A 44,219-nucleotide genomic window follows, 5' to 3' on the forward strand; every position below is an offset into this window, starting at 1 on the left:
AATTCTTCTACGTGTACAACTACACCGACCACCTCGGAAACGTGCGTATGAGTTACACGGATAACGGGGCAGCAGTTCCGAAGATACTAGAAGAGTCGCACTACTACCCTTTCGGGCTGAAACACGAAAACTACGCCAGTGAAAAGTTCAACATTGTTAAGGAACCCAACGGCAATTTATACGTGATACAGCCCACCGAAAGACGGGAGTGGCAGTATAAGTACAACGGCAAGGAGTGGCAGGATGAGTTGGGATTAAACTTTTACGACTACGGCGCAAGGAATTATGATGCGGCAATTGGTAGGTGGATGAATGTGGATCCGTTGGCGGAAGTATCGAGACGATGGAATCCATACAACTATTGTTACAATAATCCTGTGTATTTTATTGATCCGGATGGGATGCGAGCTGAGGCTTCACAAACAGCCCCGATATATTATGATTGGGAAGAAGGTGGCTGGCGAACTCAAGATGGTGATGAAGTCAAGGCAGAAGACGCTATAGGAGCTATAAATGGTCTTGCTGCTAATGTTGGAGCCGCTGCGGTGGATCAGAGTTTGGGGGGAGGGGAACCTCCAGTAAACTTATTTGATGTTAGAAAAAAGGACAAAGAAGCTCATTTTTTAAGTGCATTCAATTTTGCCAATAGTATTTGGAACTACAAAAATGGCGACGGAGTTTTTACCGTGTTCGGACACGGTAATATTAATCGCATTTTTAACCATAATTCAATGCATTCAAACACACAAATAAGAAACGCTGCAGAGTTTGATGCTATGATGTCTGACCTAAGTCCAGCTTACACAGCGTATGCTAATGATAAATCACTACCCTTTACCTTAAATTTGTTAACGTGCCTTGGTGCAACACCCGATGCAAACGGAATGTCTATTGCAAAAGCCATTTCACTGGAGCATCCAAATGCAACAATAACCGCTTTCGATGGATTTGCTTTTTATCAGAAGAATTACTTAGGCTTACCTAATACTTTTTCAATAAGTTCATTAGCTAATATTCAATTCGATAAAAATGATAATATCATCAACAATGGAAATGGTTTTGTAGTTACTTTCAAAAATGGACAAGAAATTAGCAGAATTCATACTTCTGAATATTTTAAAAAATTATGAGAAAGATTATAGCATTATTTTTAGTTCTGGCATTTTTCGTTTCTTGTAAACAAAAGAATGAACCAACTGTGGTTAAAAAAAATAAAAGCACCACCGTTTCGCTAGGTCCAACAGAATTGGCATATAAGGAATATAATGACATAGAATACAGAATGGGGATTCAGCGAAAAGTTGTTAAAGAGGGGGATACAGTTGCTTATCAAAAGCTACAGTATATGTATTCTTACACTTCACGAGGAAGTGAATTATTTTTATACGACCAAATAATGTCGACCAAATATTCATATGGGGAAGGTAGCTATAATGTTTATATAATTTACAAGCATTATTCTAACGAAAATGATAGATTTAAAGTTTGGGCAACCTATTACTTACTTCGCTCTAAAGAACAAGGATATAAAAGAGGGGAACAACAGATTAATGAGATTTTTGGCAGCTTAAAAAAAGTTCCTACAAGTAAAAAGTACTTGATTGAAAACTTGGACAAATTAGACTAATTACTTGTTTGAAAACTTGTTTTTGACTACCTGCGGTTCTCCGGAATAGTCTCATTTCTATGCGGGAAAATCGGAACCACTATAAAGTTCAATCTGCGAAAAATCGTCTCCAAACGCACTCTCTCCTAGCCCCGACTGCAGCGGCAGCCCGGAGTACAAAAAGGCTGTGTGAATTGGGTTAAAAACGGCGACCACAGAAGCCGGTTGCAGCCCCATGAACACACTTTTTTTGCGAGGACTACAGCGAAAGGCGGGAATAGCTACAAAAACTAATTAGCCCACTCAACACCCACGCGTATCGTAACGTTTTGGTTGGGATATGTGATCGTAATAAACTCCGGACGGTCGGTTTCGTAGTTTGAAAAATTGATTTCGCCGTAGTAAGGTGCTTCCATAAAGAAGTCGATCATGCCAATTTCGCCATCTACTTCGCCGGCACCAAAACGCAAAACACTGCTCGGAACAACGTATAAATTTTCGTTTTCGAGATTCCAAAATAAGCTCTGTTGGTTGAGTTGTATCGCCGAAAAATACCACTGTCGGTAGTTAAAAGCCGATTCGCGATAATTGCCGATTTGAATTTTCTGGAAACCAAAACGCAAGTCGGCTTTCGCATCGGTACTTCCCGCCGGAAATTCAGTATCCAGATCGGTATTGATGCCCGTAAAATTTAGTAGTTCGAGCGATTTTAACTTCACCGCATTTCCGCGAACAACATTTACAGTGATCGATTTTTCGCCCAAGGCGCCAGCCGCATTTTTACAACGAATTTTAAGCGTTTGCACACCAGGAGTTTGAAATGCAAAGTAAATATTGGTGTTGGAACCAAATCCGTTTTGGGCATAACCGCCCGTTTGAAAATTATCAAACGACGGCCAAACTTCCTTAATTTCCTCAGTTGCAACAAGGTTTAAAGTAAGCAATTGATCGATGCTAACTGTGGTAGCACTCGGCGTTGCCGTAAATTCGAAAACCTCCGCTTCGGTATTGATTTCGGTAGAACTTTCGGAACAAGCAATAAGAAGTAAACAGCAAATAAGGGTCGTGATTTTTTTCATTTTGGAATTTTAAGCAACCGGATGCAGGGCAATTTCGGCGGCATCGAGTTCGAGTTTGATTTTTTCTAGCGTTTCAGCCGCAATTACGGGATAATCGGTGAATGAAACCCAAGGTCGGACCGCAATTTTTACGTGATCGGCTAAGGCAATTACATCGACACGCGGTTCGGGATTCGTTAGAATTTTTGGATTTTCGGACAAAATTTTTTCAATTATTTCTTTTACTTTCAGCAAATTAGCGTTATACGAAATGGCAATGCTCAAATCGACACGGCGAATACCGGCTTGCGATAAATTTACAATAGTTCCGTTGCTTAACGCGCCGTTTGGAACATAAATTGTTTGGTTGTTAGCACCGATGATTTTTGTTACAAAGATCTGAATTTCAGAAACTTCGCCGGTAACGTTTTGCGCTTCGATGTAATCGCCTACGCGGAAGGGTTTGAACAAAATAATGAGCATGCCTCCGGCAAAATTCGACAACGAGCCTTGTAAGGATAAACCAACCGCCAAGCCCGCAGCTCCTAAAATGGCTACAAACGATGAGGTTTCTATACCCAATTTTGAAATGAAGGCAACGAACAGAAAAGCGCGCAAAATCCAGAGAAAAATGTCGGCTAAAAACTTACTTAAGGTAGGGTCGAGTTCGCGTTTGAGCATGATCCGACGGATGAGTCGGTTTACGATTCGAATTAAATACAAACCAACAAACAGTATGATAAACGCACTGATGAGTTTTGGCGAGTAATCGATGATGATTTGCCAAAGTTTCTCGGTGTAGGTGCTAATTTTTTGGGTTTGAACGTCGATTGAAGATTGCAAAAACATAGCTTTTTTATTTTTCCGCAGCAAAAGTACGGCTTGGTGGTGTTAATTCCGACACGCGTTTACAACTTTCGATTTGAGGAATTGTTAGCGTTGGTTCGCGGCAAAAAACCAATCTTTTGGCAGCTCGTTGATGCTGGTCACGGGCAAGTCGCAACCGGCAACCGAACAGCTGTAAAGTTTTACTTCATCGCTATATTTTCCTGTTGTTTGTGGAAGTTCAAAATGGGTTGAAGCATAGATGATTTGCACGTCGGCCGCTATATTTTCGAGGATTTCGAGTTTTGTAGCAAAGTTCGGATTTGAGACAATGACGGCGCGCTGTTGGTTGTAGTTGGCGAGCAAAATAGAAAGCCAGTTGGCATACGCTCCGGGATAATCGATGCGAACGGTAATTGCTTCGAGCATTTTGTTTGCTCGTTCTAAAAAGTCGTTGTTCGAGCAAATGATGCCCAAGCGAAACAAATTCCTGCAATGCACCGAATTCGAGGCATTTATAACGTTGTCTTCGGTTTCGATATGTACCAAAGATTCGCGCGTGGCCGAGGCTTGATATTTGAAGAAAATACCGTTTTTGTGATCAAACTCGCGGAGAACGGTTTGGCAAAGATCGATTGCTTTACGGAGAAAATTCTCGTTTGCCGTTAGCTGGTAGTAATCTAAAAACGCTTCGATAACAAAGGCGTAATCTTCGAGACATCCGTTTATTTCTTGCGTATCTACCCGAAAAACGCGATTTCCAGTTAAGCTGTTTTTTTCCAAAGCAAAGGCCAGGTCGGTAGCGCGCTGAAGGTACTCTTCGTCGCCGAATGCCGTAGCAGCTTTGCAGTAGGCGCTCAGGAGTTGGGCGTTCCACGAGCTAATTTTTTTGGTGTCGGTAACCGGAGCGGATCTCTTTTTTCGTGCCGTTTTCAGCAGACCCAAGCTGTTTTCAAGTTTTTCCGCGAAGGCACTTTCGTGGAAGTTCAATTTGTGCGCCAGAGAAAGGTCGTCGTCGGTTCGGAATAAAACATAGTGTTCGTCTTCCCAATAGCCGAGTTCATCGATATGAAAAACTTTGGAGAAGAAATCATAGGATTCCCCTAATACGGCTTGAAGTTCGTTTTTTGTCCAAGTATAAAATGCGCCTTCGGCTGCTGTTCCGGAGGCGTTTAGGCTGTCGGCATCGAGTGCGGCAAAGTATAAACCAGATTCGGATTTTAAATTTTCTTCCAGAAACAGGGTGGTTTGTTTTGCGATGCGTTTAAGAAAAGAATCGTTGAATTGTTTGGCTGTTTCTGCGCAAAGCGAAAGGAGCTGAGCATTGTCGTACAACATTTTTTCGAAATGCGGAACATGCCAGCGGTGGTCGACTGAGTAGCGTGAAAACCCGCCGGCTACAGCGTCGTAAATTCCTCCTAATGCCATTCGTTTTAGCGTGTATAGCGCGAAATTGCTGTACGTATTTAAGTTGAATTGATTGCCAACTTCTAACAGTAATTTATAGTTGGAAGGCATCGGAAATTTGGGTGCCCGATCCATTCCGCCCCATTCGTGATCGAAGTTCGACGACCATTTTTCGAGCAGTTGCGCAAAAAACTCTTTTTGATTTTCGGGTTGTGATGGAAACTCAAAAAGCGGTTTTATTTCCAGCGGATTTTGGATGGAAAGTAATGCATGTTCGAGTTTTTCGGCGTACTCGAAAATAACTTCAGGCTGTTTGCGATACAAGTTTGCAAGTTGTTCGAGGCTCTGTGTCCACTCTTGTACACGGAAATACGTTCCGCCCCAAATAGGTCGGCCGTCGGGCAAGGTAACTACGTTTAGTGGCCAGCCGCCGCGTTGCGTCATGAGTTGCACGGCTTTCATGTAGGCGGCATCGATGTCGGGATGTTCTTCACGATCGATTTTCACCGAGATGAAGTGTTGGTTCATCAATGCGGCCACGTCTTGGTTTTCGAAGCTTTCGTGTTCCATCACATGGCACCAATGACAAGCTGCGTAGCCGATGCTAAAAACGATTAGCTTATCGGCTGCGGTGGCTTGATCTAAGATTTTTTGCGAATACGCTTTCCAGTAAATGGGATTATTGGCGTGTTGTTTGAGATACACACTTTTTTGTTGGGCGAGTTCGTTCATGTGTATCGGGATGTTTGGTGCTAGGCGTTAATGGCTTCGACTTTAATTTGTTCGTCTTTTAGCATGTCTTTCAACATGTTTTCGATACCGCTTTTCAGGGTAAATGTCGACGATGGGCAGCCGCTGCACGCACCTTGTAAAACAACTTTTACGCGTTTATCTTCTGGGTCGTACGAATCGAAAAGAATATTTCCGCCATCGGCAGCCACTGCTGGTTTTACGTATTCTTCGAGAATATTGATAATTTGCTGCGACGTTGTATCTAGGTTGTCGAAATTGGCGACAGTTTGCTTTTCTGCGACAGCGGTTTTTTTGAAAGCTTCTTCGTTGAGAATAGGTCCGCCGCTTTCCACATAACTTTTGATGAACGTGCGCAGTTCGAGCGTAATTTCGTTCCAGTCGTAACTGCTGTATTTGGTGATTGAGACGTAATTTTCATCGATAAAAACTTCTTTCACGAATGGGAATTTAAAGAGTTCGATAGCCAGGGGTGCTTCTTGGGCTTCGTCGATATTTTTAAATTCTGCCGCTACTTTGGTGAGCAAACGGCTGCAGACGAATTTCAAAACCGCGGGATTAGGTGTGGTTTCACCGTAAACTGTTGCGGGCTTTTTCAATTCAAAAGCTGGTTTTTCGGGCAATTTTACGAGAATTCCTCCGTTATTAATGAAGTCGTTTATTTGTTCAGCGACAGCATCTTTGACATCTTCCCACTCGACAATATTGTAACGTTCAATAGCGATAAAGTTATCTGCGAGAAGAACTGATTTTACAAAAGGGAGGTAAAAAAGCTGTTGGGCTAGTGGAGAATTTGCGGCTTCATCGATGTTTTTAAACTGATGTTGTCCGCCGGGTATTGTATGTGCTTGCAACTCAAACTTTAAAATTGTTGGGTTTTGAGTTGATTTAATTATAACATTTTCCATAAAAATTGTAGTATTCTGCAAAATTAACAAAGAAACTACGGTTACTTATTTATATTTGGAGATTTAATAAATCTTTAAGGAAAGCTTAAGGTTTTAGATACAGGTATCGACTAACATTTGGGTATCGCTATGAAAAAATTATTACAATTACTTTTATTTTTTGGATTCATACAAGTAGCAGTAGGTCAGCAGGCTGATGTTGTAGTTTCTGTAACGAACAATCAAATTGTGTATGTTCCTGGGACGGAATTAATTTACACAATAACCGTTTCAAATTTTGGGCCCAATACGGCCAATGGCGTTGAGGTTATTAGTCCGCTTCCTGCTGGAATCACCGAAGGATATTATTGGGAAGGCAGTAATAATACATCGGGTTCAAATTCACAGCTTTTTGATCGGATACGCACATTAACTTCTGGGCAAACGGTTACCTACACGTTGTTTATCGATGTTCCGTTAACATACAGCGGCCCTCTCACAGTTGCAGCTACGGCCAACAGTATCGGAGCTCCGGCACTTACTGCACCGCCCTCTCCGGCATTGCCAGCTGTAGCCGATCCGAATTCGAATTCGAACTTAGCTTCAGATACAGATCAACAAAGCTCTTCTGATATTGCACTTACTTTTACGAACAATACTACTTATTATTTTCCGGGACAGGTATCTACCTATATTGCTACGGTAACAAATTTAGGACCTACGCCAGCGTTAAATGTTTCGATTTTCTGTGATATACCTAGCACAATTCCAGATGCTAATTTTACTTGGACAGGCTCGAATGGTAGCTCTGGTACGGGAACAGCCTTGTCTGACAATTTAGGCAATTTAGCTGTTGGAGAAACCGTTACTTACACACTAAATATCGCTGTTCCTACGGATTTTCAAGTGCTTTTGCAATTAAATTGTTCGGTTTTTTCAACCTCAACAGATGCAAATTTGACGAACAATAACGTAACTCAATTCGATGTAAAAGCGCAGGGAGCTGATATTACGGTTACTAACTCAGATAATTCGGATACATATATAGCGGGAAGTAGCTCTACATATACAGTCGTTGTTCAAAATTTAGGTCCAGATGTAGCTACAAACGTAGATGTTACATTTCCTTTGCCTGTTGGTATAACATCAATGTCTTGGGCGGGTAACGCTACTGGCGGAACGGGTGCATTGTCTAACACCATTCCTAGTTTGGCAGTAGGTGCAAATGTAACTTATACAGTAACTATAGATGTTCCGATTGGCTTTACGGGATCTTTAATTGCAGTAGCCAATGCCAGCGGAGTTGAAACTGATTTGAATTCACAATGCGACGGATGTACCGATATTAATACATCGGGAGCTGATCTAGTAACTACGATTACCAACAATCAGACAACTTTTGCAGGAGGATCGCAAACAACGTATACTGTTGCAGTAACAAATAATGGTCCGCAGACAGCCGAGAATGTATCGGTTATACAAACTTTATCAGCAGGAGCAGATGTTATAAGTTGGTCGGCTACAAACGGTACAGCTGGAGCAGATTTGTTAGATTTAGTAATACCAGCTTTAGCTGCAGGCGAAACAGTAACATTTACTATAAATGTATCTGTTTCAAATACAGCAGTTTCTCCATTAGTGAGTACAGTTAATGTGGATTCGGATACATTTGATCCAAATCCTAATTGTTCCACTTGCACAGATTCTGACACTAAACGTAGTGGAGACGTTAGTGTATCTATCACCAACAATGCTACAGAGTATGTTCGTGGAACGACGACCCAGGGAGTTTACCAAATAACGGTAACTAATAATTCCTCAGAAATTGTCAACGGAGTTACCATTACAAATCCTTCTCCATCAGGTTTAACGACGTACGTATGGACATCTTCCATAGGAACAAGTGGGACAGGAGGTATCACACAAACTATTCCAAGCATAGGTCCTGGCCAGTCAGTTGTATATACAATCAATTACACGGTTTCTCCATCATTTACTGCGAATTTAGTGAGTACTGTTACCGTTGTATCGCAAGGTTTAACAGACAGTTCGACTGCAAATAATGTGGCTGTGGATACAGATGTACCTCTATTGACCGCCGACTTGCAAATGACTATATCAAATGGACAGACGATCTATGTAGCGCCATCAACACTAGTTTATACTGTGGTTGTCCGAAATAACGGACCAACGCCAGCGACGAATATCAATGTTTCTATTCCCGCTTTAAGCGGTGGAGCTGCAATAACTTCATGGACTGGTAATGCTGCTACTGGAGATACTTCAATTACAAATACAATTTCAAATTTGGCTGTTGGCGCTACAGTAACATATACTTTAAATGTAACTGTACCTGCTGGTTTTGCAGGAGATTTGACAGTAGCTGGAACGGTTACGGGTTCATCGGGTGATTTATTTCCAAGCAATAACGCGGGTCTTGATGTTGATGTTATTTCCAATCCACAAGCCGATGTAACGGTTTCAATTTCCGATAATACAACAACTTATACGCCAGGGACCATACAAACCTACACAGTTGCAGTTACCAACAATGGCCCTCAAAGTGCGGCAGCTGTAAACGTTTCTATTCCAATTCCCGCTGGAGTAACTACGGTAACTTGGGTCGGCAATGGCACCAACGGAACAGGGGCAATAAATAACAATATAACCTCCTTAGCAGCTGGAGAAACTGTGATTTATACGTATAATGTTACAGTTCCTATTACTGCAAACGCGGCAATAGTTGTAACTCCAACAATAACTTTTGCAGCAGATTCGGATACTTCAAACAACACTGTTTCTGACACGAATTCACCTCCAAGCTCCGACGTTTTAATTACAGTTACGCCGCCAACACCTGCGCCTACTAAAGGAACACAAGCCACTTTTGTTGTTACGGTTACAAACAATGGCCCAAGAGTAGCAACTAATGTTCAAATTTCAAATGCAAATCCTGTGGGTGCTGCAATAATTTCTTACACATCCAATAATGGGCTTTCGGGTTCGGGTCCGCTTAACCTGACAATTCCGTCGCTAGGAGTAGGGGCAAGCGTGATTTTTACAGTTGTTGTCGATATCCCAGTAAATTTTTCAGGAACTTTAAACAATACAGCAAGTGTAAGCAGTACAACAGCTGATTTAAATCTAGCGAATAATTCAGCAACAGGTTCTACCGTTCCGGTTAATTCTACAGTTGCTAACGATATTTCAGTTACAATATCTAATGCTGTAACCACTTATATAGCTGGTCAAACTTCAATCTATACAATTACAGTTCGCAACTTAGGAACGTCCTCGGCAAATAATGTTTCGGTGAATAGCAGTTTGCCGGCAGATATCACCTCAGCTACGTGGACGGGTAATAGCACATCGGGCAACGGATCTTTGGTCGACGTTATTTCCTCCTTACCCGCTGGTTCTGCAGTACAATATACCGTAACTGTAAATATTCCGGCAAGCTTTCCACAAACAGCTAATTTGGTTTATACTGTAAATGCAGCATTTACTTCAGACACAAATATCGCTAATAATCAGGCAACCGATGTTGATTTGCCGCGACCGTTTGCTGATTTATCTGTTTTAAAGACAGATAATAAAACCACTTATGCTGAAACGCGTTTTGTTGACGATAAAATTGGTGATACAGTACCTGGATTTACGATTGAAGAATTCAATGAGTATGTAGTTACGGTAATTAATAATGGTCCGTCCGATGCTGTAAATGTTTCAGTTATAGATTTGCTTCCGAGTAACCCGATAGCTACCAACACAGCAATAGTTCCATCTGATATGACTTGGGTAGGTCCGAATGGGACTTCGGGGACCGGAACAATGATATCAAATTTACCTTCGCTTGCAGCAGGAGCCACGGTTACATACACAATTAGAGTTCGGGTACCTGCCAATTATAACATAGGTAGTAATAGTAATTTTACCAATACCGCTTCAGTAGCCAGCGACACCCCTGACGGAAATATTGCAAATAACTTGAGTACAGACGTTAACACGCCTGCATCTAGATTTATACTGGTAGAAAATGATCCTGCGAAGTATTCTGTGAATGGTCAGCTTAGCGGTTTAGCAGAAGGTTTTGTTCAAAACGTTTTAGTGCGTTCTAATTGTGCAGAAACAAGTAACTGGCAGTTGTCAAGCGGTCCAAATCCTTTGAATTACTCTGTTGGTTATTTTAATAGAAGAAATTCAGACTTTCCCATACAAGACGGTATCGTTTTAGTTTGCGGTAATGCTATGGATCCAAATGGTGCGGCAGGACCAAACGCTGCAATAGTAGATGGAGGAAATTGGGCAGGCGACACTGATTTTAACCCAGGATTTATGGTGCCACCAGTTGGTATTCCAGCAAATACGACCAATGATGCAGCCTTCCTGAAGTTTAATTTTGTTCCGTCGACAGATAAGCTAAAGTTTAACTTTGTATTTGCTTCTGAGGAATACAGTCAGAACAATTTTGAGTGTACCTATTCTGATGTATTTGCTTTTATTTTGACGGACCTTACTGCTGGAGGACAACCTAAAAATCTTGCAGTTATTCCAAATACGAATATACCCGTAAAAGTAACCACTATTCACCTTCCTGGTTGTGATGGAGGACAAAATCCACAGTGGTTTGGGAAGTATAATTTTAATAATGCCGATGCAACTGTTGCAGCAAACGCTGCGATTAACTTTAACGGACAGACGCGCATTATGCAAGCGCAAGGAGATGTCATTCCTGGACACCAATATTCCATCAAATTGGTAATAGCAAACCAAGGAGACGCTGCGTTGGCTTCTGCTGTATTTATCGAAGGAGGAAGTTTTGATTTTGAATCTGAAATTTCAGGAGCTGCACCATTCGATGATGTCACTGAATTTGAAGGAGGAAATGCCGTTTGTGATGAAGAAATTCGTACGATACAAATTGGCTCTGCACCGCTACCAAATGCTACATACAGCTGGCTTCTTAATGGTGTGAAAATCGATGGAGAAAATCAGTTTCAGCTGCAAGTTTCAGAAAATGGTGTCTATACAGCTGTGATAACTTTTGCGACCGGCTGTAAAAAAACAGATGATATAATAGTCAATTTCACTGATCCAATTCCTACAGCCGATCCCGAGAATATTACCCTAATAAATCCTTTAACACCAACCGTAACATTTAATATTAATCAGACATTACAAGTTTTGAATGGCTTTAGTTCTGCATTGTACGAAGTATCGTATCACCCAGACCAACAGTCTGCTATGGATTTTGCAAATAATATAAATGAAGCAGTTCCATTTGTAGTTAATATCGAAGACTTGCCGCTCACACTGTGGATGCGGATTGGGGATTTAAACTCTACGGCGTTTTGCGCAAAATATAGGCCTTTCGTTTTAGATGTATTTAATCCGACTGGTACAATCTCCTACGATGTAACTACAGGCTGTAGTGCGCCAGGAGTTATCGGTACACCAACACCAAGTGCAGATTTAGAGTCTGGAGGAACATATTTTGCGACACCTTCGGGACTTGCCATCGACCCAGTAACGGGAGTTATTAATTACGAAGCCAGTACACCTAGCAATACTCCTTACAGCGTCGCTTACACTATTCAGGTTTCAGATGATATATCGTACACAACGCCAATAGTTGAAGTATTGGTTGAGAGTTGTTGTATTACTACACTTCCGATCGACTTTCCCGTTTGTTACTCTAATCCTATTACCATCACTGCCACCAGTGATAAGCCAGCAGCTACTTTTAATTGGACCGGCCCGAATGGCTTTACAGCAACTGGCGCTACTATTACCGATTCTGCCGTCCTCCCGCCAGGTACTTATACCTATACAGCTACCGCCAATGATAATGGGATTGATTGTGATTCAGATTCAATTGTTATCACAGTATTACCAGAGGTTACGGCTCAAATAGTGCCAAACAATTTTACGGTCTGTTCGGGGAGTAACACAGCAGTTCAATTCCAAGGTTTAGCTGGTGCAACCATAACATACAACATAAACGGTGGTGCAGATCTAACAGCAGTTTTAGATTCTAGCGGCCTGTTCGAACTAAGCTTCACTAATGTAACGACTCCTTTCACCGTTAACTTAACTAAAGTTGAATTAATTACATCGATAGTTTGTTCTCTTCTAGGAACACCGATTTTAGATACCGTTACAGTTTCAACGGGTGCACCAACTGCTACAATCGGTTCTCCTAATCCGATTTGTGCCGGTAGTACTGCTACAGTGCCAGTTTCCGCAACTCCTAATACTACTGTTAATTTCGAGTATCAGAATTTGTCGGGTACTCAAAGTGGATCAATAGCGATTGATGGAAGCGGGCAAGGTCTTATTACACTAAATAACTTAACTTCGAGTACTACTGTTAACTTGTTAAGCGTTGCAACTGCCGACACCCCACCCTGTACGGCCACGATCACGGGACAATCAGCAGTTGTAACGGTGAATCCGATTCCAGTAGTTACACAATTTACCACAAGTAACAATCTTGTTTGTGCAGGCGATCCGTTTAATTTACTTATTTCGGGTACTCCTAACGCTACAGTAACGCTTTTTGATGGTACTGCTTCGACTCCTGTTCCTTTGGATGCTTCGGGTAATGCGATAGTAAGTATCACAGCAGGTATTAGTACTGCAACTACTTATACTATAACGGGTATTGCTAGTGCCGACACGCCTTCATGTGCCGCTACTACGTTCCCAGCTTCAGTAACAGTAAACGTTATTGCACTGGCTACTATTACGACACAACCTGTTGGTCAGAGTTTGTGCCCAGGAATTACTTCTACTACTTTTACGGTAGCTTCAACGGGCGATTCTGTTACACACCAATGGTTCTATAATGGCAACCCGTTGAGTAATGGCGGACAGTTTTCGGGAGTGGATACAACGACTTTAACAATTTCCAATCCAACGCCAGCCAATGCGGGCGATTATTTCGTGCGTGTGAGCAACAGTTGTGGCAGTATCGATTCTGCTTTAGCTGCGTTGTCGGTAGATCAGCCGATTGTTATCGTTGCACCGTTTATCAGTTCGAATACGATTTGCGAAGGTGATACTCAGGTTTGGACGGTTAATGCCACAGGTCCTGGACTTACCTATCGTTGGTTTAAAGGGACTACACCAATCTCAGATTCAGCTACTGTTAGCGGCAGTCAGACCCAAACCTTAACGATTACCAACGCACAGCTTTCAGACGCAGGTACCTATCGCGTGGAGGTGAATAATAATTGTAACTTACCTCAATTTTCTACAGATGTAACGCTCACAGTAAATAGTTTGCCCCAAATCACAACCCAGCCACAAGCAGACACTGATTATTGCGGAGGGGAAACTCTTACTTTAAACGTTGTTGCTACGGGAACGAATTTAACTTATCAATGGTATTTCAATTCTTTAACGAATCCGATTTCAGATCCTTCGGCACAAACAGCTACATTAATATTAACTGGACTTGCGACAGCTAATTCAGGCAATTACTTTGTGGTAGTTAGCGGCGCATGTACGCCGTCGGTGCAATCAGTTCCGACAACAGTAGTTGTATTGGACGCTGCTCAAGTGGTTACCGATCCGATAAGCCAAACGATTTGCGAGGGTGATACGCTAAATTTAAGCGTAGTTGCTACGGGTTCCTCGTTACAATATCAGTGGAAGTTCAACGGGAATGATATTCCAGGCGCTACGTTAGCTACTTTAAGCATCCCGAACATGACTATAGCGCAGGCGGGTGCATATACAGTATCGGTAGGCAATGGTGGTAATTGTCCGGATGATCTTTCGGCTGCTGCTAATATTGTTGTGAATACCCTACCACAAATCACCACTCAGCCTCAGGCAGATACCGATTATTGCGAGGGCGAGCCACTTACATTAAATGTTGTTGCTACGGGAACGAATCTAACCTATCAGTGGTATTTCAACTCTGTAGCGAATCCGATTTCAGATCCTTCGGCACAAACAGCTACATTGAATTTAACGGCACTTACCGCAGCCAACTCTGGTGATTACTTTGTGGTAGTTAGCGGCGCATGTCCACCAGCCGTTCAGTCGGTTCCAACAGCCGTTGTTGTTTTAGAAGCGCCACAAGTGGTTACCGATCCAGTAGGTGAGACACTCTGCGAAGGCGAAACGCTTAACTTGAGCGTTACTGCCACGGGTTCTGCATTGCAGTATCAATGGAAACGTAACGGAGCTATTTTAGCAGGCGAAACCTATCCTACGTTAACTATCTCTGGAATTACACAAGCTCAAGCTGGAAATTATACCGTTGAGGTAAGTAATGCGGGAGTTTGTCCAGCTGATGAGTCTTTAGCCGCAGTTGTTGTTGTTAATCCAGCGACGGCAATCACGACCCAGCCCTCGAGTGTAACGGCTTGTTTCGGTGAAAACGTCACCTTCCTCGTGCAGGCAACGGGAATCGATTTAAGGTTTCAATGGAGGAAAAATAATGATGTTATTGTGGGCGAGATCAATCCGACGCTAACACTAAGCGCGGTTGATTTCGATGATCAAGCTAATTATACGGTTGTAGTTTCTAGCGCATCGTGTCCGCCTGTAACAAGCAACGTAGCCCGTTTGGCTGTGGTGGCACTTCCACAAGCGAGTATCGCCAACGGATTAGAGCCGAGTATTTGTGCGGGTAATTCGGCTGATGTGATTATCACAGGAACGCCATTTGCGGTAGTTACCTACAGCATCAATGGCGGCGTTCCACAAAGTGTTACACTGAGCGGTTCAGGTACGGCGGTTGTTGCTACAGGCATCATCGAAGAAACGCAGGTGTACCAATTGCTTACCGTGAAGCGCAATGATTTACCGGCTTGTTTGGTAGATTTATCAGCGACTCCGAATACACAAGCTACCGTTTCGGTAACCAACATACCACAACCTAAATTAGATCAAGACGGTTACATCTGTATCTTTAATAACGACCCAACCAACACGAGCACTTATACCTTGGATACAGGTTTACCTAACGACGGTACTTACGATTTCGAGTGGTTTATCGACAACGTACAGCAACCGCAATTCAGCAACTTAGCATCGATTGAAGCCGAGGCTGTTGGATTGTACCGCGTTGATGTAACCGATGTCGCAACAGGATGTACGCGTTCGGCAACGGCGAGTATTACGGCATCGGCGCCACCAACAAGTGTAACCGCTTCGGTTGAAACACTGTTTTTTGCAGAAAACGCTACAGTGACTGTTACGGTAAATCCACCCGGCGAATACGAATATCGACTAAACGACGGTCCGTGGCAAACGAGCAATGTATTTACAGGAGTTCGTACGGTGTTAAGCCAAGACAATACAGGTAATCACACCATTTACGCACGTGACTTACGCGCTTGTGGCGAAGCATTTACATCGATTACTGTAATCGATTATCCGAAATTCTTCACACCAAACGCCGACGGTTATAACGATACGTGGAATATTTCGACTTTAGCTAATCAATTGCAAGCAAAAATCTTTATATTTGACCGCTTCGGTAAGCTCTTGAAACAAATCAGTACAACCAGCCAAGGTTGGGACGGTACGTTCAACGGTGATCCGATGAAAGCGGATGATTATTGGTTCACTATTCAGTATTCTGAAGGTGGAGTTTTAAAAGAATTTAAATCGCACTTTGCATTAAAACGTTAACAATGAATTTTAAAAAGAGGTACCTGGCGCTGTTATTTTTAATAACCCAAATCTCATTTTCTCAAGAAGGTATTCCGATTTATTCAGATTATTTGTCGGATAACTATTATTTGATACACCCTTCAATGGCTGGTGCAGCTAACTGCGCAAAAATACGCGTTACAGCTCGCCAACAATGGTTTGGCGTTGAAGACGCTCCGGCACTTCAAACGGCAAGTTTTAACGGTCGATTAGGCGAGCAATCTGGTGGGGGTATCATCGTATTCAATGATAAGAATGGATATCACTCACAAAGAGGTGTAAAATTAACCTATGCACACCACATTATGTTTTCAAGAAGTGAAGTCGACTTAAATCAGCTTTCATTCGGTATGAATGTTGGTTTAATTCAATCCCAGCTAGACGAGACACAATTCGTAGACTTCGATCCTGTAGTTGGTGGTGTAATTCAGAGAGATTCATATTTTAATGTGGATGTAGGAGCTAGTTACAACTACTTAGATTTTTACACACATTTAACGGTTAAGAATCTGCTGACAAGCTCTCGTGATTTGTATAGCGATATCGAATCTCCAAACTTAAGAAAATTGCTTTTTAGCGCAGGTTATACGTTTGGTGATGCAGATCGTATTTTGTGGGAACCTTCGGTATTGTTTCAATTAGTTGATGAAACGCAAGAAAAGTCTATAGATTTTAACTTGAAAGCGTACAGAAATGTGAGTTTTGGTCAACTTTGGGGAGCTTTGTCTTACAGAAGATCATTTGATTCTGCACAGTTTGAGCAAAACGGTAGCGTTAACAGTCAGCGTTTACAATATATTACGCCTATTGTTGGTGTAAATTATAAGCAGTTTATGTTTGCGTATACGTACTCTCATTTGTTGGGCGACATACAGTTCACAAACGGAGGATTTCACCAAATTACATTAGGTATTAATTTATTCTGTGAGCGCGAGAAGTTTGATTGTAATTGTCCTGCGATCAACTAGAAAAGTTTAGTTATTAATTCAATCCCGGTCTGTTCGATCGGGATTTTTTATTTCTTTATCATGATTATTGAAGTTAGAGGCTTTACTCCCGTCGTTCCCGATAGTTGTTTTCTTGCAGCGACAGCGTGTGTAATAGGCGATGTACAGCTTGGTGCAAATTGTAGTGTTTGGTTTAATGCCGTTGTACGCGGTGATGTAAACAGCATTCGAGTCGGTAATCAAGTGAATATTCAAGATGGCGCCGTTATACATGCCACTTTTGAAAAACATGCAACTAGTATCGGAGATCGCGTTTCAATAGGTCATAATGCCATTGTGCACGGCTGTACAATTCACGATGACGTGTTGATAGGAATGGGAGCCATAGTTATGGATGGTTGTATTGTAGAGTCAAATTGCATAATTGCAGCAGGTGCTGTGGTGACGCAACATTCGAAATTGGAGTCGGGTTGGATTTATGCCGGAGTGCCGGCCAAAGCTGTTAAGCGAATAGATACTTCCGCTTTTTCGGGTGAGATTGAACGAATATCACGAAACTACGTGATGTACAGTTCATGGTTTTCTGAAAAAGATTCGCAGTAATTCGGAACATCTCAACATTTTGATGATACGCGTTTTTCAGTACTATGCATTACTGACATTCGATTTTTAGTAGGCGTAATTGATATAGATTTTAGTGAATCGGAAAGAGAATTTGCTATTTGCAGTATCAATTTGTTTTTTGGAGAGCGCGGGTTTTATGCAATATACCCGCGATATCAGAAACTTTGTTCTATAATTATTGCTTCCGGTGTATTTAGCAAGCTTTTTAAAACGGCGCTCCCTTTATTTGTGTAAAAGGTAAGTTGTGGTTTTTGCGCAGTTGCAAGTAGTTGATTTTGCTCTAATATGGTTTTTGTTTGCCTGGCAACGGCTTCTCCAGAATCGATAATTTTTATATGGCTTGGTAATATATCTTCGATTATGGGTATGAGATAGGGGTAATGACTACATCCTAAAACGAGATAATCTATATTTTGTTCAATCATAGGATTTAGATAAATTTCTAGCAACTCTCTCATTTCGGCACTTTCAATCATCCCGTTTTCAATCAGCGGAACCAAGTTATGGCCAATTTGCTCAATGATCTTGACGTTTTTGTGGCTTTGTACTGCTTTACTAAAAAGCTCGCTATTAATGGTTCCTTTGGTCGCTAATATTCCAATAGTTTGTGTTCGGGAATTTAACGCGGCAGGTTTTATCGCGGGCTCAATGCCTATGAAAGGAATTTCATACTTCGAACGAAGCTCTTTTATGGCGTTGGTTGTAGCCGTATTACAAGCAACTACAATGAGTTTGACGTTTTTCTCTAATAGAAATTCAGTGTTTTTTTCGGATAAATGTATTATTTCTTCCTTATTCTTTTGCCCATAAGGTGCATTTGCACTATCTGCTAAGTAGATCGTGTTTTCATATGGAAGTAACTTGTGGATTTCTTTCCAGATAGAAGTTCCACCCACACCCGAATCGAACAAACCAATTGCTTGAGTACTCATACGACAAAGTTAAAAAAAAACTGCCCGAGGTGTTTCGGGCAGTTTAATAATTAAGGTCTTAACTCTATTAGAAGCCTAGTTCTTTTTTAACATCTGGAGTTAGGTCTGGTCCGTCGGCCAGTAGTAAACCTGCACTATTAAACACATACTGGTATCCTTTAGCTTTACCGACTTTTTGAATAGCTGCCTTTACCTTTTCTTCAATAGGTTTCATAAGGTCGCCTTCTTTTGTGCTTAATTCCTTCTGAGCCGTTTCGCGAAACTCACGGATTCTTTTTTCTAAATCCTGTACTTCTTTTGCACGTTCTTCGTTAATCTTAGCCGATACAGTTTCAGCCTCTTGCTCGTATTTTTTCAAGCGCGCTTGGTATTCATCGACCATCACTTTAAAGTCGTTATCGTACTGCTGACCTAATTTCTCGAGTTGTTTTTGTGCATCGATGTAAGCGGGCATTTTAGTCATCAATTCAGCCACATCAATATGTGCAGATTTGGCTTGTGCGTTCGCGTTTAAAGACACGCCTAAAACCAGTACGGCAGCGATTAGTAAAGTTTTCAATTGTTTCATCATCAAATTAAAATTAAAAAGGTGTTAATTATTATTTTTTGGAGTTGTAGCTCCTTGTTCTTCGGGTTTGGTAGCATCTTTATTTTCTTCCTTAGCCTTTTTTGCTGCTTCTCTCGTAGCAGCCGCTTTTGCTTTACGGTCTTCTAATTCTTGTTTTCGTTTTGCGATAGCAGCATCTCTTTCGGCCAGTTTTGCTTGTCTTTGAGCCTCTCGTGCCGCTATAATAGAGTCTTTATTAACAGTAGGCTTTGGTCTTGCAGTTGCTGTAGAATCTGAACTTGTTTTTTGCTGAACAGCAGATTTTGCATTAGTGTCTGTACCCTTGTCGGAGCCACCTTCCGCAGAAGTTTTTGTTGAAGTTTTCCCGGTTGTTCGTGCTTCTACAGCCGCTTTTCTTTTTGCATCTGCTTCTTCTCGTTTAGCTTGTGCCGCCGCTTTTCTTTCTTCAATCAACTTATCTCTTTGTGCTTTTTTCTCCTCGAGTCTTTTTCGTCGTTCAGCTAGAGCCGGATTTTCATCTTCTAGATTCTCCTCATACTCTTTCTTTTCCTCTTCCTGAATTTCTTTCTTACTCTTCTGTGTGCGTTTAGAAGCTCTAGAAATTGCTCTAATTACTTGATCGCTGATATCAAATCGCTTCGCAGAAAAAATCATCGTTAAATCAGATGATTTATCGAATACAAAATCGTACTTTTTTTGTTCAGCAATATCTTGAATTGCCGTGAATACTTGGTCTTGTACCGGCTTTACCAACATTGCTTTTTGAACGATATAATCGCCTTGTGGGCCGAAGTGTTTTTGTTGAATTGCAGATAATTCGTTTTCCTGAAAAGCAATTTCTTCCTCCTTTTCTTCGATTAATTGTTTCGTGAGTAGGACGCGTTCTTTTGCCAGTTCTTCTTTCAGTTTTGTAATATCGTTCTTTTTGGTTTCAATTTCTTGCTTCCACTTTTGTGCTTTAAGTTCCAATTGGTTTTTGGCCTCGATGTAATCGGGTACATTTTCGAGAATATAGTTCATATCTATATAGCCTATGCGAACGCCTCGACCCGATTGTGCTTGAGCGCTAAATAGAGCGGCTGTTGCAAATAAAAATAAAACCAATTTTTTCATATACTCTATACCTTAAGAAAATATCGTGCCAAATCTAAAATTGTTGTCCAATGATGAAATGGGTTTCCCAACCATTTGCCTGCGTTCTTCCAACCGATGCAGCTCCCGGCGTAGGATCGAAACCATGACCGAAATCGATTCCTAACAATCCAAATGCGGGCATAAATACACGTAAACCAAAGCCAGCAGATCTTTGTAAAACAAAAGGATTGTACTCCTTAAAGCTGTTATAACCTGCACCAGCTTCAATGAAAGTTAACGCATAAATAGACGCAGCACCTTTCAACGTAATTGGATAACGTAATTCTAACGAAAACTTGTTATAAATTGTTGCACCAGGTTGACTTTCATTTCCATTTGAATCGGTAACAATTGGTGTTAACGACTGATTCGGATAGCCTCGTAATTGAATTGTTTCTCTTCCATCAAGCATAAAATTCGCTAAACCATCGCCTCCAAGGAAGAAACGCTCGAACGGAACATCGCCCCTATTTCTATTATAAGCGCCAAGAAAACCAAATTCAGCCAAAGAACGCAATACGAATTTATCATAAATTTTCGTATACCAATCCGCACGCATTTTAATTTTGTAATATTCTAACCAATTGAACTTCTGTTGATCAACTTTTGAAAGATCAGCAGAAGCATCTTCCGGGCCGTCGGCTCGAACCGTTGCATTACGGGTAACTGTTCCGTCTGCAGCAACTAAGTCAACTTGTTTTATATAATCGCCGGGGAAAATCTGACTTCCATCAGCGCCACCAATAACCGTCGTTCCGTTGTTTCTCTGCTTATTTTCAGGCAGATTACCCAGATTAGCGTAGTCTATACCGTTAAAGAGCGAATAAGGTGGTGTGAATTTTGCCGAAATACTGAATTCCGAACCATAAGTTGGAAAAATAGGATTAACACCTTTGTTGTTGCGGGTTAATCCGACCGAATAGGCTAGGTTTCTAGAAGCTCCGTCTCCGAAATTGAATAATCCGACGTTGTAGTTGTTTAAGTCGTAATACTGGAAACTTAGAGATTGCGATAGAACAAACGAATCGTCTGGAACAGTTAATTGCTTGGCAAGTCCTACCGATAAAGTAATGATGTTGAAACTTCTACTTCTATCGACATTGTTGGTTCTGAAATCATTCAAAAATTGTTTTGAATACGATAAAGACGTACTAAAACTTACCGGTTTTTTGCCGCCAAACCAGGGTTCTGAAAAAGACAGGCTGTAGGTTTGGAAAAAGGCACTTCCTTGTAAGCGAAGCGATACGCGCTGACCGTCGCCCATAGGCAATGGAGTGTAAGCCTCTTTTTTAAACATATTCCTTGCAGAGAAGTTGTTGAAAGACAAACCGAGTGTGCCAATAAAACCGCCACCGCCGTAACCTCCTTGGAGTTCAATTTGGCTCGACCCCTTTTCTACAAGATTGTATTCAATATCAACAGTTCCCGCCGCTGGATCAACATTCTTAAATTTTGGATCAATCGCCTCCGGATCAAAGAATCCTAAAGCACCAATTTCTCTAATTGTTCTGATGATAGCGTCTTTGTTATACTTCTGACCCGGTTTTGTGCGCAACTCTCGGTAAATTACTTTATCGTTAGTTTTATCGTTACCAACAACAGAAATTTTATTAAAATACGCCAGCGGACCTTCGACAATTCTAATTTCAAAGTCTATCGTGTCGTTGTACGTTCGCGTTTCTACGGCATTGATGTTCGAAAACAAGTAGCCGTTATTTTGATACAAGTTTGTAATATCTTCATTATCAGGTTTGGTCGGATCACTAATTCGCTTCTCCAACAAAACGCCGTTGTAAACTTCACCTTTCTTAATTCCCAAAAGTCGATTCAACTGTTGGTCTGTGTAAACCGAATTTCCTAAAAATTTAATATTTCCAAAGTAGTATTTTCTACCTTCTTCTACTTGAATTTTTATAGAAAGGCGGTCTTTCTTTTCACTGTATGTTACAGTATCAGAAATAATACGAGCATCTCGAAATCCTCTTGATGTATACGCTTTTACGACTTCATCTAAGTCTTCCTCGTATTTGTCCTTTATATATTTTGATCGTTTGAAAAGGCGAATCGGATTAATCTTCTTGGTATTCTTCATCGCCTTTCGAATCTTAGCGTCGGAAAGTTTTTCATTGCCGTCGATTTCAATGCTGCTAATTTTTACCTTATCGCCTTTGTCGATGTTAATCAGCATGTTAACCAAATTGCCTGCAGTTGTGTCCGGAATAGTTCGAACAATAGCTTTTGCTTTATAAAAACCTTCTTTTCGATATTTGTTCTCGATGTAATTGCGCGTAGTGGTAATTAAGTTCTCGTTTACAATTTTTCCTTTCGTAAGTCCGTTGTCTTTTATAAGTGTTTCTGCTTTTCCCTTTTTTACACCGTTGATTTTCACATCGTTTAACTTCGGTAACTCAACTAAATTCAAGTTTAGCCAAATGGAATCATTGCTTGTCTTTTCTATGTAAAAATCGATCTCGCTAAACAAACCAAGCTTTCCAAGTTTTTTGATAGCTGTACTTAACTCCTCTCCAGGAACCGTAATTGGTTTTCCTTTTTCAAGCCCAGCATAAGTCGTTACAACTTGAGCATTGTAAGTAGTTTTACCGGTTACAGATACGTCAGCAAGTATGTAGGTAGAGCCTTTGTCAAAATCAGGTCGAATTTGTGCCTGAACGGCTAAAATTCCAAAGAAAAAGAGGGCAAGGGAGACAAATAGTAAATTCTTGTTTAACACTAATGTTTATTTTAGTTGTTCGCTGGTTTTTCCAAATCGGCGCTCGCGTTTCTGGAAACTTTCCAAAGCTTCATATAAATTCTCTTCATTAAAATCAGGCCACAGCACATCTGTAAAATAGAGCTCTGCATAAGCGAGTTGCCACAACAGAAAATTACTGATGCGATGTTCGCCACTAGTTCTGATTAATAAATCAACATCTGGTAATGAACGCGTGTAAAGATGCTGATTTATAATTGTATCGTTAATATCGCTTTCGCTGATTATATTATTTTTAACTTTCTCGGCAATTTTCTTAACAGCCTGTGTGATCTCTTCGCGTGACCCGTAACTCAATGCAATGGTGAGTGTTAGTCTTTTGTTGTTGGCTGTTTTTTCAATTACTTGAATTAACTCTTTTTTAGCTGCTTTCGGCAACATATCGATATTCCCAATTGCCTCCAGCTTCACATCATTTTCAACAAGAGTGTTTAGTTCTCGACGAAGCGATTTTATCATCAATTTCATCAATAAATCGACTTCCAACTTCGGGCGTTTCCAATTTTCAGTACTAAAAGCATACAGCGTTAAATTCGGAATACCAATTCGCGCACAAGCCTCAATCACTAGCTTTACTGTGTTGGTTCCATTTTCATGTCCGATTGACCGCGAAAGCCCTTTCAACTTTGCCCAACGCCCATTGCCGTCCATGATAATGGCGAGGTGCTGAGGCAGTTTTGCAAAGGTGGGTGTGCTTTTTTCGCTCATAATTATTCGGGACAAAAACAAGGATTGTTGCCAAAAGTATAAGTTAGCGAAAGCAATGAAAACATAAACCAATCGTTGCTATTCGTATTTCCAAATTTTATAGCGTCGGTGATGTCGGGATTAGATGCGTCTAAATTGTCGGTATATGTATAGCGAGCGCCAATCTCAGCAGCTAATACCCAGCGGGGCGAAATATTGGCTTTTACGCCAACAACCATCGGAATGGCTAAACCAAATTTCTTTTTATCGTATTCGGTACCCCCGTTTATGAAGTACTGATTGTCGTAACGAACAGCACTTAAACCGCTGTAAATGTAGGGGGTAAGTTGTGGGCGTAGCGAATGCAAGTCGAATGGAAAAAAATTAAACTCCAAACCCAATGAGAGCTCTTGAGTTGTAGTTCGGAAGGAATAGCCACGATCTCTTCGCGAAGGAACCTTCGAGTCGCGGTCGTTTGAAGCAAGCGTTGTTTGTGTGAACGAAGCACGCCAAGCATGACGCGGACTCTTATTCCACTTGTACAAAATTCCACCTGCAAGTTTGTTCGGTTTAAAATAATCTGTCGGACCAATATCGCCTACGTAGTTACTGCCGCCTAATGCCAACCCAATCTCATGGATTTGTGCAGTAGCGGAAGTTGAGAAAACAAGATATATAAGCCCAAAAATTATCTTTTTCATCCTTGAAAAAATGCGTGCAAATATAACAATAAAGAAATGTTAAAATGGCCCAATTCGTTTAAATATCAGACGTAATCAAAATGCCTGTCGTTAAACTGCGCCGACATCTAAAACGGCGTACTTCGCGCATTCGTATTTTGGGAGTAATTATTTTCGGAATGAAATTGCTTTATTCTGTTTCGACGTGCTCATTGAAACTCGGTAGCAACCCACCGTCTTTCCACTGATATGCGCGCGTAACCACAGTTTTATTAATCCACTCGGTAGCTTCATCAACGAGTTCGTTGGTTTCGGAATAGAACAGTACCGTACCGTCTTTTCCACCTTCGTCTGTTGGGAAAATGAGTTTTTCTTCCTTCGCATAAACATCGGCGTCGAATAAAGCAACTAGATTGGCTATGAGCGCTAATTTCGATGGCGACCAACTGTAATACGCTATGCCACCATTCATGCCACAAGCTTCAGCGTAAAAGTCTATAATCAATAATTTTTCTACGTCAGTTAATCCCTTGTTATCACTCAAGTATATGCTGAATGACTCAGCGGGTAAAGGCTCTTTTACCTCATTTAAAACAGTTTTGTTCGCGTAAACTTCTTTAATGGTTATTCCATGAATTGTGTCTTTCGGACTATTCAACTTAAACAAAAACGAGGTTTCCTCTTTTTCGTAAACCAATTTTTCAAAAGCCAAGGAAGAAGAACGCACATAACCCGTTTTTCCGCGAAACCGCACTTTAATAAATGGAGGGTTTGTTACTCGCAAACTTTCTTTGATTAAATAATCGGTTTCTAAGGTCAACGCTTCTCCTAAAGGAATTTCCATCAATGTTTTGGACGACAAATTTGCCTCAGCTTTCAAAGCACATGTCTCGTCGAAAACATAAACTTTTTCGCCTTTTTTAATGGGTTCGTAAACGCCAAAAACTTTTTCGGATTCTTGAGCAAAGCTAAAGTTGTTCAAGAAAATGAAAACAACAATGAAAATATAGTTTTGCGCACGCATAGATGCTGTTTGTAAAGCTGTTAATTACGCTTGTCTTCTCCCCAAAGCAATTTTTCGCGCAAGGTTTTTAAGAAGGTTTCTTCGGGGAATTCAATCATTTTTAAAGTAAAAGCTGCCTTTTCGATGATGAGTTCCGTTTCGTTTTGCACTGAAAAGCTTTGCGCATCTAGCGAAACTAAATGCTGCGATTCTCTTCCGCTAACTCGTAAACGTATTTGTGTCGAGTCGGGAATAACCATCGGACGCGCATTCAAATTGTGTGGTGCAATGGGTGTAATCACAAATCCCGCAACGGCAGGTGTTAATATGGGTCCGCCGCAACTTAACGAATAGCCCGTAGAGCCCGTGGGCGTTGCAATTATTAAACCATCTGCCCAATACGATGTGAGAAATTCGTCATTCAAGAACGTATCGACGGTAATCATCGATGCGCTGTCTTTGCGATTTACCGATATTTCATTCACCGCAAAATTGGTTTGTATACCCGAATCTGCTGGTAAACTTCCGTGGAGCTGCAATAAGCTGCGTTCGGAAATGCTGTATTTTCGGTCGAGTACTAACTGTAAAAATGCGTCGATATCTTCTTTCGGAACTTTCGCTAGAAATCCCAACCTGCCCGCATTCACGCCTAAAATCGGAATGCCTTTGTCCTGTACCAATAACGCCGCACGCAAAATCGTACCATCGCCACCAATACTCAACATCAAATCGGTGTTGGGTTCTAAATCGTCGGATTTTGTAAAAGTGCGGTAACTTTTTTTGAGAATTCCCTTTTCGTACAACAGGGTCAAAAACGTTTCTTCTATAACTAAATCTACGTGATTGGCATTTAGGAAAACAAAGATGTCGCGAATGATGGGTTCGGTGCTGTTTTGGTAGTATTGACCGTAGATCGCAATTTTCATAAGCAGATTTTTACAGCTTAAATATTTAAATACCGATCTAAATACTCCGAGCGTTCGCGCAAGTTATTCAAATAGTCGTCTTCTTCGTGTTTGCTCACAATTTCGTATTCGTACCGTCGGAAAGTGGCAATCAGTTCGTTTATACTTCCTTGCGAAACTTTTACTGTAATTTCCGCAAACTGATTGTCGAGGTACGAAATAAAAGCACCTAAAAGCTTCACGTTGTTGCTTTCAACAATCTGTACAATTTGACCCATGCTGTAATCGCGCACGTCTTTTTTCACCACCAAAATACCACCCGATTCTTTTAAAAAAGGCGTTTCGTGAAAAAGCGAAGTTACCTCGGTTAATTCGTAATAACCGGCATAGCGATTCTCATCGGTAAGTACCGGAACAACATTGGTGTGATTTTTCGCAAAAACCTCAAGCACATCAAGCCAAAACATGGAATCGCGAACAAAAAAGCCTTCTAAACTGTATTTATAATCCGAAACGATTTTAGACGTATCGAAAGTTTCGGCGTCTTCCGCAGCAATCGAACCGATGTACACATCGTCTTCCAATACCGGAAAGTGCGAAAAAAGTTGCTCAGCAAAAAAGTCTTGAACGCTTTCAATAGACTCATTTGCAGCAAATGGCTTCAAATCTTTCGACAATAAATTTCCTATTTCAGTCATGTGCTGTCTTTACCTCTGCAAAATAATTAAAAATACGCGAATCACAGGACGAAAGGTTTTAATTTTGGCAGACTTTTAATAATGCCGATATGACAAAACTGAGTGTGAACATAAATAAAATTGCCACCTTGCGTAATGCACGCGGAGGAAACGTACCCGATGTTTTAAAAGCAGCCGCTGATATCGAACGATTTGGAGCGCAAGGCATCACCATTCACCCGCGGCCCGATGAACGACATATTCGCTATCAAGACGCGCGCGACCTAAAGAAAATAGTAACTACCGAACTCAATATCGAAGGAAATCCGGAACAGTCGTTTATCGATTTGGTTTTGGAAGTGAAACCACATCAGGTCACTTTAGTTCCCGACGCACCCGACGCCATTACTTCAAATGCCGGTTGGGACACAATTACGCACAAAACCTTTCTTTCCGAAATGGTTCAACTTTTTAAATCACACGGTATTCGAACCTCGATTTTCGTTGATCCTGTTTTGGAACTAATCGATGGCGCAGCAGCTACAGGTGTCGATCGCATCGAATTATATACCGAAGCGTACGCAAAACACTTTCCGCAAGATCCCAATCAGGCCATTGCCAGTTATGCCGCTGCGGCCAAACGTGCGAACGAATTACAACTCGGCATCAACGCCGGTCACGATTTAAGTCTAGAAAACATACAGTTTTTCAAACAACATATTCCGGGCCTGCTCGAAGTGAGTATCGGACACGCGCTCATCAGCGAAGCCTTGTATCTCGGTCTCGATAATGTCGTAAACATGTATTTACACCGACTAAAATGAATCCAATTTTAAATAGTATCATTACCGGAAACGGAACGCCCTTAGTTATTATTCACGGATTTTTAGGAATGTCCGACAATTGGAAAACCTTCGCCAATCAAATGGCCGAACGCCAATTTCAGGTACACGCCGTGGATTTGCGCAATCACGGTAAAAGCTTTCACAGTGCCGATTGGAATTACGATTTTATGGTAAACGATTTGTACCAATACATGCAAGCCCATAACATAGAGAAGGCGCACATACTTGGGCATTCCATGGGCGGAAAACTTGCCATGATTTTTGCCGCTGCGTATCCAGAATTGGTAAACCGACTCGTAGTGGCCGACATTGCACCAAGGTATTACAAACCCCATCACGACGATATTTTAAACGGACTCGCAGCCGTTGATTTTTCCAAAAAACCAAGCCGTCAGGAAGTCGACGAGCTGCTCCAAAGTTATATTCCCGATTTTGGAACACGGCAATTTCTGCTAAAGAGCTTGTATTGGATAGAACCCGGACAACTTGCTTTCCGATTTAATCTACCCGTTTTTCTTGCCAATAAAGAAGCTGTTGGTACACAAGTGAATCCCGATGCGCGCTTCCAGATGCCGACGCTGTTTGTGCGCGGCGGCGAATCAAAATATATCCAAGAACGCGACGAAGCCGACATTCAACGGCAGTTTTCCGACGTGCGTATCGAGACTATTGCAGGTGCCGGACACTGGCTACATGCCGAAAAACCAGCCGAGTTCTTTCAAATCGTTTCCTCTTTTTTACCTTCGTAATATGAAATTTATCATCAAACTGGTTATCTCGGCCATTTCGGTTTTATTGCTTAGTTATTTGCTGCCTGGTGTGCGCGTAACCGATTTACAAACGGCACTCATCGTGGCACTGGTATTAAGCTTACTCAACATGTTTGTAAAGCCCATTTTACTTCTGGTTACTTTACCCATTACCATTTTTACGCTCGGAATCTTTCTACTGTTCATCAACACCATCATTTTATTGATTTGCGATGTGCTTGTCGACGGTTTTACATTAAACAATTTCTTGGCGGCCTTTGTATTCAGTCTTTGCTTGTCGCTGGTTCAATCGCTGACGTCGAAATTGTTATAATACCAATTAGACATATAAAACAGTCCAATAAAAATTGTTTTTAAGCCATAACTGCTTTAAAAAAATCATCCATAGCGCTGCTATGCAACATTTTTTTGCATTGTTCTGCCTCAAAAACAAACTTTTTTCTCTGGCTTTTTTTATAAATCCAATTGGTATAAACAGAACGAGTCTGAATTGCGATTTGTAGAAGAAATTCTACTGTTTTATCCGTACCTTTAAGTTTGTTTGGAAGCAGTTTTAGCTGAAACCGCTGTTCCAGTGATCACCAACTTTATGGAAAAAGCAACCACTTCTCAGATAACGATCGACAATTATTTGAAAAACCACTACATGCACCGCAGCAATTGGTTGCGCGCTGCTGTTTTAGGTGCCAACGACGGTATTATCTCTATTTCGAGTTTGGCCGTGGGCGTAGCTGCGGCTGGAACCGGTCGCGAGGCCATTACCTTAGCCACTTTTGCCGGTTTGGTAGCCGGAGCACTTTCAATGGCGGCAGGCGAGTACGTTTCGGTGAGTTCGCAAACCGATACCGAGCACGCCGATATTGCACGTGAAAAAGACGAACTCCGCGAACAACCCGAAGCCGAACTCGAAATTCTAACCCAAATTTTTGAAAAGCGAGGCTTAAAACGCGAAACGGCACGTTTAGTTGCCAACGAATTAACCGAAACCGACGCACTTGGCGCGCACATTCGCGAAGAGTTGGGCATTAACGAAATATCGCAGGCCAATCCCATTCAGGCGGCTTTTGCCTCGGGAGCAGCGTTTACTACAGGTGGTTTGTTGCCGCTACTCGTGGTTTTACTGGCGCCACTGTCTGCTATGCAATACAGTTTGTACGCAAGCACGCTGCTTTCACTTATGATTTTAGGAATCGTCTCGGCGCGTGCAGGTGGCGCAAATGCTAGAAAAGCTGTTTTGCGAATTACCATTTGGGGAGCCATTGCCTTGGGCTTGAGCGGTCTGGTGGGCTATTTGTTCGGTGTTAGCGTGTAGCAACTATTTAGTCTGACTTAAAAAAGAAGCGATTTTGCCATTTTGTAAAGCAGTACACAACAAATAAATGTACTTTTAAGTCGGAAGTTTTTTGAATGTTATTTTTTGTAACGCGTTGTTTTTATTTATGTTATCATTTGTAAGTCAACGATTTGCTTGAATAAGTATCAGATTATTCTTCTTGTTTTTAATTTTTAATTTTAGTTTTATGAATGCAGCACATTGGCATTTAGCCTTAAATCACTTGCCATTAATTTTACCTATTGCCGGAATTTTGGTTTTGGGTATTGGTTTTTTCACCAAATCAGAAGTCGTAAAGCGCACCGCACTCTTTTTATTTGTTGTGGGCGCTTTAACCACTTTAGCGGCCATGCGCAGTGGAGAGGAAGCCGAAGAATTTGTAGAAGAACTAGCAGGCTTTTCGCACGATTATATTCACGAACACGAAGAGGCGGCCGAGCGTTTTGCACTAGTGGCTTATGCTTTGGGTGCAATTTCGCTCTTGGGTTTATGGGCCAGCTACAAACGCAAAGGCTTTGCTCGCGCTATTTTTATTGCTGCTTTTCCGGTAGCATTGGCAGCGCTTTGGATGGGTCGCGAAACAGGCACGAGCGGAGGTGAAATTCGCCATACCGAAATTCGTGAAACGGCTTCGCAAACGCCAGCAACAACCGAATCGCACGAAGGGGAAGAAGCACACGAATAATTATTTTTTGGGTGTGCCGCCGCAAACGCAACGACTCCAAAGAACGTGAGTAACTGCGGCGTCGCGCCCTTTGTTGCAATTCCGGTACGGGCGCAGCAGCGTTTATAGCTCGCGCTACGGGCTCCCGCTGGTCGCCGTATCGCTCCCTAAACGCTAAGCTGCGCCCGTTCCTGCATTTCCACGACGGTCGCTCACACGGCAATCGTTACCGAAACGATACGTCTTTTGGCGCACGTTTTTCTGCGTGAAGGGCAGCAGCGGAAAACAATTTTACTACTCCTCAAATTGTTATTATTTTAAGTTTAGATCAAGATTTAATTTACGTTTTATTTATTTTTAATTTTATTACTTCTAAATTGCATTGCGAATAATTAAGCTGAAGCAATTTTTTACGCTCTTGTTCATATTACCTATTCTAATCTCTTAAACTTTATGGATTATAAAGAAGAAAATAAAATTCCAAATGTTGTTAATGATCTGTTTTATGAATATCAAGTCGATGCTAAACCCTTTTTGAAATGGGTAGGCGGAAAAAGACAATTGCTTTCTCAATTTGAAGAGCTTTATCCAGAAGATTTGAAGTGCAAGCGGATTCAACATTATTTTGAACCATTTGTAGGAGGTGGAGCGGTTTTTTTTGATGTAGTTCAAAAATATGAAATAAAGAACGCGTATTTATATGACATCAATGAAGAACTAATTTTAAGCTACCAAGTCATTCAAAAAGATGTAATTAAGCTTTTAGAATTTCTACATAAATACGATAAAGAGTACAAAAAGTTAAATGAAAAGAAACAGCAAGAGTATTTTTATGAATTAAGAAATTCATATAATCTTAATCGATTTAATATTGATTATAATAAATACTCAGATAACTGGGTACCGCGCGCAGCTCAGACAATTTTTTTAAACAGAACTTGTTTTAATGGATTATTTCGATTTAACTCTAAAGGAGCATTTAACTCTCCTCAAGGGAAGTATAAAAATCCGAAGATTGTCGATGAAGCTAACTTATTGAATGTTTCTAAACTTTTAGAAATTGCTGTAATAAAGAGAGCAGATTTTAGGGAGATTAGACATGATATGCGCGAACATTCCTTTGTATATTTTGATCCTCCGTACAGACCGATAAGTGAAACCGCTAGTTTTACATCGTATAGTAAGTTTAATTTTGAAGATGACGAGCAAATTCAACTTGCAAGTCTTTTCTTTGACCTACATAATCAAGGTCATAAATTGATGTTAAGTAATTCAGATCCTAAGAATGTCAACCCAGATGATAATTTCTTTGAAACTATTTATTCGAATTTTAAAATTTCGCGAGTAGATGCAAAACGATCAATAAATTCAAATCCAGATAAAAGGAATACTATTAAAGAGATTGTAGTTACAAACTATTAGGTAAAAATGGCACAAGGAAAAAATGCAAATACAAGTGGAAATCAATTAGAAACTGCGGTTATTGCTGTTTTGACAAAAAAGGGATTTGAATTAGAAAATTATCGCGTTTGGGAATCTAAAAAGGAACAATACGGTGACGAGCTACTTCTAAAAAATGTTCCTTTTGAGACTATATACGGACATAGAGGAAATACTGAATTTTTGTTGGTTTCTAGCAAATATAATCTTAGAATCAGAATCGAGTGTAAATGGCAGCAAAGGTCAGGTTCTGTTGATGAAAAGCTTCCTTATCTTTATTTAAACACGATTGAAACTATGCCAGAGAAGCATATTATGATTCTTATTGATGGTGACGGATTCAAAGCGGGTGCAAAAACTTGGTTAAGAAAAGCAGTGAAAGAAAAGCTCTATACAAATGAAACTAATAGAGATAAAGTGATTATGGTTTTTTCACTTGCTGATTTCTTCACTTGGGCGAATAAAACATTCGTGTAGTATCTTAGGGCGCACGTTTCTCTGCGTGAAGGGCAGCAGCGGAAAACAATTGCAGCCGTTTTGCCAAAACCGACGCCGCTGCATTTGCGACCAACGGAAGCACAAGGAAGCGGCAGACGGTTGGCGAAAGGGCAAAATTTTTGTAGCGTATGACCTGACGGCGGTGGATATATTTCTTTTGGGCGCACAATCGTCCGCCGGCACGCCCAAAAACAGAGGAAAGCGCAAGGGCTAAAAAATCGATTTGAATTAACGCGAGTTCGATATAAAAATTGAAGTTAGAAGTCATTTAAACCGTTGATTTCAAGGCGTATTTTTTTAGGATACCGAGGTATCCCAAAAAAATACAACGACGAAAGCGACCGTTTAAATGGCTAGCTTTAAAGTGGTAAGCGACGATTTTTTATAAGTATAATGAAACCTTCATTTTACGCGATCTAACAAAGATTTTTATGTTGAACTCACGTTAATTACTATTTTTGCCGCACATAACATGCAAAATGACTTTAAAAAAGGCCTACATACTTATTTTTAGTATTTTAATCATCGATCAAGTTTCGAAGATTTACGTAAAAACGCATTTTCTGCTTCAGGAGAAAATTCATGTTACGGGTTGGTTTAAGTTGTTCTTTATCGAAAATAGCGGCATGGCGTGGGGTACCGAAATTCCAGGCGATTACGGGAAATTAGTGCTTACTTTGTTTCGAATTATTGCAGTATTTGGCATCGGTTGGTGGCTGTACGATTCTACGCGTAAAAAAGCCAGTAGTTACTTAATCGTTGCCATTGCACTCATTTGGGCTGGCGCATTTGGAAACATCATCGACTCGGTGTTTTACGGCGTGTTTTTCAGCGAAAGTACCACAACCGATTTAGCGGTTTTTATGCCAGCCGAACCTTACGGCAGCGTGTTTCATGGCAAAGTAGTTGATATGCTGTACTTTCCGTTTATCGAAGATTATGTACTTCCAGAATGGTTGCCTATTTGGGGCGGGAAAACCTTTACTTTTTTCAATGCCATTTTTAATTTCGCCGACATGGCTATCTCGACAGGCATTGGTATTTTGTTGGTTTTCAACAAAAAGTCGTTTGCTCCACCAGCAGGCGAGGGGAACTAGCCCTTTAATTCATTCGTTTTTCCGTTAGGTATTTCCAGTAGCGGCGCGGTACGTGTTGCAAGTGCAATTTCATGTTTTTGCGCGCCGGAATGTTCGTGCTTCTAAAATAATCGTTCCATAATAAGGCGTACAGATTTTCCTTTTCGTGAAGCAATTCTTTGTCTTTCATCTTCGGCGCGTGCTCAAAAACTACTTCGGTAACCTGATTCAAATCGTAGTAAAAGCCGTAATTTCTTCTCAAGTCGTAGATAATCCATTTTTGGTCGGCATAGCGGTTTTTGAAAAAATAAATTACGAGCGGAATGACGTTAAAATCGGGTTCTACGCCTGCGTAAAATAAGCCGTCGGCCGTTTCTTCAAAGCGAATAAATGCTTTCATGCGGTGCCGCTCGCGACTCACACTTTTGTCGATTTTTGTCAATGCCATCAACGCCGGATGTCCGTAATTATTTTCGATGTTCTCGGCACTGTCGAAACAGTAGCAAATAAATTCCAAAATGTTTTGAAATGCGTCTTCGAGTTCCGACAAGAAACAGCAGTACAAGCGTTGTTGCCAGGTTATAGAGATTTTTTTTTGCAACGCTGTCCAAACACGGTTCGCTTTTTCATCGGTGGTTTGCACGTGGTGTATTTCCGAGAGCAATTGCGGTTGGTGCTTTTGCTCGGACTCGAGTTTAACGTCTTTAATTTTGCGTTCGTATGTATCGAATACGGCGCTTAAAATTCCTTCAAAACTTCCGTCGAAAACAAGTATGGTCATGAGAACAGACTCAATTGATTTTGCGGCGTTTTCAAATACTTGCTGTTCGAATCGCCGAGGATTTGCGCTTTTACCTGATGCGGTTCGGGGTTTGTTAACTGCATTACGCTGTCGGCGCAACGTATAAAATGCTTGGCTCGATTGTAGGCAATGCCCATTTTTCGAAGTTGGTCGGAACGCAAACGGCCAAATTTACGTGCTTGCACAATTTTTTGTGCCGAACCTACGCCAATTCCGGGAACACGTAAAATCATGTAGTAATCGGCGGTGTTTACGTCGACTGGAAACAAGTCGGGATTTCGCAAGGCCCAGCTCAATTTCGGATCGATATCTACGTCGAGATGCGGGTTGTTTTCGTTGAGAATTTCACGTACGTTAAAACCGTAGAAACGCATAAGCCAATCGGTTTGATACAAACGATTTTCGCGAAGCAACGGCGGCTGCGAACCAATTTGCGGCATTCGCGTGTCGTAACTAATCGGAATATAACCGGAATAGTACACGCGTTTGAGATCGAACGAGCGGTAGTATTGATCGGCCGAATACATGATTTCCATGTCGGTTTCGGGTGTAGCGCCAATAACCATTTGCGTGCTTTGTCCAGCGGGCACAAATTTGGGTGTCGATTTGATGAGCTTTTTTTCGTCTTTAAACGCAATGATGCTGTTTTTGATGAATCCGAGTGGTTTTTTTACTTCGTCGTGCGATTTTTCGGGCGCCAATAATTTGAGGCCGTTTTCGGTAGGCATTTCTAGATTAATGCTCATCCGATCGGCATATAAACCAGCTTCGGTGAGTAGTTCTTCGCTGGCGCCAGGTATGGTTTTCAGGTGAATGTAGCCGTTGAATTTGTGTTCGAGTCGGAGTTTCTTGGCGATTCGCACCAGACGTTCCATGGTGTAATCGGCGTTTTTGAAGATACCCGAACTGAGAAAAAGTCCTTCGATGTAATTGCGTCGGTAAAAACTCATGGTAAGATCAACGACTTCATCAACGGTAAAAGCCGCACGTTTTACATCATTTGATTTTCGCGAAACGCAAAAGGCACAGTCGTAAATGCAATGGTTGGTGAGTAAAATTTTGAGCAAGGAAACGCAGCGTCCGTCTTCGGTATAGGTGTGGCAAATACCGGAAGCGCTGGAGTCGCCCAAGCCTTTATTGGTATTTTTTCGGTTGCCTCCGCTTGATGAGCACGAAACGTCGTATTTCGCTGCATCGGCAAGTATGCTCAGTTTTTCTCTAATCCGATCCCACATACAATTTGTTTTGGAACAAATTACAAAACAGCGTTTAAGTGCTTTGGGAACAATTGTTAAAAGTTAAAGAAAGGGTTTATTTTGAGAAAAAATGTAGCAAAGTTGACAATTACTCTTTAATCGTACACATTGTACACATACCGCACGTCGCTGTAATTCACATAAATTTGTTTGCGATTGTTTTGCTTTTTGCGGGTAATAATATCAATTTCGACCTGTGCGCCGTCTAAATTTGCACACCGAAATCCAATGATAATATCTTCGTCGGTTTCTATTTTTTCGGCGTATTCCATGATTTCGAAAACCTGAATTTCTTTTGAGGCTATAGTAATTCGTTCCTTTTTGCCATCGAGCGTAATCACCACGGTCGATTCTTCAAAAGGTGTCCAATCGCTCCAGGAATCGTTATCTAAGCGTTCGGTTATACTAAAACTTGTTGCTTTAAATCGGTACACCTGAGCCTGAAGTAGGGTGGGTAAGCAAAGCAGAAACAACAAACAAAATTTTCTCACAATTCGATTATTTTTCGTTCACAAAGATATCATTTGCGCGGTCAGTATCTGCAACAAATCCATCGGGATCTAGTTGCACGCGTTTTAAATCTGCAAACAAAACGTTTGTTTTAATTCGGTATTGTGGTTGTGCCCAAGGCCAGTCGACTTGTACGCTTCCTTTAAACTTCGGATTGCCGTGCATTTCCCGAATTGGAATGCAGTAGTATTCAGAGGTGCCATTTTTTAACTCCACGAGTATCTGTTGCGGCATAGGCATTAAGCCTTTTCGCGTTACAAGTATTTCGGCGCGACCGTTTTCGTCGGAAGTTGCCGTTACAGCGTAGTCTATTTTATTGGTGGTTTGCGTCCAATCGGTAACAAACCAATCGAGTTGCACATTGTTTTGTTTTTCCAAGATTCGTACCAAATCGTTGGGCGTTGGATGTTTGAATTTAAATTCGTTAAAAAACGTTTTCAAACCTTTCGTCAATTGTTCTTTACCAAGTAAAAATTGCAATTGCGTCAAGAAAAGCTGCCCTTTAAAGTAGGAAGCCACGCTGTACGAACGATTTTCCTCAAACCGATCGGCATGCGTTGTTAAAGCCTGCTCTTTACCGGAAGTTTGCAATTTCGCAACAGCGGTATAAGCGGCTGTAAACGGATTCACAGCGGTGTTTTTCTTCAGTTCGGCTAGAGCTAAATCTTCGATGTATGAGGTAAATCCTTCATCCATCCAAGCGTATTTACTTTCGTTACTGGCCAACAAGCCTTGAAACCAAGCGTGTCCCATTTCGTGGGCGGTAACTCCCAACAAACCGTCGTATTTGCCTTCTCCCAAAATTAGTGTACACATTTGGTATTCCATACCGCCATCGCCACCTTGAATGATGCTGTATTGCTTGTACGGATACGTTCCAATGAGTTCGTTATAAAAATTCATCACACGAACGGCATCGGGTTGCAATCGTTTCCAGTTTTCTTTAATCGCCGGATTGTCTTTGTATAAAAAATGCAAAACCGTTCCGTTGTCGAGTTTTGCTTGGTCGTGGATGTACTTATCGTCGGCTGCCCATGTAAAATCGTGCACTTTTTCGGCTTTAAAATGCCAAAGCAATTTACCATCGGGGCGAACTTTCTGTTTGAAGTTTGTTGCGTAACCGTGGCCAATTTCGTTCGGATTTTGTAAAATACCTGTTCCGCCAATCGTATAGTTTTTATCGATTGCAATCGTCACATCAAAATTGCCCCATTCGCCGTAAAACTCACGAGCAATGTACGCGTTAGCATGCCAACCCTCGGTGTCGTAAGCGGCAATTTTTGGATACCACTGACTCATCGAAATGGCAATTCCTTCTTTGTTGTTGCGTCCGGAGCGACGAATTTGCACCGGCAACTGACCGTTAAAGTTCCATTTAAACGTCACTTTTTCTCCCGCTTTTATCGGTTTAGCGAGTAGTAATTGAGCTAAAGTGCCTTTTTGAAGTACGGTTACTTTTTGTCCGTTGCAGCTCACATCGACTAGCTCGAGCAAACCAATTTCGCTGGGCTGTAGTTTGGCAATCCGGCTTTCAAATCGTTCTTTATCACCTTCTTTGATACTGGTTGCCATGCGCCGGTCGGGATCAACAATATTCTGTAAACGAATATCCATTTCGCTCCCAGGTTGAAACGCATTCGGGTACAAATGAATAAATACAGTTTGTAAATCGTCGGGCGAATTGTTGGTGTACACCACAGATTGTTGCCCTGTGTACTTGTAGGTTTTTACATCAAAATCGACGTTTATTTTGTAGTCAACGTGTTGTTGCCAAGGGTTGGTTCCCTGAGCAATAGCGGCACTACTGAAAAAAAACAGCGCAAAGAAGCATCTAATCATCGGTAAGTTGAATTAGCTGTTTGTAAAAAGAGCCGCTTTTCAGCAGCTCTTTTCGAAATAATATTAACCTTTTATCTCCTTTATTTTTCCTTTCGAAACTTGCTCGGCCATTTGTAATGCTTTATACGCATTCACAAACTTCCCGCTTACCGAAAGTGTTTTGTATTCTTTCGGACTTCCATCTTCGCCAGCCAAAACTTTCTGGTCGACCTGAGTTCCCGAAGCCATAATAATTTGCTTCACTTGCTTAGCCGATAATTTTGGATAATACGAACGAATTAAAGCCGCAACACCAGCAACGTTTGGCGAAGCCATAGAAGTACCTTGCAAAAATTGGTACGATTCTTTTGGAGTCGTCGCGTAAATCTGAACTCCCGGTGCAAAAATATCTACATTTAATTGTCCGTAGTTTGAGAAATCAGCAACAATGTTCTCGCCATACGCCGGATTCAAAGCTCCAATGGTAAGTACATTCGCTGCAAATTCGGTTTTCTTATCGTCTGAGTCGTTCGGGAAATTATCTTCCACATCAATGTCCTTCGCGTCGTTACCCGCAGCGTGAACAATTAAAACGTCTTTCTTTTCAGCGTATTTAATAGCGTCATACACCCATTGTTTGTGCGGCGAAAAACTTTTTCCAAACGAAGCATTAATCACTTTTGCTCCGTTATCAACTGCGTAGTGAATAGCCAAGGCAATATCCTTATCGTACTCATCGCCATCCGGAACGGCTCTACAAGTCAAAATTTGCACATTGTCGGCAATACCATCGCCACCCATACCGTTGTTACGCGATTGCGCTACAATACCTGCTACGTGTGTTCCGTGTAAAGCTTCGTCTTTATCCGGACCAATAACGTTATTGTCTCCGTATTTAGTGTCTTTCAAGTCGTTCGGATTGTCGCCCAAAACTTTTCTATAATCCACAAAACCAGCACCCGATGCTGTAGCCGAAGCCTCATCGAGCTGTTTTTTGATTTCTACAAGCAAATCAGCAACCGGCAAGCCGTAACCCAACATTTGTGTCATAACCATTTTGGCACGAACCACATCTTTATCTGTTGAGGTAATGGTTTCCAAATCTTCCACCGTGTAGATTTCTTTTTTCAACTCTTTCTGAAGTAAAGCATCGGCTTTTGTAGTTCCTTCAAGTGCTTTTTCCATTTGCGTTTTCATCGCAAGCGATTCTTGGAATTTACTGTCGTATTGCTTTTTAGCCTTTTGGTACGTCGCATCGTCAACTAAATTTTTGTCGTTGGCAATACGCGCGTATTCGTAGTTTTCTTTGGTGATGTTTCCTAAGAAATTCCAGCCATGTATATCGTCTACATAGCCGTTTTTATCGTCGTCGATGCCGTTTCCAGCAACTTCTTTTTTGTTTGTCCATACAACCGACTGTAAATCCGGATGCTCAATATCTACGCCCGAATCGATAATTCCTACAATAACTGGAGTCGATTTTTTCCCTTTCAACAATTCTGCGTAAGCACGATCAACGCTCATACCCGGAACGCTGTCTTTTTCCATGTCAAGATGACTCCAGCGTTTGAGTTCGTTTTCCGTTAACTGCGCTTTTTTAGCGGTGTAGCTTTGTGCATTCGCCTGCGTTGCGCACAAAAGGCTAAGAGATGCGAATAATACAAATCCGCTTAATTTTATTTTTTGCATGAGTCTAAATATATTGTATAACAAATGTAGCAGAGTTTCCGAATTAGCGCTTGTTATTAACGTAAATTTATAAACGCCATCTTACAAAACGTCGCTTAGCGTAAAAACGTCTTTGAGTCGCACGCCTTTTTCGGTGTCTTGCAAGTTTATAATCGGGTTGTGCGCGTCGTGTTCCATAAATAAATACCAGTTTTCGCGAACAGCATAATCGTAAAACGCCTGTTTTTCGGGCATGGTTAACAAAGGTCTGGTGTCGTATCCCATCACGTACGGCAGCGGAATATGTCCGGCTGTTGGGAGCAAATCGGCCATAAACGCAATTTTTTTGCCTTGGTACGTAATAACGGGAATCATCATTTGGTCGGTATGTCCGTTGGCGTAAAAAATCTCGAAACCAAGTTCTTCTGCAAAGGCGAGTGTCTCAGTAGGTTCGTCGATAAAGTACAGCTGACCCGCTTCGGCAATCGGCAAAATATTCTCACTTAAAAACGAGGCTTTTTCGCGGGCGTTGGGTTTGGTTGCCCATTCCCAGTGGCGTTTGTTGGTCCAGTATTTGGCGTTTTTAAACGTGGTTTCGAAACCGGTTTTGCTGGCATTGTGCGATACGGCGCCACCGCAATGGTCGAAATGTAGGTGTGTTAGAAATACATCGGTAATGTCGTTGGCATGAAATCCGGCATTTTTAAGCGATTGGTGCAATTCGTGCTCGCCCCACATATTGTAAAATCCGAAGAATTTCTCCGATTGTTTGTTGCCCATGCCCGTGTCTATGAGCGTCAGGCGGTTGCCGTTTTCAATGAGCAAACAGCGCGCAGCCAAATCAATTTGGTTATTGGCATCGGCCGGATTGGTTTTATGCCAAAGCACTTTCGGAACCACACCAAACATCGCGCCGCCGTCGAGTTTAAAATTTCCCGCTTCAATAGCATGTAATTTCATGAATCGTTTTTTAGTGCGCTAAAGGTACGTATTTGCGGGTTTATTTTTTGGGCGCCCGGGCACGCCATCGCTCATACTCCTCGCCGCAAAAGCCAACGGTAGTGCGTCATTTAAATTTTGTGATGGCTTTTTCGGCTGTGGGGTAACCGCTCTGTCGTTGGCGCGGCAGCCGTCTTTGATGGAACGTTTCAAACCGCTTTCAAACCGTTTCCAATGTTAAATTTTTCGCAATGTTACCAAATTGTTAAGCCAATGTGTTGCGTATGTAAATTAATTGTTATCTTTGAGTTATTAATTTAAAGTTCAACTCATATGAAAACGATGTTTGTTTGGAGCGCGCTATTGATGTTCGCTGTTGGTTTTTCGCAAGGAATTGCGCCGAAGCATGAGGTAGTTGACAATTTGGTTAAATCTACGTATTACCACGATAACGGTCAAGTTGCGCAACAAGGATATTACAAGAACGGAAAAGTTCACGGGCAGTGGGTATCGTACGATGCTGCGGGTAATAAAGTAGCCATGGGAACTTACAACGAAGGCGAAAAAACCGGAAAATGGTTCTTCTGGAATCAAAACAGCTTAAGCGAAGTAGATTATTCGGCTTCGCGTGTTGCCAAAGTTAAAAGCTGGAAGCAAGATGCTGTAGTAGTAAGAAACTAACTAATCCAATTATTGAAAAAGCACCGTCGAAAGGCGGTGCTTTTTTGTTTATGGGAAATTTTAAATTAGTTGATCTGGTAATTGATTTCGGATTAAATTTACTTCATTCAAAATTGCAAAACACACGAAATGAAAGCAGTTACTTTAGCAAGCTTCCGGAAGCAACTTAACAAATATATTGCTGAGGTGGCCGATTCGCAAGATGCATTAATCGTAGCAGGCAAGAAGGAAAACGATGCTGTGGTATGCCTGTCCATTAAAGAGTATAATTCTATCATCGAGACATCGCATTTGCTTTCGACAAAAGCGAATCTAAATTGGCTCGACGAATCTATCTCGCAGTTCGAAAGTGGCGAATTTAAAACGATAGATATAGAGCACTATTTTAATTAACGAGCTACAGAATCATATATACTTTAACGCATAATCGGCGACCTTCGGTTGGTATATAACGTTTTGGGCGAACGCGGAGTTGATCAGAAATGCGTGGTAGTTCAATGCCGATTCCACTACGATGATTTTTGAGCGGAAATGAATTTTGGTTCAACGTATTTAATGCGTGAAGGACAGCAGCGGAAATCCTCTTTTATTCTGCAAAAACACCATATAACACAATGGCTGGCGCTACTAACATACTTTTATGTGGTTTCCGTTTAAATTGATACGCATAATCGTAATTTAAAAAAGCATTTACATTGATAAGTTCGTCTGAAGACTTATTAACTTTTAATTTCCAGTACCTGTTAAAATAATCGGTTCTTTCGGAAATTTGAAATTTGAGTTTAGTCTGTTCTTTTACATCGGGTATGAAATTGAGCTTTCCGTCTTTTGGGTAGTTCAACAGTTTAACAGTCACAAAAATCTGCTCATTGGGTTTTAATTCATAGGCTTGGTTCAAAGGTACTTCTATTTTACCCTTTTGTTTTGTTTGAATCTTGATGCTGTCGGTCGAAAACAATTCTCTTGATATTATAATATAGTCGCTCACTTTCGTTTTTTCGATAGCAAAAAATTTAATGACCACATTGGTTTCATGAACGGCTTTGTCTATAAAAAAATCAACTTTACGAACCGCAATTGTTTTGCTGTAGGGATTAGTAAACAGTATTCCGCCAAAAATCGAGTCTGAAATTCTGGTACTCCGGCTCTTAACAAATCTGTTTAACTCGCCCAAGCGAATTGTGTTATCACGCTTGTTGCTAATTACAACTTCGTCTAAAAACAACATCTTCTTATTTAAATAAATTAAAGTATCAATTTTTGATCTTGGTACGATAAGATCTTCGTAATCGAACTTTGATAAGCATAGAGAATCGTAGGGTTTAGAGGTGTCTAAAGTTGTAAATTCGTTCAATTTGGTGATTCCTTTTGAAACCGTATCGCCACGAAATAAGAGGGTGTAGTTAACTTCTTCAATAAGCTCATGTGTATCGTTATCAAGCGGGATAAAGATTTGAGATTGAGCACAATAATTAAAAATTATGGTAATTATAATAAAGGATAATTGTTTCATATTATTAGAAAACCGATTAACCTAATTAAAGGTAAATCGGTTTAAGTTTCAAGCTTAATTTTTTAATTTGGATTGTACTCTTCATTGCAGCCCACCGTTACTTGACCAGTTCCGTCCTCTTTCATAAGAGCAATGGTTTTGCTTATTCGAATCCCTAAAAAATAGCGGGTAATATAAACTCCACGCACCCAATTGCCATCTACACCTCTGAAACAAGAACCGTAAGTATATCTTGGCCTTAGAGCAATTGGTTGCTCAGTAGTTGGCGGCTCAAAATCAGGATGGTCTTTAATCGTTATAAAGTCAAACTCATTTGTGCTGATGTATTTGTCAATTTCGTTAATGTCATTAAACGTCATTGTTTGTGCAGCATCGACTTTAATAGCGGTCATTTTGTAATCAACGCGATCTACATCAAAAAAGTAAAGTAATTCGCTAGTCTCTTTATCGGAGATAACGTAACCTCTAGCACGCTCGTCGCCATCAACAAAAACTTCGGTGATTTGCAAGTTTTGAACTTCTACACTTCTGTTGGATGCGCCAGGAACATTTTGTTGTTTTGTTTGAACGGTTGCGCCGTAATTGAAAGGTTTGCCATAAAAATTAGAAAGAAGAACGTCGGCCTGTGGTTTGTTGCTGACGTTTGCATCAGCTTCGGAATTGCTTGAACAGCTAACAGCTACTAGAAAAAGCATGCAAATACAATTCGCATACATAAAAGACGAAAATTTATTTTTCATTTTTTGTAATTTAAAAAATTTATAAAAGTTAATTGGTTAACCGTTATCAAATGTAAGCAAAAATTATTTAGACGCTAATTTAAAATAAACTTTAACATTTGAAAGTCAATGATTTTTCTGTTTACTGTCGTGTACTTTTATATTATCCGATAAAAAAGACTGGTGTTTTCGTATTATTTTTATTAGATAATAGTGGTATAAATATCTATAGATTTACCAAGTTATTAAAATTGATATAGTTTATTTAAAGTATATTATTAAAGTTCATGAAGTTGTATTTTCCTATTATTGCCTGCGTGAAGGACAGCAGCGGAAACCGTTTGCAGCTGTTTTGGAGCAGTGGCACGACGGAAACTGCGACCAGCGGAAGCGCGTTTGCGATGCAGCCAGTGCCCAAAAGTGCAAAAACGTTGCAGCGAATGGCCTGACGGCGGTGCACAATTATTTTTGGCGTACATTTTTTCCGCCGGCATGCCCAAATAACCTGAGTTCGATTAAAAATCTTTGTCAGAACGCTTGAAATGAACAAATGTT

At 41.1% G+C, this 44,219-nt stretch carries 38 protein-coding genes; 15 read left to right on the forward strand and 23 right to left on the reverse strand.

Going from position 1 to position 44,219, the window contains the following annotated elements; all coding sequences use genetic code 11:
• Together ACOVQQ_RS05380 and ACOVQQ_RS05385 are read left to right on the forward strand one after the other, a co-directional pair.
• Positions 1 to 1,130: RHS repeat domain-containing protein (locus ACOVQQ_RS05380; RefSeq protein ID WP_421817281.1), on the forward strand; the 1,130-nt coding region annotated here is incomplete at its 5' end.
• Entirely contained in the window at positions 1,127 to 1,627 is a 501-nt protein-coding gene (locus ACOVQQ_RS05385) for a hypothetical protein (RefSeq protein ID WP_421817282.1), read from the forward strand. The genes ACOVQQ_RS05380 and ACOVQQ_RS05385, both read left to right, overlap by 4 nt.
• A 269-nt stretch (positions 1,628 to 1,896) precedes the next feature.
• On the opposite strand, the gene ACOVQQ_RS05390 is transcribed toward ACOVQQ_RS05385, so the two are convergent.
• The 4 genes from ACOVQQ_RS05390 to ACOVQQ_RS05405 all read right to left on the reverse strand — a co-directional run bounded on the left by ACOVQQ_RS05390 (position 1,897) and on the right by ACOVQQ_RS05405 (position 6,554).
• On the reverse strand, positions 1,897 to 2,685 hold the full coding sequence (locus tag ACOVQQ_RS05390) for a hypothetical protein (RefSeq protein WP_421817283.1): 789 nt from the start codon (positions 2,683 to 2,685) through the stop codon (positions 1,897 to 1,899).
• Positions 2,686 to 2,694: 9 nt separating this feature from the next.
• Entirely contained in the window at positions 2,695 to 3,513 is an 819-nt protein-coding gene (locus ACOVQQ_RS05395; protein ID WP_421817284.1) for a mechanosensitive ion channel family protein, read from the reverse strand.
• Between the two features lie 84 nt (positions 3,514 to 3,597).
• Positions 3,598 to 5,628, reverse strand: a complete 2,031-nt coding sequence (locus ACOVQQ_RS05400) for a thioredoxin domain-containing protein (RefSeq protein ID WP_421817285.1) — start codon at positions 5,626 to 5,628, stop codon at positions 3,598 to 3,600.
• A gap of 20 nt (positions 5,629 to 5,648) precedes the next feature.
• Positions 5,649 to 6,554: a NifU family protein gene (locus ACOVQQ_RS05405; RefSeq protein WP_421817286.1), complete on the reverse strand. Its 906-nt coding sequence runs from the start codon at positions 6,552 to 6,554 to the stop codon at positions 5,649 to 5,651.
• Positions 6,555 to 6,683: 129 nt separating this feature from the next.
• Here ACOVQQ_RS05405 and ACOVQQ_RS05410 point away from each other — a divergent pair, with 129 nt between their 5' ends.
• Genes ACOVQQ_RS05410 through ACOVQQ_RS05420 form a run of 3 tightly spaced genes read left to right on the forward strand, consistent with a single transcriptional unit; the run spans position 6,684 to position 17,755 of the window.
• Positions 6,684 to 16,184, forward strand: coding sequence for an immunoglobulin domain-containing protein (locus ACOVQQ_RS05410; RefSeq protein ID WP_421817287.1), 9,501 nt, complete (start codon positions 6,684 to 6,686; stop codon positions 16,182 to 16,184).
• 2 nt (positions 16,185 to 16,186) lie between these two features.
• Complete coding sequence (locus ACOVQQ_RS05415) at positions 16,187 to 17,173, forward strand: type IX secretion system membrane protein PorP/SprF (RefSeq protein ID WP_421817288.1); 987 nt, start codon at positions 16,187 to 16,189, stop codon at positions 17,171 to 17,173.
• Between the two features lie 57 nt (positions 17,174 to 17,230).
• Positions 17,231 to 17,755: a gamma carbonic anhydrase family protein gene (locus ACOVQQ_RS05420; RefSeq protein ID WP_421817316.1), complete on the forward strand. Its 525-nt coding sequence runs from the start codon at positions 17,231 to 17,233 to the stop codon at positions 17,753 to 17,755.
• Between the two features lie 176 nt (positions 17,756 to 17,931).
• On the opposite strand, the gene murI is transcribed toward ACOVQQ_RS05420, so the two are convergent.
• From murI to ACOVQQ_RS05465, 9 genes are all read right to left on the reverse strand, one after another.
• A complete protein-coding gene (gene murI / locus ACOVQQ_RS05425; RefSeq protein ID WP_421817289.1) occupies positions 17,932 to 18,708 on the reverse strand; it encodes a glutamate racemase in 777 nt (258 codons plus the stop codon).
• A gap of 67 nt (positions 18,709 to 18,775) precedes the next feature.
• Positions 18,776 to 19,276: an OmpH family outer membrane protein gene (locus ACOVQQ_RS05430; RefSeq protein WP_421817317.1), complete on the reverse strand. Its 501-nt coding sequence runs from the start codon at positions 19,274 to 19,276 to the stop codon at positions 18,776 to 18,778.
• A 24-nt stretch (positions 19,277 to 19,300) separates the two neighbouring features.
• Complete coding sequence (locus ACOVQQ_RS05435; RefSeq protein ID WP_421817290.1) at positions 19,301 to 20,389, reverse strand: OmpH family outer membrane protein; 1,089 nt, start codon at positions 20,387 to 20,389, stop codon at positions 19,301 to 19,303.
• Between the two features lie 34 nt (positions 20,390 to 20,423).
• On the reverse strand, positions 20,424 to 23,141 hold the full coding sequence (locus tag ACOVQQ_RS05440; protein ID WP_421817291.1) for a BamA/OMP85 family outer membrane protein: 2,718 nt from the start codon (positions 23,139 to 23,141) through the stop codon (positions 20,424 to 20,426).
• A 6-nt stretch (positions 23,142 to 23,147) separates the two neighbouring features.
• Positions 23,148 to 23,888 (reverse strand): isoprenyl transferase, encoded by a 741-nt coding sequence (locus ACOVQQ_RS05445; protein ID WP_421817292.1) that lies wholly within the window; start codon positions 23,886 to 23,888, stop codon positions 23,148 to 23,150.
• Between the two features lie 2 nt (positions 23,889 to 23,890).
• Positions 23,891 to 24,568: a DUF6089 family protein gene (locus ACOVQQ_RS05450; RefSeq protein WP_421817293.1), complete on the reverse strand. Its 678-nt coding sequence runs from the start codon at positions 24,566 to 24,568 to the stop codon at positions 23,891 to 23,893.
• Positions 24,569 to 24,737: 169 nt separating this feature from the next.
• A complete protein-coding gene (locus ACOVQQ_RS05455) occupies positions 24,738 to 25,571 on the reverse strand; it encodes a hypothetical protein (protein WP_421817294.1) in 834 nt (277 codons plus the stop codon).
• A gap of 20 nt (positions 25,572 to 25,591) precedes the next feature.
• Positions 25,592 to 26,476, reverse strand: a complete 885-nt coding sequence (locus ACOVQQ_RS05460; protein ID WP_421817295.1) for an NAD kinase — start codon at positions 26,474 to 26,476, stop codon at positions 25,592 to 25,594.
• Between the two features lie 17 nt (positions 26,477 to 26,493).
• Positions 26,494 to 27,153 (reverse strand): acetoin utilization protein acuB, encoded by a 660-nt coding sequence (locus tag ACOVQQ_RS05465; RefSeq protein ID WP_421817296.1) that lies wholly within the window; start codon positions 27,151 to 27,153, stop codon positions 26,494 to 26,496.
• An 89-nt stretch (positions 27,154 to 27,242) separates the two neighbouring features.
• On the opposite strand from ACOVQQ_RS05465, the gene ACOVQQ_RS05470 reads away from it, so the two are divergent.
• From ACOVQQ_RS05470 to ACOVQQ_RS05500, 7 genes are all read left to right on the forward strand, one after another.
• On the forward strand, positions 27,243 to 27,956 hold the full coding sequence (locus ACOVQQ_RS05470; RefSeq protein ID WP_094487202.1) for a pyridoxine 5'-phosphate synthase: 714 nt from the start codon (positions 27,243 to 27,245) through the stop codon (positions 27,954 to 27,956).
• Positions 27,953 to 28,726, forward strand: coding sequence for an alpha/beta fold hydrolase (locus ACOVQQ_RS05475; protein ID WP_421817297.1), 774 nt, complete (start codon positions 27,953 to 27,955; stop codon positions 28,724 to 28,726). The genes ACOVQQ_RS05470 and ACOVQQ_RS05475 overlap by 4 nt, the downstream gene beginning before the upstream one ends.
• A 1-nt stretch (position 28,727) precedes the next feature.
• On the forward strand, positions 28,728 to 29,060 hold the full coding sequence (locus ACOVQQ_RS05480; protein ID WP_421817298.1) for a phage holin family protein: 333 nt from the start codon (positions 28,728 to 28,730) through the stop codon (positions 29,058 to 29,060).
• A gap of 276 nt (positions 29,061 to 29,336) precedes the next feature.
• Positions 29,337 to 30,059 (forward strand): VIT1/CCC1 transporter family protein, encoded by a 723-nt coding sequence (locus tag ACOVQQ_RS05485; protein ID WP_421817299.1) that lies wholly within the window; start codon positions 29,337 to 29,339, stop codon positions 30,057 to 30,059.
• Positions 30,060 to 30,267: 208 nt separating this feature from the next.
• Complete coding sequence (locus tag ACOVQQ_RS05490; protein WP_421817300.1) at positions 30,268 to 30,765, forward strand: hypothetical protein; 498 nt, start codon at positions 30,268 to 30,270, stop codon at positions 30,763 to 30,765.
• Positions 30,766 to 31,197: 432 nt separating this feature from the next.
• A complete protein-coding gene (locus ACOVQQ_RS05495; protein ID WP_421817301.1) occupies positions 31,198 to 32,166 on the forward strand; it encodes a DNA adenine methylase in 969 nt (322 codons plus the stop codon).
• 6 nt (positions 32,167 to 32,172) lie between these two features.
• Complete coding sequence (locus ACOVQQ_RS05500) at positions 32,173 to 32,661, forward strand: PD-(D/E)XK nuclease superfamily protein (protein WP_421817302.1); 489 nt, start codon at positions 32,173 to 32,175, stop codon at positions 32,659 to 32,661.
• 4 nt (positions 32,662 to 32,665) lie between these two features.
• Here ACOVQQ_RS05500 and ACOVQQ_RS05505 read toward each other — a convergent pair whose 3' ends face one another.
• Entirely contained in the window at positions 32,666 to 32,950 is a 285-nt protein-coding gene (locus tag ACOVQQ_RS05505) for a hypothetical protein (RefSeq protein WP_421817303.1), read from the reverse strand.
• 211 nt (positions 32,951 to 33,161) lie between these two features.
• On the opposite strand from ACOVQQ_RS05505, the gene ACOVQQ_RS05510 reads away from it, so the two are divergent.
• Positions 33,162 to 33,779, forward strand: a complete 618-nt coding sequence (locus tag ACOVQQ_RS05510) for a lipoprotein signal peptidase (protein WP_421817304.1) — start codon at positions 33,162 to 33,164, stop codon at positions 33,777 to 33,779.
• Between the two features lie 4 nt (positions 33,780 to 33,783).
• Here ACOVQQ_RS05510 and ACOVQQ_RS05515 read toward each other — a convergent pair whose 3' ends face one another.
• The 6 genes from ACOVQQ_RS05515 to ACOVQQ_RS05540 form a co-directional block, all read right to left on the reverse strand.
• Positions 33,784 to 34,539 carry a TIGR03915 family putative DNA repair protein gene (locus tag ACOVQQ_RS05515; RefSeq protein WP_421817305.1) on the reverse strand — a complete coding sequence of 252 codons (756 nt, stop codon included), beginning with the start codon at positions 34,537 to 34,539 and terminating at the stop codon, positions 33,784 to 33,786.
• Complete coding sequence (locus ACOVQQ_RS05520; RefSeq protein WP_421817306.1) at positions 34,536 to 35,795, reverse strand: putative DNA modification/repair radical SAM protein; 1,260 nt, start codon at positions 35,793 to 35,795, stop codon at positions 34,536 to 34,538. The genes ACOVQQ_RS05515 and ACOVQQ_RS05520 overlap by 4 nt, the downstream gene beginning before the upstream one ends.
• Before the next feature lie 116 nt (positions 35,796 to 35,911).
• Positions 35,912 to 36,307 (reverse strand): hypothetical protein, encoded by a 396-nt coding sequence (locus tag ACOVQQ_RS05525; protein WP_421817307.1) that lies wholly within the window; start codon positions 36,305 to 36,307, stop codon positions 35,912 to 35,914.
• A 7-nt stretch (positions 36,308 to 36,314) separates the two neighbouring features.
• Positions 36,315 to 38,165 (reverse strand): M1 family metallopeptidase, encoded by a 1,851-nt coding sequence (locus ACOVQQ_RS05530; RefSeq protein WP_421817308.1) that lies wholly within the window; start codon positions 38,163 to 38,165, stop codon positions 36,315 to 36,317.
• A 63-nt stretch (positions 38,166 to 38,228) separates the two neighbouring features.
• On the reverse strand, positions 38,229 to 39,833 hold the full coding sequence (locus ACOVQQ_RS05535; protein WP_421817309.1) for a S8 family peptidase: 1,605 nt from the start codon (positions 39,831 to 39,833) through the stop codon (positions 38,229 to 38,231).
• Between the two features lie 81 nt (positions 39,834 to 39,914).
• The gene (locus ACOVQQ_RS05540; protein ID WP_421817310.1) at positions 39,915 to 40,772 is read right to left on the reverse strand and encodes an MBL fold metallo-hydrolase; all 858 of its coding nucleotides are present in this window, start codon (positions 40,770 to 40,772) and stop codon (positions 39,915 to 39,917) included.
• A 312-nt stretch (positions 40,773 to 41,084) separates the two neighbouring features.
• Here ACOVQQ_RS05540 and ACOVQQ_RS05545 point away from each other — a divergent pair, with 312 nt between their 5' ends.
• Together ACOVQQ_RS05545 and ACOVQQ_RS05550 are read left to right on the forward strand one after the other, a co-directional pair.
• The gene (locus ACOVQQ_RS05545) at positions 41,085 to 41,432 is read left to right on the forward strand and encodes a toxin-antitoxin system YwqK family antitoxin (RefSeq protein WP_421817311.1); all 348 of its coding nucleotides are present in this window, start codon (positions 41,085 to 41,087) and stop codon (positions 41,430 to 41,432) included.
• A 129-nt stretch (positions 41,433 to 41,561) separates the two neighbouring features.
• Positions 41,562 to 41,825, forward strand: coding sequence for a type II toxin-antitoxin system Phd/YefM family antitoxin (locus ACOVQQ_RS05550; RefSeq protein WP_421817312.1), 264 nt, complete (start codon positions 41,562 to 41,564; stop codon positions 41,823 to 41,825).
• Positions 41,826 to 42,018: 193 nt separating this feature from the next.
• On the opposite strand, the gene ACOVQQ_RS05555 is transcribed toward ACOVQQ_RS05550, so the two are convergent.
• From ACOVQQ_RS05555 to ACOVQQ_RS05565, 3 genes are all read right to left on the reverse strand, one after another.
• Positions 42,019 to 42,945, reverse strand: coding sequence for a hypothetical protein (locus tag ACOVQQ_RS05555; RefSeq protein ID WP_421817313.1), 927 nt, complete (start codon positions 42,943 to 42,945; stop codon positions 42,019 to 42,021).
• Between the two features lie 62 nt (positions 42,946 to 43,007).
• The gene (locus ACOVQQ_RS05560) at positions 43,008 to 43,685 is read right to left on the reverse strand and encodes a hypothetical protein (RefSeq protein ID WP_421817314.1); all 678 of its coding nucleotides are present in this window, start codon (positions 43,683 to 43,685) and stop codon (positions 43,008 to 43,010) included.
• Between the two features lie 244 nt (positions 43,686 to 43,929).
• Positions 43,930 to 44,219 (reverse strand): hypothetical protein (locus ACOVQQ_RS05565; RefSeq protein ID WP_421817315.1); only part of this gene is annotated, 290 nt, incomplete at its 5' end.

Source organism: Flavobacterium sp. (genome assembly GCF_049240005.1).
Lineage (GTDB): Bacteria > Bacteroidota > Bacteroidia > Flavobacteriales > Flavobacteriaceae > Flavobacterium.

What these genes read in the sequence shown, in the direction of transcription:
- ACOVQQ_RS05385 (WP_421817282.1), top strand. Translation starts at nt 1,127, where the DNA reads ATGAGAAAGATTATAGCATTATTTTTAGTTCTGGCATTTTTCGTTTCT.
- ACOVQQ_RS05390 (WP_421817283.1), bottom strand. Translation starts at nt 2,685, where the DNA reads ATGAAAAAAATCACGACCCTTATTTGCTGTTTACTTCTTATTGCTTGT.
- ACOVQQ_RS05395 (WP_421817284.1), bottom strand. Translation starts at nt 3,513, where the DNA reads ATGTTTTTGCAATCTTCAATCGACGTTCAAACCCAAAAAATTAGCACC.
- ACOVQQ_RS05400 (WP_421817285.1), bottom strand. Translation starts at nt 5,628, where the DNA reads ATGAACGAACTCGCCCAACAAAAAAGTGTGTATCTCAAACAACACGCC.
- ACOVQQ_RS05405 (WP_421817286.1), bottom strand. Translation starts at nt 6,554, where the DNA reads ATGGAAAATGTTATAATTAAATCAACTCAAAACCCAACAATTTTAAAG.
- ACOVQQ_RS05410 (WP_421817287.1), top strand. Translation starts at nt 6,684, where the DNA reads ATGAAAAAATTATTACAATTACTTTTATTTTTTGGATTCATACAAGTA.
- ACOVQQ_RS05415 (WP_421817288.1), top strand. Translation starts at nt 16,187, where the DNA reads ATGAATTTTAAAAAGAGGTACCTGGCGCTGTTATTTTTAATAACCCAA.
- murI (WP_421817289.1), bottom strand. Translation starts at nt 18,708, where the DNA reads ATGAGTACTCAAGCAATTGGTTTGTTCGATTCGGGTGTGGGTGGAACT.
- ACOVQQ_RS05430 (WP_421817317.1), bottom strand. Translation starts at nt 19,276, where the DNA reads ATGAAACAATTGAAAACTTTACTAATCGCTGCCGTACTGGTTTTAGGC.
- ACOVQQ_RS05435 (WP_421817290.1), bottom strand. Translation starts at nt 20,389, where the DNA reads ATGAAAAAATTGGTTTTATTTTTATTTGCAACAGCCGCTCTATTTAGC.
- ACOVQQ_RS05445 (WP_421817292.1), bottom strand. Translation starts at nt 23,888, where the DNA reads ATGAGCGAAAAAAGCACACCCACCTTTGCAAAACTGCCTCAGCACCTC.
- ACOVQQ_RS05450 (WP_421817293.1), bottom strand. Translation starts at nt 24,568, where the DNA reads ATGAAAAAGATAATTTTTGGGCTTATATATCTTGTTTTCTCAACTTCC.
- ACOVQQ_RS05455 (WP_421817294.1), bottom strand. Translation starts at nt 25,571, where the DNA reads ATGCGTGCGCAAAACTATATTTTCATTGTTGTTTTCATTTTCTTGAAC.
- ACOVQQ_RS05460 (WP_421817295.1), bottom strand. Translation starts at nt 26,476, where the DNA reads ATGAAAATTGCGATCTACGGTCAATACTACCAAAACAGCACCGAACCC.
- ACOVQQ_RS05465 (WP_421817296.1), bottom strand. Translation starts at nt 27,153, where the DNA reads ATGACTGAAATAGGAAATTTATTGTCGAAAGATTTGAAGCCATTTGCT.
- ACOVQQ_RS05470 (WP_094487202.1), top strand. Translation starts at nt 27,243, where the DNA reads ATGACAAAACTGAGTGTGAACATAAATAAAATTGCCACCTTGCGTAAT.
- ACOVQQ_RS05475 (WP_421817297.1), top strand. Translation starts at nt 27,953, where the DNA reads ATGAATCCAATTTTAAATAGTATCATTACCGGAAACGGAACGCCCTTA.
- ACOVQQ_RS05480 (WP_421817298.1), top strand. Translation starts at nt 28,728, where the DNA reads ATGAAATTTATCATCAAACTGGTTATCTCGGCCATTTCGGTTTTATTG.
- ACOVQQ_RS05485 (WP_421817299.1), top strand. Translation starts at nt 29,337, where the DNA reads ATGGAAAAAGCAACCACTTCTCAGATAACGATCGACAATTATTTGAAA.
- ACOVQQ_RS05490 (WP_421817300.1), top strand. Translation starts at nt 30,268, where the DNA reads ATGAATGCAGCACATTGGCATTTAGCCTTAAATCACTTGCCATTAATT.
- ACOVQQ_RS05495 (WP_421817301.1), top strand. Translation starts at nt 31,198, where the DNA reads ATGGATTATAAAGAAGAAAATAAAATTCCAAATGTTGTTAATGATCTG.
- ACOVQQ_RS05500 (WP_421817302.1), top strand. Translation starts at nt 32,173, where the DNA reads ATGGCACAAGGAAAAAATGCAAATACAAGTGGAAATCAATTAGAAACT.
- ACOVQQ_RS05505 (WP_421817303.1), bottom strand. Translation starts at nt 32,950, where the DNA reads ATGACTTCTAACTTCAATTTTTATATCGAACTCGCGTTAATTCAAATC.
- ACOVQQ_RS05510 (WP_421817304.1), top strand. Translation starts at nt 33,162, where the DNA reads ATGACTTTAAAAAAGGCCTACATACTTATTTTTAGTATTTTAATCATC.
- ACOVQQ_RS05515 (WP_421817305.1), bottom strand. Translation starts at nt 34,539, where the DNA reads ATGACCATACTTGTTTTCGACGGAAGTTTTGAAGGAATTTTAAGCGCC.
- ACOVQQ_RS05520 (WP_421817306.1), bottom strand. Translation starts at nt 35,795, where the DNA reads ATGTGGGATCGGATTAGAGAAAAACTGAGCATACTTGCCGATGCAGCG.
- ACOVQQ_RS05530 (WP_421817308.1), bottom strand. Translation starts at nt 38,165, where the DNA reads ATGATTAGATGCTTCTTTGCGCTGTTTTTTTTCAGTAGTGCCGCTATT.
- ACOVQQ_RS05535 (WP_421817309.1), bottom strand. Translation starts at nt 39,833, where the DNA reads ATGCAAAAAATAAAATTAAGCGGATTTGTATTATTCGCATCTCTTAGC.
- ACOVQQ_RS05540 (WP_421817310.1), bottom strand. Translation starts at nt 40,772, where the DNA reads ATGAAATTACATGCTATTGAAGCGGGAAATTTTAAACTCGACGGCGGC.
- ACOVQQ_RS05545 (WP_421817311.1), top strand. Translation starts at nt 41,085, where the DNA reads ATGAAAACGATGTTTGTTTGGAGCGCGCTATTGATGTTCGCTGTTGGT.
- ACOVQQ_RS05550 (WP_421817312.1), top strand. Translation starts at nt 41,562, where the DNA reads ATGAAAGCAGTTACTTTAGCAAGCTTCCGGAAGCAACTTAACAAATAT.
- ACOVQQ_RS05555 (WP_421817313.1), bottom strand. Translation starts at nt 42,945, where the DNA reads ATGAAACAATTATCCTTTATTATAATTACCATAATTTTTAATTATTGT.
- ACOVQQ_RS05560 (WP_421817314.1), bottom strand. Translation starts at nt 43,685, where the DNA reads ATGAAAAATAAATTTTCGTCTTTTATGTATGCGAATTGTATTTGCATG.